Raw genomic sequence first — 55,513 nt, forward strand, 5'->3', positions numbered from 1 at the left:
CGGGTGGGGGCGTAGTACCGCTTGCCGTGCACGGCGTCCGGAGCGTACTGCTGGGCCGCGACGCCGCCCGGCAGGTCGTGCGGGTACTGGTAGCCCTGGCCGTGGCCGAGCTTCTGCGAGCCCTTGTAGTGGCTGTCCCGCAGATGTGCCGGCACCGGCCCGGCCAGCCCCGCCCGTACGTCCGCCAGCGCCGCGTCGATCGCCAGGTAGGCGGCGTTGGACTTCGGCGCCAGGGCGAGCGTCACCGTGGCCTGCGCGAGGGTGATCCGCGCCTCCGGGAAGCCGATCATGGCGACGGCCTGGGCGGCGGCGACGGCCGTCTGGAGCGCCGTCGGGTCCGCCATCCCGACGTCCTCGCTGGCGGAGATCATCAGCCGCCGGGCGATGAAGCGCGGGTCCTCCCCCGCCTCGATCATGCGGGCCAGGTAGTGCAGCGCGGCGTCGACGTCGGAGCCTCGGATCGACTTGATGAGCGCACTCGCCACGTCGTAGTGCTGGTCGCCGTCCCGGTCGTACTTCACGGCGGCACGGTCGACGGCCTCCTCCAGGGACGCCAGGGAGATCTCCTGCTCCCCCTTGGCGAGCGCCGCTCCGGCGCCGGCCTCCAGCGCGGTGAGCGCGCGACGGGCGTCGCCCCCGGCGACGCGGAGCAGATGGTGCTCCGCCTCCTCGGGGAGCGTGACAGCGTCGTCCAGGCCGCGCGGGTCCGCGACCGCGCGGCGGACCAGGCCACGCACGTCGTCGTCGGTGAGCGGCTCCAGGGTGAGCAGCAGGGAGCGGGACAGCAGCGGGGAGATCACCGAGAAGTACGGGTTCTCCGTCGTGGCCGCGATCAGGGTGACCCAGCGGTTCTCCACCGCGGGCAGCAGCGAGTCCTGCTGGGCCTTGCTGAACCGGTGGATCTCGTCCAGGAAGAGGACGGTTTCCTTGCCGTAGGCCCCGGACGAGCGGCGGGCGCCGTCGATGACGGCCCGCACCTCCTTCACGCCCGCGGTGATGGCGGACAGTTCCACGAAGCGCGCGTCGGTGGCGCGGCTGACGACATGGGCGAGGGTGGTCTTGCCGGTGCCGGGCGGGCCCCAGAGCATGACGGACGACTGGCCCGCCGGGCCCCCCGCTCCCTCGCCGACCAGGCGGCGCAACGGGGACCCGGGACGCAGCAGGTGCTGCTGGCCGACGACCTCCTCCAGCGTGCGCGGACGCATGCGTGCGGCCAGCGGACTGGCGGACGGCTCGCGCTCCTGGCGGTCCTCGGCGGCGGCGGTGAACAGATCGGGCTCCACGTGGCCACACCCTAGGTCACCCCACTGACAACGCCGCCCGGTGACCGCGTACGGACGCGGCCACCGGGCGGCGGAGAGGTGTGCGCGGCGTTCAGCCGGTCCAGAAGCTCCACCACTGGGTGAGGATCAGCATGCCGATCACGCCGGTGTGCATCACGGGCAGGACCCAGGGGAACTCCTCGACGAAGTTCCGCACGCCGGCCGGTGCGGGCAGGAGGCCGCGGGTGATGGTGTGGCTGGTGACGTACCAGAACAGGAAGATCGTGGCGACCCAGGCCAGGCAGCACCACAGGCACAGGGCACCGATGGTGTACAGCGAGTGGTACTGGAGCCAGGTGACGAAGCCGACGCCGAAGAGGCAGCCTGCGTTGAAGGTGAGCCAGTACCAGCGGGGGAAGGTGGTCCCGGTGAGCAGGGTGACGCCGATGGCGATGACCACGGGGTACGCCACCAGGCCGATCAGCGGGTTGGAGAAGCCGAACGCGGAGGCCTGCGCGCTCTCCATGATGTTGCCGCAGGAGAGGATCGGGTTGAGGCTGCAGCCCGGGGTGTAGGTCTCCCCTCGCGCCTTCGCCTCGAGGATCTTGGTCTTGTCGATGGTGATGACGACGGCCGCGAGCAGCCCCATCAGGCCGGTGACGATCAGCAGCCAGGAGAAGCCGCGCCGGGCTCCCACGTCACCCTCCGGCGGCTCGTCCGTGGGGGTGCGAGCGTTGTCGGGGGGTGCCGTGGTCGTCATCACGTGTCGCGTCCTACTCGTCGGCCGGGGTCGGTGGTGTCGGGCTGTCACTCATTCTGCCCCAACGGCGCAAGGGTCAGCCGAGCTTCGCCCGAACCGCGGCCACCACTCGTTCGAGTGGTACCGGGCTCTGCTCGCCGCTCTCCAGGTCCTTGAGCTGGACGACGCCTTCGGCCAGGTCCCGGTCGCCCAGGACCAGGGCGAACCGCGCCCCGGAGCGGTTGGCGGACTTCATGGCGTTCTTCATGCCCTTGCCGCCGTAGGCGAAGTCCGCGGCGACGCCCTCCCGGCGCAGCTCGGTGACCGCCGCGAAGAGGGCGCGCCGGGCGTCCTCGCCGAGCGGGACGGCGAAGACCTGCGCCCCCGCCGGCGTCTGCGACGCCACGTCCTCGGCCCGCAGCGCGAGCACGGTGCGGTCCACGCCCAGCGCCCAGCCCACCGACGGCAGCTCCGGCCCGCCGATCATCTCCGACAGGCCGTCGTACCGGCCGCCGCCGCCGACGGCGGACTGGGAGCCCAGCCCGTCGTGCACGAACTCGAAGGTGGTGCGGGTGTAGTAGTCCAGGCCGCGCACCAGCCGGGGGTCGTCCTCGAAGGCGACTCCGGCCGCGGTGAGCAGTTCGCGCACCTGCTCGTGGTAGGCCTTGCAGCCCTCGCACAGGTGGTCGCGCATCATCGGTGCGCCGGTGAGCTGCTGCTGGACGCTCTCCCGTTTGTCGTCGAGCACCCGCAGGGGGTTGATCTCGATGCGCCGGCGGGTGTCCTCGTCCAGGTCGAGGGCGCGGAGGAAGTCCTGGAGGGCGGCACGGTAGGCGGGGCGGCACTCCTTGTCGCCGAGCGAGTTCAGCAGCAGCCGGACCTGCCTGAGGCCCAGCGCGCGGAACGCGTCGGCGGCGAGGATGATCAGCTCGGCGTCGAGTGCCGGGTCCTCGGCGCCCAGGGCTTCCGCACCGACCTGGGAGAAGTGCCGGTAGCGGCCGGCCTGCGGGCGCTCGTAGCGGTAGTAGGAGCCGGAGTACCAGAGCTTGGCGGGCAGGGCGCCGCGGTGCAGGCCGGCCTGGAGCGCGGCGCGCAGCACGGACGCGGTGCCCTCGGGGCGCAGCGCCAGCTCGTCGCCGCCTCGGGTGGTGAGGGTGTACATCTCCTTGGTCACGATGTCGGTCGACTCGCCGACGCCCCGGGAGAAGAGGCCCGTCTGCTCGAAGCCGGGCGTCTCCACGTAGCCGTAGCCGGCGCGGCGCAGCGGGGCGGAGAACGCCTCGCGCACGGCCAGGAACTGCGCGGAGTCCGGGGGGATCAGGTCGTAGGTGCCCTTGGGGGCGGAGAAGGTGCTCATCGCGTGCGTCTTCGTCACATTCCTCGTCGTGGCGGGGCGCTCGGGCCGCCGCCGCGGCCGCCCGCGGCCACCTCCCGCAGGAAGGGGTTGGTGTCGCGTTCGCGGCCGATGGTGGTCTGGGGGCCGTGGCCGGAGAGCACCACGGTCGAGTCCTCCAGGGGCAGGCACACGCGTGCCAGCGAGTCGAGGATCTCGGCGTGGTCGCCGCCCGGCAGGTCGGTGCGTCCGATGGAGCCGGCGAACAACAGGTCGCCCGAGAAGAGGACCGGCGGGATGTCGGCCTGCTCGGGCATCCGGAAGGTCACCGACCCCCTGGTATGGCCCGGCGCGTGCGCGACGGTGAGTTCCAGGCCGGCCAGCTCCAGCGCCGCGCCGTCGGACAGCTCCCGCAGGTCGTCCGGCTCGCCGATGGTCAGCTCGTCCATCAGCGGCCTGCCGATGACGCGGCCCATGGCCTTCTCCGGGTCGCTCATCATGAAGCGGTCCTCGGGGTGGATCCACGCGGGCACGTCGTGCGCCCCGCAGACCGGGACGACCGAGGCGACGTGGTCGATGTGCCCGTGGGTGAGCATCACCGCGACGGGCTTCAGCCGGTGCTTGGCCACGGCCTCCCGTACGCCCTCGGCGGCCTGGTGGCCGGGATCGATGATCACGCACTCCTCGCCGGCGGCGGGGGCGACCAGATAACAATTGGTCCCCCAGGCCCCGGCGGGGAACCCGGCTACGAGCACATTCGTCCTTCGGTCGTCCGGCAGATGGATAACGGCTGCCCGGAAGCCTACCGGCGCCGGTACGGGCGCCGCGAATGCGTATACGGTACGGGCCAGGTTCCCGGCCGTACGCATGTACGCACGCACGTTCTGAAGGATCTGAAGGAGACGTCCCCGTGGTCACCAGTGAGCAGCGGCGGAAGCAGCTCGCACGCGAGAAGTACCTCCGCCAGCAGGAGCGCCGCGCGGAGACGCGGCGCAAGGCCCGCATCCGCAACGCGGCCATCGCGGCCGGCGTGGCGGTCGTGCTCGTGCTGTGCACCGCGTACGCCCTGTCCGGCGGGCTGGAGGGCAAGGAGGACACCGCCTCCGACCCGCAGCCGAGTGCGACACCGTCCGCACAGAAGGACGCTCCCGACCCCTGCGCCAAGCCCGCGAAGGGCAAGCCGAACGGCGAGCAGTGGAAGAAGGAACCCGAGCTGACCGTGGACGAGTCCGCGACGTACACCATGGCGCTGGACACCGCCTGCGGGAAGATCGGCATCGAGATGGACGCGGGCAAGGCGCCCCACACGGTGAACTCGTTCGCCTTCCTGGCCGAGAACGACTTCTTCGACCACACCGAGTGCCACCGTCTGACCACCGAGGGCATCTTCGTGCTGCAGTGCGGCGACCCGCAGGGCTCCGGCATGGGCGGTCCCGGCTACACCATCCCGGACGAGAACCTGGACGACGAGCGGCTGAAGGACGGCATGTACCCGGCCGGCACGGTCGCGATGGCCAACACCGGGCAGAAGGACTCCGGCGGCAGCCAGTTCTTCCTCGTCCACCGGGACAGCAAGCTGCCGCCGAGCTACACCCCCTTCGGCACCGTGACCGACTCCGGCATGAAGGTGCTGAAGAAGATCGCGAAGGCCGGTGTGAAGGGCCAGGCCGAGGACGGCCGCCCGGTCGCCACCGCGACGATCGACGACGCGACGGTGCGGAAGTCCTGACCCCCACCACTCCTCCGCCGGCGGGTGCGCCGGCACCGCGGGCCCGGCTGATCAGCGCGATCGGCCGGGCCCGCGAACAATTCGGACCGCGCTGGATGCGGACAGCACACCCGGCGTTCGCTTATGTTGGGCGTGACGAAATATGTGGACGACGCCCCTGGGATCGGACCCGGTGCGGGCGTCATGTGGAGGAGGCGCTGTGAGCAGCGATCCGTGGGGCCGCGTCGACGAGGCGGGGACCGTGTACGTGCGTACGCCGGACGGTGAGAAGGTCGTCGGCTCGTGGCAGGCGGGCTCGCCCGAGGAGGCCCTGGCCTACTTCGAGCGCAAGTACGACGGCCTGGTCGTCGAGATCAGCCTCCTCGAACGCAGGGTGAAGACGACCGACCTGTCCGCCAAGGACGCGTCGACGGCCATCGAGCACCTGCGGGAGCAGGTCGACGCGCATCACGCGGTCGGCGACCTGGCCGCACTGCGCGAGCGCCTGGACCGGCTCACCGAGGCGGTGGACAAGCGGCGCGAGGAGCGCAAGGCCAGGAAGGCGCAGCAGTCCGAGGAGGCCCGCCGGGCGAAGGAGGAGGTCGTCGCCGAGGCGGAGCAGCTGGCGGACAGCGACCAGTGGCGGGTGGCCGGCGAACGGCTGCGTGCCCTGGTGGAGACCTGGAAGGGCCTGCCCCGGCTCGACCGGAAGTCGGACGACGAGCTCTGGCACCGCTTCTCGCACGCACGTTCCGCCTTCTCCAAGCGGCGCAAGGCGCACTTCGCCCAGCTCGACGCGCAGCGCGAGGAGGCGCGGCAGCGCAAGGAGAAGCTGGTCTCCGAGGCGGAATCGCTGTCCGGTTCCCGTGAGTGGGGGCCGACTGCTGCCAAGTACCGCGACCTGATGCAGGAGTGGAAGGCCGCGGGCCGGGCGCAGCGGGAGCACGAGGAGGACCTGTGGAGCCGCTTCCGCGGCGCCCAGGACGTGTTCTTCCAGGCACGCTCCGAGGTGTTCGCCGAGCGGGACGCCGAGCAGCGGGAGAACCTGACCCGCAAGGAGGAGCTCGCGGCCGAGGCGGAGAAGCTGCTGCCGGTGTCGGACCTGAAGTCGGCCCGGTCGGCGTTCCGCGCGCTGAACGAGCGGTGGGACGCCGTGGGGCACGTGCCCCGGGACTCCAAGGCGCGGATCGAGGGCCGGATGCACGCGGTGGAGCGGGCCATCCAGGACGCCGAGGACTCCGAGTGGCGCCGGAGCAACCCGGAGGCCCGGGCGCGGGCGGCCGGGCTGACCGGTCAGCTGCAGGACGCGGTGGACAAGCTGCGGGAGCAGGCCGAGAAGGCCCGGGCGTCCGGCAACGACGCGCGGGCGGCGAAGCTCGAGCAGGAGCTCGCCGGGCGGCAGGCGCTGCTGGACCAGGCGCAGAAGGGCCTGGAGGAGTTCGGCGGCTGACGCCTGCCACACGAGAGAGGGGCACGGTCCGGGCGGACCGTGCCCCTCTCTCGTGTGCGGCGCGTTGCTACTGCCGGCGTGCGGAGGTCACGCGGTAGACGTCGTAGACGCCCTCCACGCCCCGCACGGCCTTCAGTACGTGTCCGAGGTGCTTGGGGTCGCCCATCTCGAAGGTGAAGCGGGAGATGGCCACCCGGTCGCGGGAGGTCTGGACGGCCGCCGAGAGGATGTTGACGTGCTGGTCGGACAGCACGCGCGTGACGTCGGACAGCAGCCGGGACCGGTCCAGCGCCTCGACCTGGATGGCGACCAGGAACACCGAGGACTGGGTGGGCGCCCATTCCACGTCCAGGATGCGCTCGGGCTCCCGGGACAGCGCGTCGACGTTCTGGCAGTCGGCGCGGTGCACGGAGACGCCGCTGCCGCGGGTGACGAACCCGATGATCGGGTCGCCGGGCACCGGGGTGCAGCAGCGGGCGAGCTTGACCCACACGTCGTCGACGCCCTTGACCACCACGCCCGGGTCGGCGGAGCGGCGCTTGCTGCGCTTGCGCAGCGGCGGCGTGGTCTCCGCGATGTCCTCGTTGGCGGCCTCCTCGCCGCCGACCGCGTGCACCAGCTTCTTGACGACGTTGGCCGCGTCGGCGTGGCCCTCGCCGATGGCCGCGTAGAGAGCCGAGATGTCGGGGTAGCGCATCTCGTGCGCGATGGTGACGAGGGAGTCGCCCGTGAGGATGCGCTGGATCGGCAGGTTCTGCTTGCGCATCGCGCGGGCGATGGCGTCCTTGCCCTGCTCGATGGCCTCGTCGCGGCGCTCCCGGGTGAACCAGGCGCGGATCTTGTTGCGCGCGCGGGGGGACTTGACGAAGCCGAGCCAGTCCCGGGAGGGGCCAGCGTTGGCCGCCTTGGAGGTGAACACCTCCACCAGGTCTCCGTTGTCGAGCGTGGACTCCAGCGGCACCAGGCGGCCGTTGACCCGGGCCCCTATGGTGCGGTGACCCACCTCGGTGTGCACGGCGTAGGCGAAGTCGACGGGCGTGGCGCCGGCGGGCAGCGCTATCACGTCTCCCTTGGGGGTGAAGACGAAGACCTCGTGGCGCGACAGGTCGAAGCGCAGGGACTCCAGGAACTCACCGGGGTCCTCGGTCTCCTTCTGCCAGTCCAGCAGCTGCCGCAGCCAGGCCATGTCGTTGACGGCGTCCTTGTCGCCGCCCTTGCCGGCCTTCTTCGGGACGTCGGTGCGCACCTTGGAGGCGCCGGCGACGGCTTCCTGCTTGTACTTCCAGTGCGCGGCGATGCCGTACTCGGCGCGGCGGTGCATGTCGAAGGTGCGGATCTGCAGCTCGACCGGCTTGCCACCGGGCCCGATGACCGTCGTGTGCAGCGACTGGTACATGTTGAACTTGGGCATCGCGATGTAGTCCTTGAACCGTCCGGGCACCGGGTTCCACCGGGCGTGGACGGTGCCGAGCGCCGCGTAGCAGTCGCGGACGGTGTCGACCAGGACGCGGATGCCGACCAGGTCGTAGATCTCGGCGAAGTCGCGGCCCCGCACGATCATCTTCTGGTAGACGCTGTAGTAGTGCTTGGGGCGTCCGGTGACGGTGGCCTTGATGCGGGCGCCGCGCAGGTCGGTCTGGACCTCGTCGGTGACGATGGCGAGGTACTCGTCCCGTTTGGGAGCGCGCTCGGCGACGAGGCGGACGATCTCGTCGTACATCTTGGGGTAGAGGATCGCGAAGGCGAGGTCCTCCAGCTCCCATTTGATGGTGTTCATGCCCAGCCGGTGGGCGAGCGGGGCATAGATCTCGAGGGTCTCGCGGGCCTTCTGCTCCTGCTTCTCCCGGCGCAGGTAGCGCATGGTGCGCATGTTGTGCAGCCGGTCGGCGAGCTTGATGACCAGCACCCGCGGGTCCCGGGCCATGGCGACGACCATCTTGCGGACGGTCTCGGCCTGTGCGGCCTCCCCGAACTTGACCTTGTCCAGCTTGGTGACGCCGTCGACCAGCAGCGCCACCGAGTCCCCGAAGTCCCGGCGCAGCGTGTCCAGGCCGTACTCGGTGTCCTCGACGGTGTCGTGGAGGAGGCCGGCCATCAACGTCGCGGGGTCCATGCCCAGCTCCGCGAGGATGGTCGTGACGGCGAGCGGGTGGGTGATGTACGGGTCGCCGCTCTTGCGCTTCTGGCCGCGGTGCCAGCGTTCGGCGACCTGGTAGGCCTGCTGGATCTGCCGGAGCGTGGCCGACTCGATCTTGGGGTCGTTGCCGCGGACGATGCGCAGCAGGGGCTCCAGGACCGGGTTGAAGGGGCTGGAGCGCTGGACGCCGAGACGGGCCAGGCGGGCGCGGACCCGGTTGGAGGAACCGGAGCGGCCGGAGACGCCGGAAACCGGCCGGGGCGGGGCGTTCCGGCCGCGCGGACCGTCACCCGCGCGCCCGGACGCGGCCGTGCCCGCCGGGGCCTCCTCGCGGCCGGTCGGCGGGGCGGTCCGGTCGGCGCCGCCCTTCGCCGACACCTCCGCGGGGGACGCGGCGGCGTCGGCGGCCTGCGCGTCCCGGTCCTGGGAGGCGGTGAGCGGCTGGGCCTCGTCTGGCACGTGCACTCCTCGTTGGACACCAGGTAGGAATGCCATGGTAGCGATCCGGCCGCGGCGCGCCGCGAGGACGGCCCGGCGGGGACGACCGCGGGCCGGCCCGGAGCTGCCTCCGTGACCGGCCCGCGCGCGTGTACGGCCCGCCCTACACGGTGACCAGGGCCTCCAGGGGGGCGCCGTCGAGGGAGGGCTCCAGCCGGGAGCGGCCCTCGAGGAAGCCGAGCTCGAGGAGCACCGCGACGCCCGCGACCTGGGCCCCGGCCCGCCGGATCAGCTCCAGCGAGGCCTCGGCCGTGCCACCGGTGGCGAGGACGTCGTCGATCACCAGCACGCGGTCGCCGGCGCCGAGGTCCTCCGCGTGCACCTCGATCTCGGCGGTGCCGTACTCCAGCTCGTATGCCTGGCCCAGAGTGGCGCCGGGCAGCTTGCCGGCCTTCCGGACCGGGATGAAGCCCACCCCGGCCCGTACGGCCGCGGGAGCGGCGAGGATGAAGCCGCGCGCCTCCAGGCCGACGACCTTCGTCGCGCCGTGCTTCTCGCACAGCGCGGCCAGGGCGTCGGTGAGTGCGGAGAACGCCTCGGGGTCCGCCAGCAGCGGTGTGATGTCCTTGAACATCACACCGGGCTTGGGGTAGTCCGCGACGTCCCGGATGCGGCTGAGGAGCAGGTCGCGATCGTCCCGTGCCAGGGCGCTCATGCGGCTCACCTTCCCCGGCCCGTGGCGGAACCGGCTCCGTGGCTTCCGGCCACGCGGCGCTCCGCGATGCCCGTACGGCCGGAACCTCCCGCACCGGCGGCTCCGCCGCCGGCCGCGGTGTCCTCACGCTCGTCGGCGCCGCCGCGGGCGTCGGCGCGGGCGCGGCGGGCGAGGATCCGGCGGTCGTGGTCCTTGATCTCCGGCTGGCGCAGCTTCAGCTCGGTGGCGACCGGTGTGGCGAGCACGATGGAGGAGAGCGTTCCGGCGGCGAGGCCGATGAACAGGGGGAGCGAGATGTCCGTGAGCGTACCGCCGCCCAGCAGGCCGCTGCCGATGAACAGCAGGCCGGCGACGGGCAGCAGGGCGACGACCGAGGTGTTGACCGAGCGCACCACGGTGGCGTTGATGCCCAGGTTCGCCAGCTCCCCGTACGTGTAGCGGTCCTGCTTGGTGAGGTTCTTGGTCCTCTCCTTGACCTTGTCGTAGACCACGACCGTGTCGTAGAGCGAGTAGCCGAGAATCGTCAGCATGCCGACCACCGTGCCCGGCGTCACCTCGAAGCCGACGAAGGCGTAGACGCCGATGGTGACGATGAGGTCGTTGAGCAGGGCGACGAGGGCGCCGACCGCCATCCGCCACTCGAACGCGAAGGCCAGATAGAGCGTGACCAGCGCCAGGAAGATCAGGATCCCCTTGACCGCCTGGTCGGTCACCTGTTCGCCCCAGCTGGGACCGACCAGATCGGCGTTGACCTGCTGCGTCGGGACGCCGAGCTCCTTGGCGAGCGCCGCCCGCGTCTCCCCCGACTCCTCGGTGTCCAGCCCGGTGACCTGGATGCGCAGGGCCCCGCTGCCCAGCTTCTGGACGTCGGCGCTGCGGCCCGAGGTGTCCTCGGCGACCTCCCGCGCGTCCGACTCCGAGAGCGAGGTGGGGGGCGTGGTGAGGACCGCTCCGCCCTGGAAGTCGATGCCCATCGTCAGCCCGCGGACGCCGAGGCCCATGAGGGCGGTGACGACGAGGAGCAGCGTGATCCCGTACCAGAGCTTGCGCCGGCCGACGAAGTCGTAGGAGGTCTCTCCCCGGTACAGCTTGGCGCCGAGGTTACCCAGCCTGGACATTCAGGCCTCCTTCGGTTCGGCGGAAGTGGTGGAGCGGCGGCCGCGGCCGCGCAACGGCGGCCGTGCGCCGAGCCGCTTGGGGTCGAGCCCGGACCAGGGACGTCCCTGAGCGAAGTACTTCCGCCCCGACAGGATGACCATGAGCGGCTTGGTCAGCAGGAAGACGACGGCCACGTCGATCGCCGTGGTGAGGCCGAGCACGAAGGCGAAGCCCTGCACGGAGCCCACCGAGACCGCGAAGAGCACGACGGCCGCGAGCACCGAGACCACGTCCGAGACGACGATGGTCCGCCGTGCGTGCGGCCAGGCCCGCGTGATGGCGGAGCGGACGCCGCGCCCGTCCCTGACCTCGTCCCGCACTCTCTCGAAGTAGACGATGAACGAGTCGGCGGTGATACCGATGGCGACGATGGCGCCGCAGACCGCGGGCAGGCTCAGCGCGAAGCCGACGGCAGGGCCCAGCAGGGTCATGATCGTGTACGTGAGGATGGCGGCGACCACCAGGCTCCCGATGGCGACCAGACCCAGCAGGCGGTAGTAGAACATCAGGTAGGCCACCACCAGTGCCAGTCCGATGGCGCCGGCGATGAGCCCCGCCTGGAGCTGGTCGGAGCCGAGCGAGGGCGAGATGGTGGTGACGTTGCTCTCCTCGAAGGTCAGCGGGAGAGCGCCGTAGGACAGGATGTTCGCCAGGTCCTCGGCGGACTGCTGGGTGAAGCTGCCCGAGATCTGGGCGTCGCCCGCGAGCCGCTCCCGCACGCTGGGGGCGGAGACGACCTCGCCGTCCAGCACGATGGCGAACTGGTTCTGCGGCTGGGGGTTCTTGGAGAGCTTGCCGGTGATGTCGGCGAAGGAGTCCTGGCCCTTGCCGTTGAACGACATGTTGACGATCCAGCCCGAGCCCTGCTGGCTGTCGAACACGGCGCCGGCGTCGTCCACGTTCTTGCCCTTCACGGCCACCGGGCCGAGGGCGTACTTGAACAGGGGCTGGTCCTTCTCCTTGGCCCCGCAGTTCACGCTCGCCTCGCCGGGCTTGGCCTGGGCCGCGGCCCGGTTGGCCTTGGCGCGCTTCTCCGCCGTGGAGCAGTCCAGCTTCTGCAGCTTCTCGGCCACGTCGGCCGGTACCCCGCCCGGCGGGGCCGGTGCGTTCGGCGAGGGCTCGGGGTCGGCGGCGCCGGAGGCGCTGGGGCTGGGGGACCCGGAGGGGTCGTCGGCCGTGAGGCCGTCTGTCACTGCGCGGCCCTGGGGCTCACCGGACGGGCTCGCCTCGGCCTCCTGGGAGGGATCGTCACCGGGCTTGCCCTCCTCACCGGACTGCTCCGGGTCGCCGGCCGAGGGAGACGGGCTGGGCTGACCGGCGTCCGGCTTCGTGCCGGGCGCCACGGCGAGCACCGGGCGGAAGTTCAGCCGGGCGGTGGTGCCGACCTGCTCCCGGGCCTGCTCCTCGTCGGTGCCCTCCGGGATGTTGACGACGATGTTCTTGCCGCCCTGGGTCTGCACTTCGGCTTCCGAGACGCCGAGGCCGTTCACACGCCGCTCGATGATGCCCACGGCCGTGTTCATGCTCGTCGGGGTGATCGCGTTCTCCGCGCCCTGCTGTTCCCGCGCGGTGAGCGTGATGCTGGTCCCTCCGGCCAGGTCGATGCCCAGGCGCGGAGTCGTGGTCCCGGAGAGGAACATCCCCCCGGTGAGGCCCACGACGGCGATCAGCAGAATGACCAGGGACCGCCCCGGCTTTCCCTGCGCGCCCGGGGACCTGCGGCCCTTCTTCGGTGCTGCCACCTTGTCGTCTCTCCTGTCCGGCCGCCCGCACCGGCCCGGCCCGTGCCGGGACCGCGGCGCGAGGCGCGAAGTGGTCTGGTCGAGCCCGCGCGCCGGGGCCCGGCCGCGACGGCCCGGCCCCGGCGACGGCGAGTGTTACTTGGAGTCGGTGTCGCCGTCGCGCTTGGCGTCGGTCCCGGCGTCCTCGTCCGCCTTCTCCCCGGAGTCCTTGCCGAGGTCGAGCTTGCCGTCCCCGGCCTGCTCGTCGGCGTCCGCCAGCTCGGACGCGTCGTCGGGGACGACCGGTGCGCTGCCGCTCTTGAGGTCGCCGGAGGTGCCGCCGTGCACGATGCGCTCGTACTCCTCGGGCTCCAGTACGGCGCCGACGGCGTTCTTGGCGAAGAGGGAGTGCTGACCGGGGGCGACCTCGAGGAGGACCGTGTCCTCGCGGACCTCCTTGACGGTGGCGTACAAGCCACCGATGGTGCGCACGCCGGTGCCCGGCTCCATCTGGTCGCGCATCGCGGCGGCCTGCTGCTGCTTCCTCTTCGCCGAGCGCGTCATCAGGAACATGACCCCGATGAGCACGATGAAGGGGAGGAGGGTGACGAGTCCATTCACGGCGGGTAATCCTTCTTGCGACCGCCTGGGCGCGGCCTGCTGTGCGGGGGTGGGTATGCCGTCCCGGAGGTACGGCATCGGCGGAGTCTAAGCGAGCTGTCGCCGATGGAACAACGTCAAGCATGGCACTCGGGTTCCGGGTCCGGCGACCATGCAGGTCATCACCATCCGATCACGCTTCGAAGAGCCCGGTCTGCCCGGTTGCTCCCGGAGCGTTCTGCGGCGCGGCGAGGCCCAGGTGGGCCCAGGCGGCGGGCGTCGCCACGCGGCCCCGCGGCGTGCGGGCGAGCAGGCCCTCGCGCACCAGGAACGGCTCGGCGACCTCCTCCACGGTCTCCCGCTCCTCGCCGACGGCGACGGCGAGGGTGGACAGGCCGACCGGGCCGCCGCCGAAGAGCTTCAGCAGGGCGGAGAGCACGGCGCGGTCCAGGCGGTCCAGGCCCCGCTGGTCCACCTCGTAGACCTCCAGGGCGCGGGCGGCGATCTCGCGGGTGATCCGCCCGTCGGCCCGGACCTGGGCGTAGTCACGGACCCGGCGCAGGAGGCGGTTGGCGATGCGGGGGGTGCCGCGGGAGCGGCCGGCGATCTCCACGGCGCCGTCGCGGTCGGTGGTGACGTCCAGCAGCCGTGCGGACCGGTGGACGACCTGCTCGAGCTCGCCGGGCTCGTAGAACTCCATGTGCGCGGTGAAGCCGAAGCGGTCGCGCAGCGGTGGGGGCAGCAGCCCGGCCCGGGTGGTGGCGCCGACCAGGGTGAACGGCGGCAGTTCGAGCGGGATGGCGGTGGCGCCGGGGCCCTTTCCGACGATCACGTCGACCCGGAAGTCCTCCATGGCCATGTACAGCATCTCCTCGGCGGGCCGGGACATCCGGTGGATCTCGTCGAGGAAGAGCACCTCCCCCTCCTGGAGGGAGGACAGGATCGAGGCGAGATCGCCGGCGTGCTGGATGGCGGGCCCGGAGGTGATGCGGATCGGCGCGCCCATCTCGGCTGCGATGATCATGGAGAGGGTGGTCTTGCCGAGTCCGGGGGCACCGGAGAGCAGCACGTGGTCGGCCGCCGCGCCGCGGGCCCGTGCGGCGCGGAGCATCAGGTCCAGCTGTTCGCGCACCTTGGGCTGGCCGACGAACTCGGCCAGGTCCTTGGGGCGCAGGGCGGCCTCCACCGCGGAGTCCTCGCCGTCCGCGTCGGCTCCCACCAGGCGGCCGGCGGGGTCGGTGTCGGTGCCGGCGGCTTCGGCGTCGTCCCAGTTCATCGCGTGTGCCTCGGAGTCGTTCGGGCGTTCGGGGGTTCGGGGTGATCGGCGGACCGCTGCGGCGGCACCGTCAGCGTGCGCGGTTCAGGGTCTGCAGCGCGGCGCGGAGGAGCTGCGGCACGGCGGGGGTACCGCCGTCCGTGGCGGCTGCCTCCGCCTGCGGCCGTACGGCCTCGACGGCGTCCTCGGCCTCGCGGGTGGCGTACCCGAGGCCGACGAGGGCCTCGTGCAGCTGATCGCTCCACGGAAGGGGCCCGGCGGCGGCGCGGCGGCCGGACGGGCGGGCTGCGGTGCCGAGAGGTTCGCCGAGCCGGTCCTTGAGTTCCAGCAGCAGCTTCTGGGCGCCCTTCCGGCCGATGCCGGGCACGGCGGTCAGCGCCTTCTCGTCCCCCGTGGCGACGGCGGTGCGCAGCGCGTCGGGCCGGTGGACGGCGAGCATCGCCTGCGCGAGCCGGGGGCCGACGCCGCTGGCGGTCTGCAGCAGTTCGAAGACCTGCCGTTCGTCGTCGTCGGCGAAGCCGTAGAGGGTGAGGGAGTCCTCCCGGACGACGAGGGAGGTCGCGAGCCGTGCGGCTTCCCCCGTGCGCAGCCCGGAGAGGGTGTCCGGGGTGCACTGGACGGCCATGCCGACGCCGCCCACCTCGATGACGGCGGAGTCGGGCGCCAAAGCGGCCACGGGTCCGGAGACGAAGGCGATCATGCGGTGCGGCCTTTCGACGGTCGGCGCCCTGCCTGGCGGCGGGGCGCGCGGGAGACGGCGGCGGCTCGGGCCTGCTGGAGACGGTCGAGTGCGGGCGCCCGCCATATGTGGCAGATGGCGAGAGCCAGGGCGTCCGCCGCGTCGGCGGGCTTCGGCGGCGCGTCCAGCCGCAGGAGGCGGGTCACCATCGTGCCGACCTGGTCCTTCCCCGCACGACCGGAGCCGGTGACGGCGGCCTTGACCTCGCTGGGAGTGTGCAGGGCGACGGGCAGGCCGCGCCGGGCGGCGCAGAGCATGGCGACCGCGCTGGCCTGGGCGGTGCCCATCACCGTGCTCACGTTGTGCTGGCTGAAGACCCGTTCGACGGCGACGACGTCGGGCCGGTGTGCGTCCAGCCACTCCTCCATGCCGCGCTCGACGAGGACGAGGCGCTCGGCGACGGGCGCGTTCGCGAGGGTGCGGACGACGCCGACCGCGGCCATCCGCAGCGGGCGCCCGGCGCTTCCCTCCACCACGCCGAGACCGCAGCGGGTCAGTCCCGGGTCCACCCCCAGCACGCGCACCTGCGTCTCCCCTTCCCCGCTCGACCTGGCCGTGACGGCAGGTTATCGGCCGGGACCGACAACGCCGACGGGCCGCGCGGAGAGGGGGCGCACACGGGGTGCCCGAGTGCCGCGGCGCGGCCCCGTCGGGGCGTCGGGCACGTGCCGGGCGCCGGGGTCAGGCGTCGACCTTGGCCATCGTGTCGTCGTCGACGTCGAAGTTGGCGAAGACGTTCTGCACGTCGTCGCTGTCCTCCAGGGCGTCGATCAGCTTGAAGATCTTGCGGGCGCCCTCCTCGTCCAGCTCGACCTGCACGCTGGGGAGGAAGCTCTGGTCGGCCGACTCGTAGTCGATGCCGGCGTCCACCAGGGCGGTGCGCACCGCGACGAGGTCGGTTGCCTCGCTGATGACCTCGAAGTTCTCACCGAGGTCGTTGACCTCCTCGGCACCCGCGTCGAGAACGGCCGCGAGCACGTCGTCCTCGGACAGCTCGGCCTTGGGGACGATCACGACGCCCTTGCGGTTGAAGAGGTAGGAGACCGAGCCGGGGTCGGCCATCGAACCGCCGTTGCGGGTCATCGCGACGCGCACGTCGGAGGCGGCGCGGTTGCGGTTGTCGGTCAGGCACTCGATGAGTACGGCCACGCCGTTGGGACCGTAGCCCTCGTACATGATCGTCTCGTAGTCGGCGCCGCCCGCCTCGAGACCGGCGCCGCGCTTGACCGCGCTGTCGATGTTCTTGTTGGGGACGGAGCTCTTCTTCGCCTTCTGGATCGCGTCGTACAGCGTGGGGTTGCCGTCGATGTCGGCGCCGCCCATCCGCGCGGCGACCTCGATGTTCTTGATCAGCTTGGCGAAGAGCTTGCCGCGCTTGGCATCGATCACGGCCTTCTTGTGCTTGGTGGTTGCCCACTTAGAGTGGCCGGACACAGCCTTGCTCCTTCACAGTCTCCAACAACAACGTGTCCCGGGATCCTACCGTCCTGCGGTCACCGGGCGGTCCGCACGAGGTCGGCGAAGGCCTCGTGCACGCGGTGGTCGCCGGTGAGTTCGGGGTGGAACGAGGTGGCGAGCAGGTTCCCCTGGCGCACGGCGACCGCGTGCTCCTCGTAGCGGGCGAGGATCTCGACCTCCGCACCGGTCGACTCCACCCAGGGCGCCCGGATGAACACCCCCTCGACGGGGCCGCCGGGGACGCCGGCGACGTCCAGGGCCGCCTCGAAGGACTCGTTCTGCCGGCCGAAGGCGTTGCGGCGCACGATCATGTCGATGCCGCCGACCGTCTCCTGCCCGGACCGCGGGTCGAGGATCTTGTCCGCGAGCATGATCATACCGGCGCAGGAGCCGTAGGCGGGCATGCCCGCGCGGACGCGGGCGCGCAGCGGCTCCATGAGGCCGAAGGCGTGCGCCAGCTTGGACATGGTGGTGGATTCGCCGCCGGGCAGCACCAGGCCGTCGACGCGCGCGAGTTCCTCGGGGCGCCGTACCTGCACGGCCTCGGCTCCCGCGCCGGCGAGGGCGGCGAGGTGCTCGCGCACGTCCCCCTGCAGGGCGAGGACGCCGATGACGGGTGAGCTCACGTGTCGTTACCTCTTCAGGACTCTAGGGCGTGGCGCGCGCGGCGGTCCGGTGACCCGGACCACCGCGCGGGAGGGCTTCACCAGCCGCGGGACGCGTACCGCTCGCTCTCGGGGAGCGTGTCGCAGTTGATGCCGACCATGGCCTCGCCCAGCCCGCGGGAGGCGTCCGCGATGATCTTCGGGTCGTCGTAGAAGGTGGTGGCCTTCACGATGGCGGCGGCGCGCTTGGCCGGGTCGCCGGACTTGAAGATGCCGGAGCCGACGAAGACGCCCTCGGCACCGAGCTGGCGCATCAGCGCGGCGTCCGCCGGGGTGGCCACACCGCCCGCGGAGAAGAGGACGACCGGCAGCTTGCCCAGCGCGGCGACCTCCTCGACCAGCTGGTAGGGGGCGCGCAGCTCCTTGGCGGCGGCGTACAGCTCGTTGTTGTCCAGGGCCTTCAGCCGGCCGATCTCGCCGCGGATCTGACGCATGTGCCGCACGGCCTCGACGACGTTGCCGGTGCCGGCCTCGCCCTTGGAGCGGATCATGGCCGCGCCCTCGGCGATGCGGCGCAGCGCCTCGCCCAGGTTGGTGGCGCCGCAGACGAACGGGGTGGTGAAGGCGAACTTGTCGCTGTGGTTGACCTCGTCGGCCGGGGTGAGGACCTCGGACTCGTCGATGTAGTCGACACCGAGGGCCTGGAGGATCTGCGCCTCGACGACGTGACCGATGCGGGACTTGGCCATGACCGGGATGGAGACGGCCTCGATGATGCCGTCGATCATGTCCGGGTCGGACATGCGGGCCACGCCGCCGTCCTTGCGGATGTCCGCGGGGACGCGCTCCAGCGCCATGACGGCGACGGCGCCGGCGTCCTCGGCGATCTTGGCCTGCTCGGGCGTGACGACGTCCATGATCACGCCGCCCTTGAGCTGCTCGGCCATGCCGCGCTTGACGCGGGCGGTGCCGGTCTCGGACGACGGGCTGGCGGCGGACGTGGCGGAAGACGTGCTCGACACGGTGGTGACCTCACTCGACGGTAAAAGTGCGACCGGACCATGGTAGGCCCGCCGTCTCACACTCTCCGATCGGGCGCCGGGGGGAAAGGGCCAATCCGAGGCGGTGGCCTGCCGGGGTGGGCGCGCCCGGCCGCGCCGGGGTCACGCCGCGTCGTCGGCGCGGGCGGTGAGGGCGGGCGGCGGCTCGTCGTCCATCTCGAAGGCCAGCGGGAAGGGGGCGTGGCCCGCCAGCCGCAGCCAGCGGACCTTGCGGTGGCGGCGCAGGGCCCGCGCGGCCCGGACCGCGTCGTTGTGGAAGCGGCGGGCCATCGGCACCCTCCGCACCGCGGCGACGAGCTCGGCGGCGGACTCCTCGCCGCCCGGCGCCTCCCGGACGGCGTCGATCTGGGCGCGGTCGGCGAAGACGGCGCGCAACGCCTGGGTCAGCTCGCTCTCCGCGACCTCCCGGTGGTCCTCCTCGGCCTGCCGGGCGTCGTGGGCCGCCTGGTAGAGCACGATGGAGGCCGCCGGGTCCAGGACGCCGGCGGTGGCCAGTTCCTGCGCGACCGAGGCCCGGCGCAGCAGCTGGGCGTCCAGCGCGGCTTTCGCGGCGTCGATGCGGGCGTGCAGGCGGTCCAGCCGTCCGGCGGTCCAGCTGAGGTAGATGCCGACGAGGGCGAGGGCTACGACGGTCCAGAGCAGGGTGGTGAGTGCGGGCATCACGGCATCAGTCCCTGGCCAGGCCGAACCGGGCGCGCAGGCCGGTGCGTTCGTCGGGGGCGACGGAGGCGGCGCCGTCGGCGACCGTTTCGTAGACGGCGAGGATGTCCGCGCCGACGGTGTCCCAGTCGAAGCGGCGGACGTGGCGTTCGCCGCGTGCGCGCAGCTCCGCGAGCCGTTCGCGGTCGCCCAGCAGCCGTACCGCTTCGGCGGCGAGGGCGTCGGCGTCGCCGGCGGGGAAGAGTGCGCCGGCCTCTCCCCCGTCGAGCACCTGGGCGAAGGCGTCCAGGTCGCTGGCGAGCACGGGCGCGGAGGCGGACAGGGCTTCGACGAGGATGATGCCGAACGACTCGCCGCCGGTGTTGGGCGCGACGTACAGATCGACGCTGCGCAGCAGCCGCGCCTTGTCCTCGTCGCTGACCATGCCGAGGAACTCGACGCGGTCGCGCAGGCCTTCGTCCGGCAGGTGTTCGAGGGCCTCGTCGGTGTCGCCGCGGCCGGCGATGAGCACGCGGGTGCCGGGGAGTTCCTTCAGGATGCGGGGCAGCGCCCTCATCAGCACCGGAAGGCCCTTGCGGGGTTCGTCGATCCGGCCGATGAAGCCGATCGTGCCGCCCTGCCACGCGGGCTCGGGTTCGGCGCGGGCGAAGAAGCCGACGTCCACCCCGTTGGGGATGACGACCGCGTCGCCGCCCAGGTGCTCGACGAGGGTGCGCCGGGCGTACTCGCTGACGGCGATGCGGGCGCTGATCTTCTCCAGCGCGGGCTGGAGGATCGGGTACGCGGCGATCATGGCGCGGGAGCGCGGGTTGGAGGTGTGGAAGGTGGCCACGATGGGGCCCTGCGCCGCCCAGCAGGTCAGCAGCGCGAGCGACGGGGTGGCGGGCTCGTGGATGTGGAGCACGTCGAAGTCGCCGTCGTGCACCCAGCGCCGGACGCGGGCCGCGGAGAGGAAGCCGAAGTTGAGCCGGGCCACCGAGCCGTTGTACGGCACGGGCACGGCGCGGCCGGCGGACACCACGTACGGCGGCAGCGGCGTTTCGTCGTCGGACGGGGCGAGTACGGACACCTGGTGGCCGCGGCGCAGCAGGTGTTCGGCGAGGTCGCGGATGTGGAACTGGACTCCACCGGGGACGTCCCAGGAATAGGGGCAGACGATGCCGATCCTCACCGGCGCTCCTCCGTCCCCGTACCCGTGGTCTCCCCGCGCGCAGGCTCGGCGCCCGCCGGCGCGGCATCCGGATCCGTCGCGGCTTCCGGTCGGGGTGGCAGGTCGGTGGTCCACAGCCGTTGCAGCATGTGCCAGTCCTGCGGGTGGGCGGCGATCCCGTGGGCGAACGCGTCCGCCATGGCCTGCGTCATGGCCTGTGCCTTGTCCCTGCGGGTTCCGGCGGCGGGCGGTTCGAGCGGTGCGTGGACGCGGCCGCGCAGCACGGGCGGGTCGTCGTACCAGAGGGTGACGGGGAGCAGCAGGGAGTTCGTCTGGAGCGCGAGCATGGCGGGACCGGCGGGCATGCGTGCCGCCTCGCCGAAGAACGTGACCTCGACTCCGGAGGCGGACAGGTCGCGGTCGGCGACGAGGCAGACCAGACCGCCGGCCCGGAGACGGCGTGCCAGGGTGCCGAACGCCTCGGCGCCCTGATGGGCCAGGACCTCCATGCCGAGGCTCTCCCGGTACGCGACGAACCGGTCGTACAGCGACTCGGGGCGGAGGCGTTCGGCGACGGTGGTGAAGGGCGTGCCGAGATGGGTGGTGACCCATGCGCCCGCCAGGTCCCAGTTGGCCAGGTGGGGCAGGGCGAGCACGACCCCGCGGTCGGAGGCGATGCCGTCGGTGAGGTGGTGGACGTCGTCCGGCACGAAGGAGTCCCGCACCCGCTCCGGGCTCCAGGCCGGCAGGCGGAAGGACTCCATCCAGTACCGCAGGTACGAGCGCATGCCGGCCTGTGACAGCGCGCGCAGCCGCTCCGGCGGGGCATCGGGCACGACGCGCGCGAGGTTGCGTTCCAGCTGCAGCACGCCCTTGCCCCGGCGCTGCCAGGCGGTGTCGGCGATGCGGCGGCCCAGCGCGTTCGCGGCCGGCTCGGGCAGGCGTTTCACCCCGCCCCAGCCGGCCCCGTACAGCGCGTCCGTGACGCGCCCGCCGAGGCCGCTCATCAGGCCTCTCCCTGCGAGGAGGCGGAGTTCCCGTGCTGCGGGGACGTCCCGCCCGGCCGCGCCGCCGCGTCGGCCTCCGCGGCCTCCCGGCGCACCGTCACCACACGCTGGCCGAGGGTCACCAGGGAGCCCACGGCCACCACCCACAGGGCGATCGGCAGCAGCCACTCGATGTAGGGCACGCCGAAGGTCTCCAGCCCCGCGAAGCCGGCCGCGACGAGGGAGATCACCAGTCGCTCGGCGCGCTCCACCAGACCGTTCACGGCGACCGGCAGGCCGATGCTCTCACCGCGGGCCTTGGTGTAGGAGACCACCTGGCCGCTGGCCAGGCAGAAGAGGCTGACCGCGCAGAGCGTCAGGTCGTCGCCGCCGCCCGCGTACCAGAGCGCGAGCCCGCCGAAGATGGCGGCGTCGGCGACGCGGTCGAGCGTGGAGTCGAGGAAGGCTCCCCACCGGCTGGCCCGCCCGAGCTGGCGCGCCATGTTGCCGTCCACCAGGTCGGAGAAGACGAAGAGGGTGATGACGACGGTGCCCCAGAAGAACTCGCCCTGCGGGTAGAAGACCAGCGCTCCCGCCATCACCCCGCCCGTCCCGACCAGGGTCACCGCGTCGGGGCTGACGCCCAGGCGCAGCAGGAGAGCGGCGAACGGTGTGAGAACACGCGTGAAGAAAGCACGCGCGTACGTGTTCAGCATGGCCTTCCCGAAGGTTCGAAGCGTGACCGGGCGGCCGAGACGCCCCCGGGCGCCCATCGTAGCCAGTGCTCCCGGCCCGGGTCCCGGTGCCCGGTGACCGCGCGGACACGGGGCGCGGCGTGCGACGTATGGACGCGCACCGGTACCGGTGGAAAGCTGGAATTTCCGCGCATCTCTCGCGGGGCCCGGGCGCGGACAGGCAGCCGGCGGGTGCCGGCCGGAAGGCGGGACACATGGGCGACAAGGCGAGCACACACCCCGGGGCCGCCGGCAGGGCGACGGCGGCCGACCGGCCCTCCTCCCTGAGGAACGTGGTCCTGGTCGGCCACAGCGGCTCCGGCAAGACGACGCTGGTCGAGGCGCTGGCCCAGGCCACGGGCGCGGTGAAACGGCCGGGCAGGGTCGAGGACGGGGGCACCGTCTCCGACCACGACGAGATCGAGCACCGGCAGCAGCGGTCCGTACAGCTGTCGCTGGTGCCCGTCGAGTGGGACGGGATCCGCGTCAACCTGCTGGACACCCCCGGCTACGCGGACTTCGTCGGGGAGCTGAGGGCCGGTCTGCGTGCGGCGGACGCGGCCCTGTTCGTGGTCTCGGCGGCGGACGGCGTGGACGGCTCGACCCGCATGGTGTGGGAGGAGTGCGCCGCGGTGGGCATGCCGCGCGCCCTCGTCGTCACCCATCTGGACGCGGCGAGGGCCGATTTCGACGAGATGGTCGCCGTCTGCCGGCGCGTCTTCGGCGGTGACGACCCGGACGCGGTGCTGCCGCTGTATCTGCCGCTGCACGGGGAGGAGGGACGTGACGGCCATGCTCCGGTGGCGGGGCTGATCGGCCTCCTGTCGCAGCGGATCTTCGACTACTCCTCCGGTGAACGGACCGACCGGGAGCCGGACGCGGAGCACCTGCCGCTGATCGCCGAGGCGCGGAACCGGCTGATCGAGGGCATCATCGCGGAGAGCGAGGACGAGTCCCTCATGGACCGGTACCTGGGCGGCGAGCAGGTCGACGTCAGGACGCTCGTCGCGGACCTGGAGAAGGCCGTGGCCCGCGGCACCTTCCATCCCGTGCTGGCGGCGGCGCCGGCGGCCGACGGCGGACGGCAGGGGCTGGGCACGCTGGAGCTGCTGGAGCTGGTCACCGGCGGCTTCCCGACGCCCGAGGAGCACCCGGTGCCGGCCGTGACGGCGCCGGACGGCGCCCCGCGCCCCCCGCTGACCTGCGACCCCGACGGCCCGCTGGCCGCCGAGGTGGTCAAGACCTCCTCCGACCCGTACGTGGGCCGGCTGTCGCTGGTGCGGGTGTTCTCCGGGACGCTGCGGCCGGACGAGACGGTGCACGTGAGCGGGCACGGCCTGGAGGACCGGGGGCACGAGGACCACGACGTCGACGAGCGCGTGGGTGCGCTGTCCGCGCCGTTCGGCAAGCAGCAGCGCGGCCTGAGCCACGCCATCGCCGGCGACCTGGCCTGCGTGGCGAAGCTGACCCGCGCCGAGACGGGCGACACCCTGTCGGCGAAGGGCGACCCGCTGCTGATGGAGCCGTGGGTGATGCCCGACCCGCTGCTGCCGGTGGCCGTGGTGGCGCGCAGCAAGCCGGACGAGGACAAGCTGTCGCAGGGTCTGGCCCGGCTGGCCGCCGAGGACCCGACGATGCGGCTGGAGCAGAATCCGGACACCCGCCAGGTCGTGCTGTGGTGCCTGGGCGAGGCGCACCGGGACGTGGCGCTGGAGCGGCTGCGGACCCGCTACGGGGTGCAGGTCGACGCGGTGCCCTACCGGGTGTCGCTCCGGGAGACCTTCGCGGAGCCGTCGGAGGGCCGGGGACGGCATGTGAAGCAGTCCGGCGGGCACGGGCAGTTCGCGGTCTGCGCGATCACGGTCGAGCCGCTGCCCGGCGGTTCGGGCATCGAGTTCGTCGACAAGGTGGTGGGCGGCGCGGTGCCGCGGCAGTTCATCCCGTCGGTGGAGAAGGGCGTACGGGCGCAGGCCGCGCGCGGCGTCACGGCCGGATACCCGCTGGTGGACGTGCGGGTGACGCTGCTGGACGGCAAGGCGCACTCGGTGGACTCCTCCGACGCGGCCTTCCAGACGGCGGGCGCGCTGGCGCTGCGCGAGTGCGCCGGGGCCGGGCGCGTCCACCTGCTGGAGCCCGTCTTCGAGCTGCGCGTGGTGGTCGCCGACGACTACGTGGGCCAGGTGATGAGCGACCTGTCCGGACGGCGCGGCCGGGTGATGGGCACCGAGCAGATCCCCGGCGGTCACACCCTGGTGCGGGCGGAGGCGCCGGAGGTCGAGATCGGCCGGTACGCGGTGGACCTGCGGTCCCTGTCGCACGGAACGGGACGGTTCGCCCGCGCCTACGTCCGGCACGAGCCGATGCCCCAGCAGGTCGCCGACCGCGTCCGGTCCGAGCAGACGAACGAGGGCTGAATCCGTACGGTTTCCGCTTCGCCGCCCCCGACCCAGCCCGTACGCTGGGGTGCTGACCGGACATCAGGTGTGACGGCCCCGGCGCCGGGTAGAACGGCGGGAGCCGGCACGCTTCAGCACACGGCAAGGGTGGGGGCACGGTGGCGGGCTTCGACGACCGCAGCGAGAGCACCAGCGCGACGGGGTACGACTTCTCCCCCGGGGCGGAGATCCCTCTCACCGGCTCCTCCGGCGGTACGGTCGCCACGCATGCGCTGGCCTCGGCCGCCTACCGGGACCGTCCGGTCAAGGACCTGCTGGCGGCCAACCCGGACACCAAGGTGAAGCCGCCGAAGCTGTCGCTCTTCGAACCCAACCTGGGCGAGGCGTTCTCCCGGGCGGTGCAGACCCGGCTGCTCGGGGGCGCGCGGAAGGCGATCATCCAGTCGTTCGGCAGCGAGCCGGCCGCCGTGGTCGAGCACTGTCTGGCGGCCACCCGCATCCGCAAGGAGCGCGACGCCCACCTGACCGTGGTCATGCTGGTGTCCGGGCTGCTGTTCCTGCCCGGCGTGCTGCTGTGGCTGCTGGTCTTCCAGCTGCGCCGGTCCCTGGCCGGGGCGCAGAACAAGCGGGTCGGCGCGTTCGGCGTGGCGGCGATGGTCGCGCTGGGCGTGCTCGCCGTGGTCTTCCTGCTCCGGCTGCCGCTGGACGGGTTCTGGGCGCTGTACCTGCGGGCGATGCTGGTGGCTCCGGTGCTCGGCTGGCTCTGGGCCAAGCGGATCTGCGAGCGGTACGCCAAGGACCTTCAGGGCCGCTGGGCGGGCCTGCTCTCCGGCGGTGGTGTGGGCGCGAAGATCCCCGAGGCGGTGCCGCGCACCCCGGGTGACGCCGGCGCCGAACGCATCCGGCTCGCCCTGCGGAAGCTCAGCGCCGAGCAGGCCAGCAACCTGGTCTTCTATGCCGGCCCCAAGGGGATACTCGGCATGGGCACCCGCTGGGGAAGCTGGCAGCTCGCGGAGGAGCTGCGGCCGTCCGACCCGGCCAAGGACATCGACCCCTTCCGCAGCTGGGACGTGGTACGCGCGATCCAGGACCGGCTGCGGATGCTGGAGCGCAGCCCCCTGCACACCGGCGGCTTCCCCCCGCCGACGATCCGGCACTGGGTCGTCTCGCCCATCGGCGAGAAGGCCACGGAGGTGGAGCGCCGGGAGGGCCAGGAGGTCGAGGCGTTCCGCATCAAGGACTTCGAGATCCAGCGGATCTGCGACCAGCAGCAGTTCGGCAGCGGCGACCGGCACTACCTGGGCGTGCAGTTCGTGCTCTGGGACGGGCAGCTGGTGATCACCATGCTGATCACGGTCACGATGCTGCACCACACGCTGCGGATCGAGGTGACCGGCCACGCTCTCGGGCCCGTGCACCCGCTGTTCACCACCAAGCCGAAGGCGCGGACCAAGGAGGTCTCCAAGAGCGTGCGCTTCTGGGAGACCAAGGAGGTCACCCTGCCGCTGGTGGAGACGAAAGAGGTGGTGCGCCTGGCCGCGCGCGCTCCGTTCACCTGGTACCCGCCGCTGCTGGACTTCCTCGGCGGCAAGCTCACGCTGCCGGAGCCGTTCGGGCTGCGCCACACCTGGGCGGACAAGCCGTGGCGGCACCGCTTCATGGCGGACGACGCGCTGCGTGCGGCGACCCCCGTGCTGCGGGCGGTGCACGCGGCGACGATCCGTCTGCTCGAGGAGAAGGGTTGCGCGACGCAGCAGTTCGGCAGCCGCTCGGACGTCCTCAGCGGCCTGGTGCAGGGCGTGGAGCCCAAGAAGGCGGACGTCTACGACGCCTGAGCGCGGGCGAGGGCCGTGGCCGTCGGAGGCCGGCCCCGCCCGGTGGTCACGCCCCGGGCCAGGCCTCCGCGAGCAACCGCCGGGTGTCGGCGAGGAGCTGCGGCAGGATGCGGGTGTGGCCGACGACCGGCATGAAGTTGGTGTCGCCGCCCCAGCGCGGCACCAGGTGCTGGTGCAGGTGCGCAGCGATGCCCGCGCCGGCGACGGATCCCTGGTTCATGCCGATGTTGAAGCCGTGCGCGCCGGACACCTTCCGCAGCGTGGTCATCGCCCGCTTGGTGAACTCGGCGAGTTCGGCGGTCTCCTCGCGGTCGAGTCCGGTGTAGTCCGCGACGTGCCGGTAGGGGACGGTCATCAGGTGACCGCCGTTGTACGGGTACAGGTTGAGGACGGCGTAGACCTGCTCGCCGCGGGCGACGATCAGCCCGTCCTCGTCGCTCTTGGAGGGGATCGAGCAGAACGGGCAGCCGTCACCGGAGCCCGGCCCGCTGGGCTTGTTCTCCCCTTGGATGTAGGCCATGCGGTGCGGGGTCCACATGCGCTGGAACGCGTCCGGCGCGCCCACTCCGATCTGCTGCTCGGGCTGCTCGCTGCTCATGGGTGCCAGCATATGGCGAGGGCCCCGGGGGAATGCCCCAGGGCCCTCACGGTGATCGGCGCGTGTGCCGGGCACGCCTGCCGGCGCGCTGCGGTCAGGCCCGCTGCTCCACCGCGGCGCGCAGCTCGGCGAGGGCGTCCTCGCGGGCCACGCCGTTCTTCTGCGAACCGTCGCGGTAGCGGAAGCTGACGGCACCGGCGGCGACGTCGTCGTCACCGGCGATGATCATGAAGGGGACCTTCGACTTCTGCGCGTTGCGGATCTTCTTCTGCATCCGGTCGGAGGAGCTGTCGACCTCGACCCGGAGCCCCTGCCGCTTGGCCTCGGCGGCGAAGGCCTCCAGGTACGGGACGTGGGTGTCGCCGATGGGGATGCCGGTGGCCTGGACGGGGGCGAGCCAGGCCGGGAAGGCGCCGGCGTAGTGCTCCAGCAGGACGGCGAAGAACCGCTCGATCGAGCCGAAGAGGGCCCGGTGGATCATCACCGGCGTCTGCCGGGAGCCGTCGGCCGCGGTGTACTCCAGCTCGAACCTCTTGGGCTGCTGGAAGTCGACCTGGATGGTGGACATCTGCCAGCTCCGGCCGATGGCGTCCTTGGCCTGCACCGAGATCTTCGGCCCGTAGTAGGCGGCGCCGCCGGGGTCCGGGACGAGCGGCAGCCCCTGCTTGTCGGCGGCCTGACGGAGCGCCTCGGTGGCCTCCTCCCACTCCGCCGGCTCGCCCATGAACTTGTCCGACTCGTCGCGGGTGGACAGCTCCAGCTCGAAGTCGGTGAGACCGTAGTCGCGGAGGAGGTTCAGCACGAAGGTGAGCAGACCGTCCAGCTCATCGGCCATCTGCTCCTTGGTGCAGTAGATGTGGGAGTCGTCCTGGGTGAAGCCGCGGGCGCGGGTGAGGCCGTGCACGACGCCGGACTTCTCGTACCGGTAGACCGTGCCGAACTCGAACATGCGCAACGGCAGTTCCCGGTACGACCGTCCGCGGGAGCGGAAGACCAGGTTGTGCATCGGGCAGTTCATCGCCTTGAGGTAGTAGTCCTGCCCCTCGAACTCCATGGGCGGGAACATCGACTCGGCGTAGTTCGGCAGATGGCCGGAGGTCTCGAAGAGCCCCTTCTTGCTGATGTGCGGGGTGTTGACGAAGTCGTAGTCGGCCTCTTCGTGCCGCCTGCGCGAGTAGTCCTCCATCACGCGGCGGACGATGCCGCCCTTGGGGTGGAAGACCGCGAGGCCGCTGCCCAGCTCCTCCGGGATGGAGAACAGGTCGAGTTCGGCGCCCAGTTTGCGGTGGTCGCGCTTCTCGGCCTCGGCGAGGAACTCCAGGTGGGCCTTGAGTTCGTCCTTCGTGGGCCAGGCGGTGCCGTAGATGCGCTGGAGCTGCTTGTTCTTCTCGCTGCCCCGCCAGTACGCGGCGGCGCTGCGCATCAGTTTGAAGGCGGGGATCAGGCGGGTGGTGGGCAGGTGCGGACCGCGGCAGAGGTCCTTCCAGCACAGCTCGCCGGTCTTGGCGTCGAGGTTGTCGTAGATGGTCAGCTCACCGGCGCCGACTTCGGCGGAGGCGCCCTCGGCGGCGTCCGCGGCGGCGCCCTTGAGGCCGATCAGCTCCAGCTTGTACGGCTCGCCGGCCAGCTCCTCGCGGGCGGCGTCGTCGGTGGTGACGCGGCGGGAGAAGCGCTGGCCGCGCTTGACGATCTCCTGCATCTTCTTCTCGATGCGCTTGAGGTCGTCGGGGTGGAACGGCTGGTCGACGTCGAAGTCGTAGTAGAAGCCGTCCCTGATGGGCGGGCCGATGCCGAGCTTGGCCTCCGGGAAGAGTTCCTGGACCGCCTGAGCCATGACGTGGGCGGTGGAGTGCCGGAGGATGTCGAGTCCGTCGTCGCTGCCGAGGACGACCGGCTCGACCTCGTCGCCGTCGGCGAGGGGGTGAGTCAGGTCGCGCAGCTCGCCGGCGACGCGGGCGGCGACGACCGTACGGTCGCCCTCGAAGAGCGCGGCGGCCGTGGTGCCCGTGGTCACCACGCGTTCTTCCCGCTCGGAATCGCGTCGGATGATCACACGGACGTCTGTCACCGGTCTCTCCTGAATGTCTCGACGTGACGGCGCCGGAACGCTCACCGGCCGCCGCGGGAATCGTACCGAGCGCCGGGGGCGCACTGCGAAAGCCCCACAGGACCCCGCAGGGCGCCGTACGCGGTCCCGGTACGCGAGAAGGCCGGCCCGTCGGACAACGGGACCGGCCTTCGGCTGAGGGTGGGCGATACTGGGTTCGAACCAGTGACCTCTTCGGTGTGAACGAAGCGCTCTCCCACTGAGCTAATCGCCCCTCGAAGTGCGGCCCGGAGGTGCTCCGGCGTCCGGCACGAGCAGCACCATACCCCGCTGGTCACCCTTCGTCCAAACCCCTTAGCCGGGCGGTGAGTCCACGGCGTCCGGCGCGCATCATCCATGCGTGGTTGGCGCGCAGCAGGGGGCGGGCGGGCAGTGCGACGAGCCGCAGCAGGGGCGTCACCACCTCGGTGTACTGCTCGAAGTCCACGCGGCTCCCCCCGCCGGAATCAGCGCGCACCGTGCACCGGACCCAGCCCCGCAGGTCCCCGTCCATGACCACGGCCAGGTCAGCCCCGCCGGGTCCGGGCGGGTGCGGCTCCCGTCGGTCGGCCCGCAGCGTGACGCGGTGCTCCAGCGGCAGGAAGGAGCGCAGGCGGATCTCGGCCGTCCCCCCGTCACGGGCCGCGACCGCCGGTGACGCCGCCCGGGTCTGCGGCCACCAGGCCGGGTAGTCCTCGACCCGCTGCAGCTCGGCACAGACCCGGGCGGGCGGGGCCGGCAGGCGGCGCCAGGAGCTGCGGAAACGGAAGCGGTGCCAGGGTCTCGTCACGGCGCCCTCCGGGACCTGGAGACGACAGAGAAGGGCCGGGTGGCCGGAACCTTCCATTCCGGCCACCCGGCCTCCACTGTGGGCGATACTGGGTTCGAACCAGTGACCTCTTCGGTGTGAACGAAGCGCTCTCCCGCTGAGCTAATCGCCCGGGTGCGGCGCCCACATTACCGCATGTCAGGGGGTGCTCATGACCGCGCGCGAGCCGCACGTGCCGCCCGGCGGCGCTTGAGCCACTCCCTGCCCTCGTGGGGCTTCCTCCGGGGCCAGCGCATCACCAGCCGGGCCCAGACGAACTCGGTCGCCCGGGTCCGACGTCCCGCTCCCCATGCATGGGCGCCAACCTACCGGACACCGCTCACCCACACGTCACCCGAATGGACGTACGAGGAAAATGCCGATCGGCCACGCGAACGACCTCAAGCCTTACAAATCGGTCAGAGGGGTTTACAACCGGCCGGTAGGTGGCATGTCGATTGCGCCGACGTGCGAACCCCCGAGCGCACACTGAGCGAAAGGCCCTGGCGCTTATGAACACCACGGTCAGCTGCGAGCTGCACCTGCGCCTCGTTGTTTCGAGCGAGTCCTCACTGCCTGTACCCGCGGGCCTGCGGTACGACACGGCCGATCCCTACGCCGTGCACGCCACCTTCCACACCGGCGCGGAGGAGACCGTCGAGTGGGTCTTCGCCCGCGATCTCCTGGCCGAGGGCCTGCACCGGCCCACGGGCACCGGTGACGTCCGCGTCTGGCCGTCCCGCAGCCACGGTCAGGGAGTCGTCTGCATCGCCCTCAGCTCCCCGGAGGGAGAAGCCCTGCTCGAAGCGCCCGCCCGGGCGCTCGAGTCGTTTCTCAAACGGACCGACGCCGCTGTGCCCCCCGGCACGGAGCACCGCCACTTCGACCTGGACACCGAGCTCTCGCACATCCTCGCGGAGAGCTGAGACTCCGCCGGTCCGCCGCAGCCGTCCGACTCGGGGCGACGTCTGCGGTGGCCGGTGGCCGGACCCGGCCCGACGGCGCCGCCGCCGCGCGCACCGCGCGGGGGCGGCGCCGTCGGGCCCGGGCAGCGGCTAGGCTCGGGCGGCATCGGACACCCGCCGAAGGCCAGGAGCGACGGTGCAGATCAACCACGACACCCGGTGCGCGCTCGACGACGTCGTCGACCTGCTCAACACCGCGCCGGACGGTGACACGCCCGACGGTCTGCTCTCCGTCGACGAGCTGCGTGCATACGTGGACCGCAACGCGGTCAGCGACGTCGGCGCGCTCGGAGAGGACGACCTCGCGGCGGTCCGCTCGGTGCGGGAACGCTTCGCCGGCGTCTTCGCGGCGCCCGACGCCCGCACCGCCTCGAAGCTGATCAACGCCCTGGTCGCGGAGGCCGGCACGACGCCGCAGCTCACCGACCACGACGGCTACGACTGGCACGTGCACTACTTCGCGCCCGGCGCCTCCGTGGCGGACCACCTCGCCGCGGACGGCGGGATGGCGCTGGCGTTCATCCTCGTCGCCGGGGAGCGGGAGCGGCTGCGGCGGTGCGAGGCGCCGGACTGCGGGCGGGCCTTCATCGATCTCTCCCGCAACCGCTCCCGCCGCTACTGCGACAGCCGTACCTGCGGGAACCGGCTGCACGTGGCCGCGTACCGGGCGCGGCAGCGGGAGTCCGCGGACGCCGGCTGACCCGCCGGACGGCACCGAAGGCGTCCGGCCCCGCCGCGGTCACAGGATCAGCAGGTCGTGCACCCCGCACAGACCCAGCAGCGCGCCGATCACGGCGAGGAAGAGCATCAGCGGCGGCTGGGAGAGCGCGAAGAGGCAACCCCGTGCCTCCTCCCCCGGCTCCCGGCCGGCGGCCCCGGGCGGGACGGGGAGCGCCGCGGACGGCGGGACGGGGACCGGCGTCGCGGCGGGGGCGGGGACCGGCGCGAGGGCTCGTCCCGGGTCGTTGAGGTCGCCTGGAGGGGCGTGCGTGGTGCGCTGCATCTCGCGGTGATGATGACGCAGACGAACCCCGCGGCGCCGGTCAACACGCCCGGTGCCGCGGCGGGTTCGTCAGATGCCGTGCTTCTTCAGGATCGCCTCGATGTCGGAGAAGTCGTCCTCGCCCCCCGCCGGACGGCCGCCCCGTGCTCCGCCGGAGGCCGTGGCCGGCTCCGCCGCACGACCGGCCGCCTGTGCGCCGGCTGTGGCGCCGGACCCGGCGCCCAGCGCTCCGGCGGACGCCTGCGGGGCACTCGCCGTGCCGAGCCCCTTCCGCTCGGCACGGGCCGCGGCGCGCCGCTCCCGGCGGGACGGCCGCCGCTCCCGGCCGGAGCCCCGGCCGGCGGCGACGCGGGCGATCACGTACAGGACGACCGCGAGGGCGAGCACGCCGAAGCCGGCCCAGACCTCCGGGTCGAGCACCAGGTCGGTCGCCCAGCCGCCGACGGCCCGGCCCACCTTCCCGGCGAGGCCGATCAGGCCCGCCATGGCCAGCCCGATCGGCACCAGAGCGAATGCCGCGATGCGCGTCGCGGCGGCGAACCGGCGCCGGTAGGCCGTGAGGAGGGCGATGGCGAGTCCGGCCGCGGAGAGGGCGGCGCACACGGTCGTGGTGAGCATGTCTCCATCGTGCACCTCGGACCGCCCGAGCGGCCATGCCTCCGGGAAACGCCGGGAGCGGAATCCGGGGGAAGTCAGGGTCCGGGGCGCCGCCCGCGGGGTGCGAGACTGTCCGCCATGAACGCTTCCTCCCCCGCCATTCCCCCGGTGCTCGACGTGTGGTGCGAGCTCCAGTGCACGGACTGCCGCCGCGCCCAGGACGACCTGCGTGCCCTGCGCGAGCGGTACGGCGACGCTCTGGAGATCAGGTGGCGGCACTTCCCGCTGGAGAAGCACAGGCACGCCTTCGCGGCGGCGCAGGCGGCGGAGGAGGCCTACGTGCAGGGCAGGGGCGACACGTTCGTGGCGGCGGTGCTGGAGCGTGCCGAGGAGCTGGGCCGGCGCGGCGAGGAGCTGTTGCTGGAGGTGGCCGCCGAGGTGGGGGTGGACCCCGACGAGGTCGCGACCTCGCTGGTGGACGGCCGGCACCTGCTGGTGGTGGACGCCGACCAGGCGGAGGGGCAGGCGATCGGCGTCACCGGCACGCCGACGTACGTCATCGACGGTGAACGGCTCGACGGCGGGAAGAGTCAGGAGGGCCTGCGGGAGCGCATCGAGGAGATCGCCGACCGGCTCCTGGGACGCGCCCGGTCGTGAGTCACGAGCCCTGCCCGGCTCCGGCCGGTCACAGCAGCGGCTTGGCCAGGTGGTGTTCCACGGGCCGGTAGCCGAGGGACGCGTACAGCCTGCGGGCCGGCGCGTTGCCGCTGCGCACGTTGAGGCCGAGCACCCGCGCGCCCGCCTCGCGGCACACGTCCTCGGCGGCCCGCATCAGGGTGCGGCCGTGGCCGCGGCCGCGGTGCTCCGGGTCGACCTCGACCGCGTACACCCAGGCGTCGGCGTCCGGGCGCGGTGCCCCGTCGAGACGCAGCCAGAGGACCCCGACGGCGGTGTCGCCGTGCAGCAGCCGGTGGAAGGACATCCCCGGCGTGGCGGGGCCGTCCGGCAGCAGGGTGCGCTGGGCGCGTTCGGCGTCCCGGGCGGCGCGTTCCGGTGCGGCGCCGTCGGCGGTCAGCCCGGCGGCGAACTGGGCCAGGTCGCGCGCGCTCCACTCCCGGTAGTGGTCGTCCGTCATCGGCCGCAGGCGGACGCCGTCGGGCGGGACGGCAGGCGGGCCGTGCGGGTGGAGCTCCGTGAGCAGGTGGCGAGCCCGCTCCGTGTAGCCGAGGGCCGCGGCCAGCCGCAGTGCGGGCTGTGCGGCAGCCGGGACGGCGACGGCGAGGCGTACGCAGCTCCAGCCGCGCAGGAGTTCCTCGGCGGCCAGGGCGGCGACGGTCGCGCGGCCCCGGCGCCGGTCGGGCTCGTCCACCTCGATCGCGGCGATGCGGCCGGTGCGCAGCCCGTGCTCGTCGGCCGCGGTGACGTGGAGGCCGCCGGCCCGGCGCCCGTTGACGCAGATGTCGTAGCGGCGGCTGCGGGAGGTGCCCGGGGACGCGTCGTCGCCGGGCTCCTCCGGGCCCGCGGGGCGGAGGGTGGTGGTCACGCGCTCACGGCTCCGGGACGGCGGCGGAGCGCTCCTCGAAGAGCCGCATGGCCTTGGCCGTGACCGGGCCGGGTGCGTCGCCCAGAGTGCGGGGACCGACGCGGTGGACGGCCTGCACGTCGCGCAGGGAGGAGGTCAGGAAGATCTCGTCGGCGCGGTCCAGGACGTCCATCGGCAGGTCGGTCTCGCGGGCGCCGGACCACTCGGCGACCAGGGCGCGGGTGATGCCCGCCAGGCAGCCGGAGGTCAGCGGCGGAGTGTGCAGTTCGCCGTCCAGGACGACGAAGACGTTGGAACCGGTCCCCTCGCACAGCCGGCCGGCGGTGTTGGCGAACAGTGCCTCGGTGGCGCCGTCCTGCCGGGCACGCGCGAGGGCGATGACGTTCTCGCCGTAGGACGTGGTCTTGAGGCCGGCCAGGGCGCCGTGCTCGTTGCGCGTCCAGGGAACGGTGACGACGGCCGTGGTGTCCGGCCGGCGTGCGGCCTCGCCGAGCGCGACGACCAGGGTGGGGCCGGCGTCGCCGCGGTCGGAGCCGAGCGGCGAGTGTCCGCCGGTGTAGGTGATGCGCAGGCGGCCGAGCGGCATCGGGTTGCCGGCGAGGACGGCCGCGCAGGCACGCCGGACCTCGTCCAGGTCGGGTGCGGGCAGGCCCATGCCGCGGGCGGAGACGGCGAGCCGGTCGAGGTGACGGGTGAGGGCGAAGGGGACGCCGTCGGTGGCCTTGACCGTCTCGAAGACGCCGTCGCCAACGGTCAGGCCGTGGTCGAACACGGAGACGCGTGCGTCGTCGGCCTCCCGCAGGGAGCCGTCGAGCCAGATCCTCACGTGGTGGTCCTCTCCTCCTGCCGGTTGCCCGGTACGGGTTCCGCCGGGTCTGTCCCCGACGCTACCGCGAGCAGCCGGAAGGCCTTGAGCTCGGTCTCCGCCCATTCCCGCTCCGGGTCGGAGTCCCAGGTGATGCCGGCCCCGGTGCCGAAGCGCAGCACGGGCCCGGCCGGGTGGGCACGGTCGATCCAGAACGTACGTATGCCGACGGCGAGTTCACCCGTCCCGCGGTCGGCGTCCACCCACCCGACGCCGCCGCAGTACGGGCCGCGCGGCGCGGTCTCCAGAGAGCGGATGACGCCCAGTGCGCTGCGCTTGGGGGCGCCGGTGACCGAGCCGGGCGGGAAGGTGCCGTCCAGGAGCCGGGCCCAGGTGCGGCCGTCACCGGCGTCGGCGATCCGGCCACGGACGGTGGAGACCAGGTGGACGAGCCCGGGGTGCGCTTCTACCGCGCACAGGTCGGGGACGGTCACCGAGCCGGTGGCGCAGACCCGGCCGAGGTCGTTGCGGACCAGGTCGACGATCATCACGTTCTCCGCATGGTCCTTCTCCAGCAGGTCGGCGGCGGTGCGGCCGGTGCCCTTGATCGGGCCGGAGGTGACCGTGTCCCCCTCGCGCCGCAGGTAGAGCTCCGGAGAGGCGGTGGCGACCTCGACGCCGTGGGCCGGGAGGCGGACGGTGCCCGCGTACGGCGCCGGGTTCCCGGCAGCGAGCAGCGCGCCGAAGGCGTCGACGTCGGATGCCTCGGGCCGCGGGTCGGGGAGCGGGGCGGTCAGGACGCGGCAGAGGTTGGCCTGGTAGACGTCGCCGGCGGCGATGTGCTCGCGGATGCGGCGGACGCCCGCGGTGTAGCCGGCGCGGTCCAGGGAGCTGGTCCAGTCGCCGGGGGCGGGCCCCCGCCAGCGGGCGTGGTGCGGGCGCCGGGAACGGGCCGGATCGGGCCGGACGTCGCCGAAGCGGGCGCAGGTCAGCCCGCCCTCGAAGTCCGCGACGACGGCCCACCAGCCCCGGGAGTCGAGGGCCTCGGGGTCACCGGTCACCTCGCGCAGGTCGGTGGCGAGGAGACCGCCGAAGCGGGCGAGAGGCGGCAGATCGTGCACGCGTACGAGTGTAGGAGGCGCGCCTGAGCGGCCACGCTGCGCAAACGGAATTTGAGCCTGGCCCGGAATCCGATAGAGTTCACCACGTCGCCGGGTCGCGGAAGTGGGCCGGAGACGGGTGGCTTCCGGGCGCACGTCCCGGTGGAGACCCACGCGGACGTGGCTCAGTTGGTAGAGCATCACCTTGCCAAGGTGAGGGTCGCGAGTTCGAATCTCGTCGTCCGCTCGGATGGGGGCCCTGCGTCCCCGCCATGGTGGAGTGGCCGAGAGGCGAGGCAACGGCCTGCAAAGCCGTCTACACGGGTTCAAATCCCGTCTCCACCTCGGACGATTAGCTCAGCGGGAGAGCGCTTCCCTGACACGGAAGAGGTCACTGGTTCAATCCCAGTATCGTCCACTGGCCCTGCACTCCTCCGCCCTCGGGGCGGTGGGGGTGACGGCCCCGCGCGATTAGCTCAGCGGGAGAGCGCTTCCCTGACACGGAAGAGGTCACTGGTTCAATCCCAGTATCGCGCACGCATGTCCCGGACGATTAGCTCAGCGGGAGAGCGCTTCCCTGACACGGAAGAGGTCACTGGTTCAATCCCAGTATCGTCCACGCGTCATGACAGCCCCCTGCCTTCCCGGCCGGGGGCTGTCGTCGTTCCGGTCGTCAGGAGGAGAAGAGCATCCTGCCGAAGCCGCGGTGGCCGTGCCCGCGGTGACCGTGGTGGCCGTGGTGCGGAGCGCCCCAGGCGGGGCCGGCCGGGTAGGACTGCGGTACGGGTGCGGCGGGCGGTGCCGGCGGCGGCGCCTGGCCCGACCACTGCGACTCGAAACGGCTCAGCGCCTCGAGCTCCCCGTAGTCGAGGAAGATCCCCCGGCATCCGCTGCACTGCTCGATCTGCACGCCGTTGCGGTTGTACGTCTGCATCGGCGCGCGACACTTGGGACACTGCATCGTCTGCAACTCCTCGCCTGTCGTTTCACTGGCTCCTTAACCCTACGGCCGGGCGGGGCCGGGTAGTTCGACGATTCTGCAACAAGCCTCGACGAGCGCGCGCTCGTCCGCGTCGAGGGTCCGCGCCTCCGGTGTCGCCTTGGCCACGGCGACCGCCGCGGTCTGCACGGTGAGCGCCCGCGCGGGCTCGTCGAGCCAGTCCCAGAGGTCGTCCACCGGCAGGCGGCGGACGGCGAGGTAGCCCACGAGCAGCCGCTCCCAGGCAGGGGGCGGCAGCAGCCCGGCGGCGAACCAGGCGGCGGGCCGTGCCAGGTCCCAGGCGGGGTCTCCGAGTCCGAGATCGTCGATGTCGATGAGCTGCCACCGACCCTCCGGCGGGGGGTGGCGGACGAGTTGACCGAGGTGGAAGTCGCCGTGACACAGCGCCCGGGGCCGCCCCGGGGGCGGCGCGGCCTCCGCGCGGCACCAGGCGGGCAACCGTGCCCAGGCGCCTTCCACCGCGTGGCGCGCGGCGTCCAGCGAGGCGTCCGCGTCCTCCGGTGCGGCACGGCCCGTCGTCCCGCCGACGGGCGCGGCCGGAGCGGCGGGCGCGTCGGGCGCGTCGGGAGCCGCCCGGGCGTCGCGCATCCGCGTCACGGCGGCCGCGGCCTTGAGGGGGCCGCGCATCGGCGGCAGCGGGCCGTGGCGTCGGGCGATCTCGTCGTGCGGCGCGGTGTGCAGCCGGGCGAGGAGCGTCCCGGCCTCCTCCCACGGAGCCGCCTCCGGATCGGCCGGGTCGACGGGGACCCCGTACGGCCAGACCGTGGCCGGACGCCCGTCATGGAGCAGGCCGGCCGGTTCGGGGCGCAGCGGCGGCAGCAGGACGCCGCGCAGGGCGGGGTCGGCGGCGACCCGCAGCCGTACGGCGAGTGCGGACGGGTCCACGTCGGGTGCGTGGGCCTTCGCCACCGCTCCCCCGGCGCGGACGACCGTGCCGTCGGGGCGGTCGGCGAGCAGCACGGGCTCCCGGCGCGGCGGGGGCAGAAGGGCGGCGAGCTCCGCGGCCGGCGACGACCCGGACGGCGGCGGAGACGGGGCGTGCTGCTGCATGCGCACGGATCGTACGCGGCGGCCGCGACGGACGGCACGGGGCGGTGCGGCGCGGGCGGTGCGGGACCGGACCGGACGGCACGGGCCTGGACGGCGTCGAGCCCGGGCAGCTCCCCAGCTGCCCGGGCTCATCTGCCGTCCGCCGCACCCCCGTCCCCACGGGGCTGATGGCCGGCTGTCCCCGGCTCGGGCCGCTCTCCCGAGCCCCGGGGCGTCTCAGCGCCCCAGTATTCCGGCCACGGACGACGCCTGGGTGACGACCGCCTCCACGCCGCCGAAGACGACGGCGAGGAGCAGGGCCATCGGAAGGACCATGACGGCGGCGGCGACGGGATGCCGGCGGCCGCCGGGGCGGGCGCCGAAGGCGGACGTCGCCGCCGCCAGTCGTCCCTGCACCCGGGACGCGGTACGCCCTGCTGTGTGCGCCATGGCTCCAGCTCCTGTCCGGTTCGGGGCGGCGGGCGTCTGACCTCGGGGGACGAGTGCGTTCGCCCGCCGCTGGAAACCACACTAGGCGCGCGAGAAAGCGGGTGCGTCATGCCCGCGTACCGACTGCGGGGCCTCCCGCAGGATGACGGCGCAGGCGCCGGACTACTCCCCTGGGTGGAGGCGCGTCGCGCCAGGTCGGGGGTCTCCCGGAAGGGGCGGGGCCGGGGCGTGCGGGTCACCTGCTGCCGCCGTGGGGCGCCGCAGGCGGTGACGTCGCTCACGGAGGCGGCAGAGCAGCGCCGCTGGGACGGCAAAGGGGCCCGGTGGTACGGAGACACCGGGGTCACGCCCCGGCGGGGCGACGGCCTGTCAGAAGGAGGGACGCGTGGGGCAGTTGGCGTGCAGGGTGGTGCGGGGGACGGCTCCGCCGGACCGGGGAACGGCGGAGAGGGCCACCGGCCCGTACTGACACGGAGTCTGACGGCACGTGTGCCGCCTCTCGTTGCCGGGGGCCCGTAGTCCGTAAGCTGTCCCCGTCAGCAGGACGGCGGCGGTTGGGGTCTCCCACCGGAGGTAGGGGAACGACATGGCGATGATGCGGCTCCGGCGCGAGGACCCGCGAGTCGTCGGCTCGTTCCGGCTGCACCGGCGTCTGGGGGCCGGCGGAATGGGCGTCGTCTACCTGGGGTCCGACAAGCGGGGCCAGCGCGTGGCGCTGAAGGTCATCCGGCCCGACCTGGCCGAGGACCAGGAGTTCCGGTCCCGGTTCGCCCGGGAGGTGTCCGCCGCGCGGCGGATCCGCGGGGGATGCACGGCCCGGCTGGTCGCCGCGGACCTGGACGCCGGGCGTCCGTGGTTCGCCACGCAGTACGTGCCCGGCCCCTCCCTCCACGACAAGGTGACCGAGGAGGGCCCGCTGCCCGCCTCGCAGGTCGCGTCCATCGGCGCCGCCCTCGCGGAAGGGCTGGTCGCCGTGCACGAAGCGGGGGTCGTGCACCGCGACGTGAAGCCGTCCAACATCCTGCTGTCCCCCAAGGGCCCGCGCATCATCGACTTCGGCATCGCGTGGGCCACGGGAGCGAGCACCCTCACCCACGTGGGCACGGCCGTCGGCTCGCCCGGTTTCCTCGCTCCCGAGCAGGTGCGGGGCGCGGCGGTGACCCCGGCCACCGACGTGTTCTCGCTCGGTGCGACGCTCGCCTACGCCGCGACCGCGGACTCCCCCTTCGGCCAGGGCAGTTCGGAGGTCATGCTCTACCGCGTCGTCCACGAGGAGCCGCACCTGCACGGGGTGCACGCGGCGCTCGCTCCGCTCATCGAGGCGTGCCTGGTGAAGGCCCCCGAGGAGCGGCCCAGCACGTTGCAGCTCTCGCTGCGCCTCAAGGAGATCGCCGCCCGCGAGGCCCGCGGTCTGCCGGACGCCGCCGTGCCGGCGGAGCCGGCCGCGGCGGGGCGCGCTCAGCGCCGGCCGACGGGGTCGCGGGCGGAGGAGTACGCGCGGCAGCGCACCGAGCACGACGGGGGCGGTCCGGCGTCGCGCACCGGTGCGTCGCCACGCACGGGGGCACGGCGTCCGGCGCAGCGGCCGTCCGCGCAGCGCGGGGGCCCGGCAAGGAAGCCGGCCACCGCCGGCCGCTCGGGCGGCCGGCCCGCACCGGCGGGCCGGGGCGGCGGCCCCGACCGGCGGCTGCTGCGGCAGCGGCTCTTCGTCTTCGTCACGGTGACGCTGCTGGTCGCTCTGGGCATCGCGGCGGCCCAGGGCTGCGAGAGCTCCCTCGACGCGCTGGGCGCTCCCGGGCCCGCCCCGGCCTCCGCGCCCCGCTGATCCCCGCCACGCGCACGGCGGCGCCCCGGCCATGGCCGTGGGGTGGCCGGTGAAGCCGTGGGGCGACTCGTGCCGTGCCGGCGCACGGGCTCAGGCCACGAGCAGGCGCAGGCCCAGCTCTGCCTCGTCGAGGGAGACGAGGTCCCGGTTACGTGCGGCCCAGCGGCCCGAGGAGAGGTCGTCGCGGAGGCTGTCCACCGCCCGCTGCTCAGCCTGGGGCCCGACCCTGGTCCATACCGATACCGCACGGCGCACAGGGTCCTCCAGGTACGCCTCGGGCCGGCGCCAGTGGGCCTCGAAGAAGCCGTCGGCACAGTCCCACGGGATCAGCACCGGCTGGGCGCGGCCCCCGATCGCGCGGGTCATGTCGGCCAGTGAGGGCCAGCCGACGAGAAGGCCGGCGAACTCGGGCAGGTAATCGCGGGTCAGCCAGAACCGGTCGAGTCGGCCCGGCGAGCCGGCGTCGTAGGTGAACACCACCACGCGCCGGGCCACTCGCCGCATCTCGCGCAGCCCGGCGATCGGGTCCGCCCAGTGGTGAACGGTGCTGACCGCCATCGCGGCGTCGAACGACTGATCGGCGAAAGGCAGGCGTTCCGCTCCGGCGGCCACGCACGGCGCCGCACCCGCGGGGCGCTGCGCCCGCATCACCGCCGACGGTTCCACCGCTGTGACCTCGCGGTCCGGGGGCTCGTAGGAGCCGGTGCCGGCCCCGACATTCAGGACCGTACGGGCATCTCCGAGCGCGTCCCAGATCCTCGCGGCGATCCGCCGCTCCGTGCGCCGCGTCGCCGGGTAGGCGGATCCGATGGATTCGTACAACTGCGCGCCGAACACTTTCAGTTGATCCTCCGGCTTCGTCCGGATCCCCATCGCTCGTGCCTCCAGCTCCTCGTCGATGGCCGCCACCGTGGCGGCCAGGCGGTCGCGCTGTTCCTGCAGCAGGCCGCGGAGCCGGCGCAGGCGGGCGACCGCGTCGGTGGTCGGGTCGTCCACCAGGTCCGCGATCTCCCGCAGGCCGAAGCCCAGCCGCCGGTAGCCGAGCACCTCCCGCAGCCGCTCCACGTCGCCCGCCGAGTAGGCCCGGTACCCGGTCGCGGTCCGCGCGGACGGCGGCACGAGGCCGATTTCGTCGTAGTGATGCAGCGTGCGGACGCTCACGCCGGCCAGCTCGGCCACGCGGCCCACGGTCAGGTGTTCCTCCATGCCGACGACGATGCGGCATCACGCCGCGTGAGGGTCAAGCGGATGACCCGACCGGGCGGCCGCGACGGTGTCACCCGGGGGAGCCGGAGGCCACCGCGTAGAAGGCCACGGCGGCGGCCGCGGCGACGTTGAGGGAGTCCACGCCGGCCGCCATGGGGATGCGCACGCGCCGGTCCGCGGCACGCTGGGCGCGCTGCGTGAGGCCGTCGCCCTCGGCGCCGAGCAGCAGCGCGACCCGCGCGCCGGCCCGTACGGAGGCGACCTCGCCGAGCGACTCCGCGCCGCCGTCGGGTGTGAGGGCGAGCACCTCGAACCCCGCGGCGCGCACCGTGTCGAGGCCCTGCGGCCAGGCGTCGAGGCGGGCGTAGGGGACGGAGAAGACCGCCCCCATCGAGACCTTCACCGAACGCCGGTACAGCGGGTCCGCGCAGGACGGCGACAGCAGCACCGCGTCCATGCCCAGGGCCGCCGCGCTGCGGAAGATCGCACCGATGTTGGTGTGGTCGTTCACGGCCTCCATCACGGCGACGCGCCGCGCGCCATCGAGGAGCCGGGCCGGTGCGGGGAGCGGTCTGCGTTCCATGGAGGCGAGGGCACCGCGGTGCACGTGGTAGCCGGTGACCTTTTCGGCCAGTTCGGGGCTGACGACGTACACGGGGGCGGTCGCGGCGGCGGTGACGTCGGCCATCGCGTCTGCCCACTTGGGCGTCAGCAGCATCGACCGCATGCGGTAGCCGGCCTGCAGGGCGCGGCGGACGACCTTCTCGCCCTCGGCGATGAAGAGGCCCTCGGCGGGTTCGCGGCGGCGCCGCAGTTCGACGTCGGTGAGGCAGGTGTAGTCGTGCAGGCGGGGGTCGTCGGCGCGGGTGAGGGTGAGAGGTTCGGGCATCGGCCGGTCAGCCCTCCGCGCCGACGCCGACGACCGGACCGACGACGATGACGGCGGGCGGCCGTACGCCCTCGGCCTCGACGACGCCGGCCACCGTCTCCAGTGTGGCGTCGACACGCCGTTCGGCGGCCGTGGTGCCTTCCTGGACGACGGCGACGGGCGTGTCCGGGGCGCGCCCGTGCCGCACGAGGGTGGCGGCGATGGCACCGATCTTCTCGACGGCCATGAGCAGCACGAGGGTGCCGCGCAGCCGCGCGAGGGCTTCCCAGTCGACGAGGGACTGCGGGTCGTCGGGGGCGACGTGGCCGCTGGCGACGGTGAACTCGTGGGCGACGCCCCGGTGGGTGACGGGGATGCCGACGGCCGCGGGGACGCTGACGGAGCTGGAGATGCCCGGCACCACCGTGACCGGGATGCCTTCACGGGTGAGCTGCTGGACCTCCTCCATGCCGCGGCCGAAGACGTAGGGGTCGCCGCCCTTGAGCCGGACGACGAAACGTCCGGCGCGGGCGTGTGCGACGAGGGCGTCGTTGATGGCCTGCTGCGCCATGGCGCGGCCGTAGGGGATCTTCGCGGCGTCGATGACCTCGACGTGCGGCGGGAGTTCGTCGAGCAGGTCGCGCGGGCCGAGGCGGTCGGCGACGACGACGTCCGCCTCGGCGAGGAGGCGGCGGCCGCGCACGGTGATGAGGTCGGGGTCGCCGGGTCCGCCGCCGACGAGGGCGACGCCGCCGGAACGGGCGCGGCGGTGCGGCGCGCCGAGACTGCCGTCCCGGAGGCCGTCGACGATGGCGTCGCGCAGCGCGGCGGAGCGGCGCGGGTCGCGGCCGGTGAGGACGGCGACGGTGATGCCGGAGGTGCGCCCGGTGGCGGGCGTCCAGGCGGTGGCGGCCTCGGCGTCGTCGCTGCGCACGGCCCACACGCGGTGGGCCTCGGCCTCGGCGGAGGCGCGGGTGTTGGCGGCGTCGTCGTCGGTGGCGATGAGCGCGTACCAGGCGTCGGCGAGGTCGCCTTCGCGGTAGCGGCGCCGCTCCCAGGTGATCTCGCCGGCCTCCGCCATGGCTTCGACGGAGGGCGTGGCGGAGGGCGAGATCACGGTGATGTCCGCGCCCGCCGCGACCAGCGCGGGGAGGCGGCGCTGGGTGACGGTGCCGCCGCCGAGGACCACGACGCGGCGTCCGGCCAGGCGCAGGCCGACGGGGTAGGCGGGGGTGTCGGGCATCGGGTGCGGCTCTCCTTGCGGGATGGCGCGGTGCCGCTGCGGCGTCGGAGCGGCGGGTGAGGTGCGGTCGGGCGGTGCCGCGCGCTCCCGGCGGTGCTCGCCCGGCCGGATGGTCCCGGCCTGCGGGAACGCGTGGGGCACAGCTTATGGCGGGGCGGCTCGGGGTGCTGTACCGAGGATCACTCGCCGACGGGTCCGGGCGCCGGAGCAGCGCGGCGGTCCGGACCCGTCGGAGGGGTCAGTTCTTCTCGGTGACGCCCGCCGAGTCGAACGTGGCGACCTCGTGCATGGCGCGGGCGGCGCTCTGCACCATGGGGAGGGCGAGCAGCGCTCCGGTCCCCTCGCCGAGGCGCAGGTCGAGGTCGATCAGCGGGCGCAGGCCGAGCTTGGTGAGTGCGGCGACGTGCCCGGGTTCGGCGCTGCGGTGGCCGGCGATGCAGGCGGCGAGGGCCTCGGGTGCGATCTGCCGGGCGACCAGGGCGGCGGCTCCGGCGCTGACGCCGTCCAGGACGACCGGGGTGCGCAGTGAGGCGCCGCCCAGGATCATGCCGGTCAGCGCGGCGTGCTCGAGTCCGCCGACGGCGGCGAGCATGCCGATCGGGTCGGCCGGGTCGGGCTGGTGCAGCGCGAGCGCCCGCCGGACGACGTCGATCTTCCGATTGTGCGTCTCGTCGTCGATGCCGGTGCCGCGTCCGGTGACGTCGGCGGGGTCGGCACCGGTGCAGGCGGCGATCAGGGCTGCGGAGGCCGTGGTGTTGGCGATGCCCATCTCGCCGGTGACGAGCGCCTTGTTGCCGGCGGCGACGAGGTCGCGGGCGGTCTCGATACCGACCTCGAGGGCGCGCAGCACCTCCTCGTGAGTGAGGGCGGGGCCCTGGGTCATGTCGGCGGTCCCGGGACGGACCTTCCGCGGCAGCAGGCCGGGCGAGGCGGGGAGTTCGGCCGCCACGCCCACGTCGACGACGCAGACCTCGGCACCGACCTGACTGGCGAAGGCGTTGCAGACGGCGCCGCCGCCGAGGAAGTTGGCGACCATCTGCGCCGTCACCTCCTGCGGCCAGGGGGTGACGCCCTGGGCGTGCACGCCGTGGTCGCCCGCGAAGACGGCGACGGCGGCGGGCTCGGGCACGGGCGGCGGGCACTGCCGGGACAGCCCGCACAGCTGCGCGGAGATGATCTCCAGCATGCCGAGTGCGCCGGCGGGCTTGGTCATCCGCTTCTGGCGTTCCCACGCCTCGCCGAGCGCCTTGGCGTCCAGCGGGCGGATCTTCTGGAGCGTCTCGGCGAGCAGGTCGTGCGGTTCGGCTCCGGGCAGGGCGCGGCGGCCGTAGGACTCCTCGTGCACGACCCAGGACAGCGGGCGGCGCTTGGACCAGCCGGCCTGCATCAGCTCGGGTTCGGCCGGGAACTCGTCGACGTAGCCGATGCACAGGTAGGCGACGACGTCGAGGTGCTCGGGCAGGTCGAGGGTGCGGACCATCTCGCGCTCGTCGAAGAAGCTGACCCAGCCGACGCCGAGGCCCTCGGCGCGGGCGGCGAGCCACAGGTTCTCCACCGCGAGGGCGGAGGAGTAGGGCGCCATCTGGGGCTGGGTGTGGCGCCCGAGGGTGTGCCGGCCGCCGCGGGTGGGATCGGCGGTGACGACGATGTTGACCGGCGTGTCGAGGATCGCCTCGATCTTCAGTTCTTTGAACTGCTTGGCGCGCGCCTTGGGCAGCGTCCTGGCGTACGCCTCCCGCTGGCGCTGCGCGAGTTCGTGCATGGTCCGCCGGGTCTCCTCCGAGCGGATCACGACGAAGTCCCAGGGCTGGCTGTGGCCGACGCTGGGTGCCGTGTGCGCCGCCTCAAGGACGCGGAGCAGCACCTCGTGCGGGATCGGGTCGGGCCGGAAACCGTTGCGGATGTCGCGGCGTTCGCGCATGAGGCGGTGCACGGCCTCGCGGTCCGCCTCGTCGTAGCCGGGGGCGGCGGGCCCGCGGTCGGCCGCGGGCGCGGCCTCGGCGGGATCGGTGGCCGGGTCGGTGACGGGGTCGGTGGCCGAAACCTCCGTGGCCTCCGCGGCCCCGGCCGGGGGCTCCTGGACGGTCGGCTCGTCGGTGGGAGCACCCCCGTCGGACGGCGCGGCGCCGGAAGCCGTGCCGTCCTCGCTTATGGGCGGGGCGGTGTCGGCCGGGACCTCGGGATCGGCTGCCGCGGCGGGTTCCGCCGGGGAGGGCGGGTCGACCGGTTCCGCGGGCGGTTCCTCGCCGCCGGTCGCCGCCGGTACGGGGACCGCCGCGGGCTCTTCCGCGACGGCGTCGTCGACCGGTGCCTCACCGACGGGGGCGACGGGCGCCTCCGGCGCGGTGGAGGTCCCGTCTGCGGCCGCCGTGTCGGGATCGTCCCCGGCGGCGGGTGCCGGGCCGGGCCCGGGGGCGTCCGGCAGGTCGTCCCCGTGTGCGCGAGGCGGGGGGACGACCGACCCGGCCTGCTCGAGCGCGGGTTCCCCCGCCGGCGCCGGCACGTCGGCCGGCGCGCCGGTCTGCGCGACGTCGGCATGGGCTGCCGCGTCCTCGGCGCCGTGCGGCGCCACGGTCTCGGCGGGCCCGGACTGCTCGTCCGCACCCTGCTCCACGGCCTGCGCCGGGGTCTGCTCCGGGGCCTGCTCAGGCGCCTCGGGCCCCGTCTCGGTGGATGCCGCCGAAGCGGCCGCCTCCTCGGTGCCGGCGCGGCCGGCCCGTTCCGCCCCGGTGGCCGCGTCCTGCTCGGGCGCGTCCGGTGCGACGACGGGGTACTCCGGTGCGGCGACGTCCGGCGCCGAGGGCTCCGCCACCGCGGGGGCGGGCTGCTCCGGGGGCTCGGGCACGGCGGCCAGGTCGGGGCCCGGGAGCGGCACGGCAGCCAGGTCGGGGCCGGGCAGCGGCTCGGCAGCCAGGTCGGGGCCGGGCAGCGGCTCGGCGGCCGCGTCGTAGCCGGCGGCGGGCTCCTGCGCCGGGGCCGCGAACGGTTCCTGCGCGGGAGCGGCGGTCCAGGGCTCGCTCTGGGAGGGCTCCTGGCCGGGCTGGGGGCCCGGCAGCGTCTCGCCGCCGGGGTAGCCCGCGTCCAGGTACTCCGGACCGGGGGCGGCGGGGGCCGCCTGCTGCCCGGGGTACGGCGCGGGCGGCGTGACGTGGACGGACGGCTGGGCCGGCGGCGGGGAGCTGGGGCCGCGATCGGCGAGCGTGCGCACGGCGCCGGACTGCTCGGGCACCGGCGGACCGAGGTGCAGCGGGCGGCGGGGCTGGTTCTGCTGCGCGGCGTGCTGCTGGGGCGGATGCACGGCGTGCTGGACGTCGTACTGGCCCGAGGAGGACTGCCCGTCGCTCCACGCGCTCTGCGCACCCGGCATCAGCAGGTCCTCGTCGTCCCCGAGCGCCTCGGCGTGGACCGCGTGCGGGTCGTGGACCGCGTGCGGGTCGTGGTCGGCGTAGGCGTATCCGCCGTGGACGGCCGCCGTGGGCTGCGGCTGCTCCGGCTGTGCGTCCGCGTACCCCGGCAGTTCCTCGCCGGGGACCTGGCCGCTGTCGGTCATGCGTACCCCTCGCCCCATCCGTAGTCCCTCTTCACCCACCCGGCGGATGACCGCCGCGCCCCAGGAGGAAGAACGAGCGCGCGCTCGTTGCGGCACGTGTCTCCGCCGGCGCCCGCCGGACATCGCTGGACGAATCCTCACGTGTCCGGGGCGGTACAACGGTCCATCAGCCTACCTGCCGCGGGCGGCCGCACCGGCCACGGGTGAGTGAGAAGCGGCACTTCGCCGCCGGTGCGCCGCCAAGTGCGGTACGCGGCGCGGGCGGTGGCGGCGGCCGGCGGTCAGCCGCGTACGCCCGAGAGCAGGAAGACGACCGTGCGTTCGGTCTCCTCCCAGCGTTCGGTGTCCAGTTCGACGGACTGGAGCAGGGCGCACTCGACGGTGTAGCCGCCGTCGGCGAGGGCGCGGCCGACGGCCTCCGCCTCGTCGCGCGTGGCGGCGTGCGCGACGATGCGGGCCGGCCTCCGGTCGGCGACCGCGGCGACGGTACGGATGCCGCCGCCGCCCACCCGGACGACGTCCGGCTCGGGCAGTTCCTCGAGGATCTGCGGGGCCGCCCCGGAGACGGTCTGCACCTGCACCCCGAAGCGGCGCGCGGCAGAGGTGACGCGGGCGCAGGCGCGCGCGTCGCGGTCGACGGCGATGACGGCGGCGCCGAAGCGCGCGGCCTCGACGGCGAGGGCGCCGGCGCCGCAGCCGATGTCCCACACCAGGTCGCCGGGGCGGGGGCCCAGCCGGGCGAGTTGAGCGGCGCGCAGCCGGTCCGAGGCACCGGCGGAGGGCGGCGTCTCCTGCTCGGGGAAGGCCGAGGGCGGTAGCGCCCAGCCGCGCGGTCCGCGCTGGTGGCCGGGCTCCTGGCCGGCGCGCCACGCGCCGTCCTGGTCGCCGTTCTCCCCCGCCGGGCTTCCGCCCACCACGATGACGACGTTGGGGTCGCGCCACGTGTGGTCGGCGGCCTTGTCGGAGGTCAGCACGCTGACCTCTTCCGCATCGGTCCCGAGTGCCTCGCAGACCACGAAGGTGCGGTGCACGTCGCCGAGCATCAGCGCGAGTTCGGCGGGACCGGCTCCGGGTGAGGTGAGCACCGCGACCTTGGCGTGCGCACGGCAGACGTTGACGGCGCGTCGCAGGGTGCGGCTCTGGGCGACGACGACCTGCGCGTCGTCCCAGGGCATGCCGGCCCGCGCGAACGCGGAGGCCACCGCGGACACGGCGGGCGCGACCTCGACCTCGAGGCCGTACTCGGGAGCGCGCAGCGTCCGCACGACGCCGAAGAATCCGGGGTCGCCGTCGGCGAGCACGACGGCGGTGCCGCGGTGCCGGGCGATCCGGCGGGCGGCGAGGGCGACGCTGCCGAGCCGGATCCGTTCCGCCTTCTCCGGGACCTCCGGGAGAGCGAGGTGGTGGGCGGCGCCGGCGACGAGGGTGGCCGCGCCGAGTGCGGCGCGCGCGGAGTCGCTCAGCGGGGAACCGTCCCACCCGATCACGGTGACGCGGTCGGCCATCGGCGGGTCACTCCTGGTGTGGGCGCGGAGGCGGGGGCGTGCCGAAGACTACCGCCGGGAGCCCGTCGCGGACCCGCGGGGTGCGGGCAGGGCCGGACAGGCGCGGGCGTGGAGCGCCGGGCAAAGATGCGGAGGGCCGGGGGCCACCCGTGCGGGGAGGCTCAGCTCCAGTCCGCGTAGGGAACCGTTCCACCCGCCTCGGCCATGCGCTCGGGCAGGCCGTCCAGGTCCTCGGGGAGCAGGCTCCACACGATGAGGTCGGTGCGGGCCTCGGTCCAGCCGGTGTCGGCGTCGCGGGCGCGGGTGATCCAGGCGTTGCGCAGCACGCCCTCGCTGACGCAGCCGAGCTTCTGCGCGACCTGCTGGGCTGCGGTGTTGTCGGCGGCGGTGCGCAGTTCCAGCCGTTCGAACTTCTGGTCCTGGAAGAGCCACTGGACGAGGGCGAGGACGGACTCGCAGGCGTAGCCCTCGCCGCGCGCCCAGGGCGCGGTGGCGTAGGTGACCTCGGTGGTGCGCAGCCGCCAGTCGGTGCGCTTGAGCCGGACGCTGCCGACCAGGCGCTGGGTGAGGAATTCGGTGACGGCGAAGACGATGCCGTCGCCGCGGGTGCGGGAGGCGGGGGCGCGGCGGGTGACCCAGTCCCGGGCGTCGGCGTCGGTGTAGGGCGCGGGTGCGGAGTTCCGGGCGGCGACGAGTTCGTCGTTCATCATCTCGGTCAGCGCGGGAACGTCGGCCTCGTCGAAGGGGCGCAGCACCAGCCGTTCCGTGCTGATCGTGATGTCCGGAAAGGTGGGTGTCATGCGCCGCTCCATGCCGATGCCTTGGGGATCTGGGCGGGTCCCAGGGGTTGCAGCAGTGCACAAGCATGCAGCATGCGGCGGCCGTTGTGCAGCGCCGGGCCCGGGTTGCGGGCGGGGTCCGGCGCTTCGGGTCGACTTGTCGACGTCGCGACTCGCGGTGCGGGACGAGGGCCGGGACCGCCCGATCCCGGGGCGCCGCACGTGTCGTCACGGGCCGTCGCCGTCGGTGACGCGACCCGGGAGCCGGAGCCCCGGGACCGGTCGTCCGTGGTCCACGCCGGGTCGGATTCCGCCCGCGGCGGGCAGGGGTCGCGGGGGGCCGGCCGGGGACGGCTCCTAGACTCGGAGCATGCTCACCCCGCTGACGGTCACGCTCGCCGTGGCCGCGCTGCTGCTGGCCGCCTGGTGCGGTCATGCGGCCTACCGAGACCAACCGACCAAGGACTGGCACTTCATCGGCATGGCGGTGGTGACGCTGCTCGCGCTGGTCCAGCTGGTGATCGGCGTCGTCCAGCTGGCGACGGGCGGCGAGCCCGTCGGCGGTACCGCGGTCTTCGTGGCGTACCTGGTGGGGGTGCTGTGCTGCGTCCCCGCAGTGGCGGTGGTGTCGCTGTCGGAGCGGACCCGCTGGGGCTCGGTCACCGTCGCGGCGGGCGCGGTGGTGCTGGCGGTGCTCCAGGCACGGCTGCACGAGGTGTGGGGAGGCGGCGGTGCCTGACCGCGCGGACCGCGGCACGCGCGCCGAACGGCTGTGGCAGCGGCGTACGGCCGGGCGCGGGCCCGGCCTGCCGGGCATCGGCACCGGCCCCGGCCGGCTGCTGGTCACCCTCTACGGGATCTTCGCGGTCGGCGCCACCTCCCGCGCGGTCTTCGAGCTGACCACGAAGTACGGCGAGGCGCCACTGGCCTACGTGCTGTCGGCGGTGGCGGCGGTGGTGTACGTGTTCATCACCTTCTCGCTGATCCGCGGCGGGGAGGGCGCCCGCCGCCTCGCGCTGGTCTGCTGTTCGGCGGAACTGCTCGGGGTCCTCGTGGTGGGCACCTGGACGCTCGTGGATCCGGCCGCCTTCCCGGACAGCACCGTGTGGTCGGACTACGGCATGGGCTACCTCTTCCTGCCGCTGGCCCTGCCGGTGACCGGCATGCTGTGGCTGCGGCGCTCGCGGCAGGGCCGCGCGGTCTGACCGGCGCGTGCCGTCCGGCGGACACGGCCCGGCGACGGTCGGACCGCGCGGCTCAGGCTCCGGTGGTGAAGGCCTGCGCGGAGGCCTCCTTCTCCATCGTGACCAGGGTGACGCGCCGCGGCCCGGTGCCGGTCTCGGTGCCGACGGCCGCGTAACCGCAGCGCCGGTACAGGCGGAGATTCAGCTCGCTGCGGCGCCCGGTACGCAGCCGGTAGCGCTTCGCGGCGCGCTCGGCGGCCAGCTGTTCCTCGATCCGGGTGAGCAGCCTGCCGCCCAGGCCGTGGCGGCGCATCCGGGGGTGCACGCAGAGCCTGCTGATGGCGGCGGTGGAGTCGGCGTCGACGGTGGCCCGCACGGAGCCCACGACCTCGTCACCCAGTCTCGCGACGAGCACGCAGCCGCCGGACAGTTCGCCGCGCAGGTCGGCGAGGGTCTGGGTGAGCGGCTCGATGCGCCAGTCCCCGTAGAGCTCGGCCTCCGACTGGTAGCAGAGGTACTGGAGTTTGAGGATCTGTTCGGCGTCGTCGTCGGTCGCCGCAGAGATGGTCACGCTCGTGCCCATGCGCAGGCCCTCCCGATCGCTGGTGTCGGCGGGGCGCGCGGTGCGGGAGCCGCGCCCACGCCCGTGCCCTGGTGGCGCAGGTCGCCTACCGCACCCTTCCCCGGACGGCCGGGGCCGCAACCTCCGTGCTGAGCATTCTGCGCAGGCAGGCCAGGCAACGGGAACGCAGCGGGCCGATGCTGCCCTGTGAGATTCCCGATGCGGCGGCGATCTCCCGGTAGGTGCGATCGCCGTCGTCCAGCAGTGCCGCGAGCACCTGGGGGCAGCGGCCGGGCAGCCGGGTGACGGCCGCGTGCAGCGCATGCCGTCGTTCGGCTGCCAGGAGCGGTGCCTCCGCGGCGGTGGCGGGGTCGTGGTAGCCGTCGGCGGCGAGCACGGAGGCGGGGCCGGGCGGGGGCGGAGGGCCGTACGGCTGCTCGTGCAGGGGCACTTCGCGGCGGCTGCGCCGGCGGGTGTGCCGCATCTCGGCCCGCACGGCGGCGCGGAGCCAGGCGGCGGGGGCGGACGGCGGGGCGCCCTCCCGGACGTGCTCCAGCCAGCGCAGGCGCACCGCCTGGCGCACGTCGTCGGGGTCGGCGCCGGTGCCGTGCGACTCGGCGGTGCACTCCGCCGCCAGCAGGACGTCGAGGTGCGCGGGGAGTTCGCGGGTGGTCATGTCCGCCGTGACGGCCGGGCACCCGCCGCGGTTTCCGCCGCCGGCCGCACTCACTCCCGCGGGTGGCCTTCCCCGGCGCGTACGGGCGAACCGCGCACGCCGGGGTGACGCCGGGACGGCGGCGGCGAACCGGCCGCCGCCGTCCCGGACTTCGCCGGCCGCCCGGCTTCAGCGGTCGCGGAAGTCCTCGGCCGCGAGCAGGCCCGTGTCGGGGTTGTCGGTGAAGATCGCGTCGATGCCGGTCGCGAAGTAGGCACGGAAGGCGCCGAACGCGTCGCCGTACGCGTTCGGGTCCTCGCCGCGGCGGAACTCCGTCGGCAGGAAGGCGTTCTCGTTCCGCATGGTGTACGGGTGCAGCACGAGTCCCTGCGCGTGGGCGTCGCGGACGAGGGTGGTGGGTTCCCCGAGGGAGCCGTCCGCGTTCTTCGGGATGACGAGGTCGGCGACCGGGCCGATGCCGCGGGCGAAGCCGGCGATCCATTCCAGGCCCTCGGGCGTGACCAGGTCGGCCACCGTGCGCGGGTCGCCGGCCTGCACGAAGTCCCACGGCCGGGAGTCCGCGGTCCACAGCAGCACCACACCGGGGCAGTCCACCAGGCGGTGCATCCGCTCGATGCTGCTGGGCTCGAAGGACTGCACGAAGTTGGGGGCGTGGCGCCGGTGGCGGCCGAAGCGGCGCAGCAGCCGGGCGAGACGCTCCTCCAGGCCGAGGTCGAGGGAGCGGAAGTAGGACGGGTGCTTCGTCTCGATGTGCAGCCACACCGGGCGGCGACGGCGCCGGCCCTCCTCCTCGGCCCAGCGCAGCACCTCCTCGAAGGACGGCACCTGCCAGCGGCCGTCGTAGAGGGTGTTGTGCTGCCGCCGCTCCGGGAGACGTTCCACGGCGCGCAGGGTCTTGAGCTCGGCGAGGGTGAAGTCCTCGGTGAACCAGCCGGTGATCTCGGTGCCGTCGATGGACTTGGTGGTGTGGCGGCCCGCGAACTCGGGGTGGTCCGCGACGTCCGTGGTGCCGGTGATGTCGTTCTCGTGGCGGCACACCAGGTGGCCGTCGCGTGTGGCGACGAGGTCCTGCTCGATGACGTCGGCGCCCATGTCCAGGGCGAGCTGGTAGGCCCCGAGGGTGTGCTCGGGCCGGTAGCCGCTGGCGCCGCGGTGGGCGACGACCGCGGGCACGGGCAGGCGGTGCCGTCCGCCGCGACCGGCACGGTCCGTTCCGCGGTCGTCGGCCCGCGCGGTGCCGGCGGCGCCGAGGGCCGCCGCCCCGGCTCCGAGGGCCGCGGCGCCCAACACGCTTCTGCGGCCGGGACGCTGCTGGTCGTCCATGCGCTCTCCCCTGTTGCGTCGGTCTTCCGTCGGTGCGCGTCGTCCGCTCCGGTCGCGGGCGCGGGCCGATGGTAGGGGCGGCGGGGTCCCGGCGGGAGACGGCAGGCCGAACATGGCGGAAACAGCACGGGCGGGACCGGCGCCGGGCACGGGCCGGTTCGGCTCGCGGGGCCTTCGGCGAGTATCGTCCTCACCTGCGTGGCGCCATCGGACGGGCCGCGTCACAGACGTCGACCGGAGGATCCGTTGTCCCGCTTCCTGCTGATCAAGACGGTGCTCGGCTCGGTGCTGCGCCTGCTGTTGCGGCCGCAGGTGGAGAACGCGGAGCGCATCCCCGGCAGCGGGCCGGTCATTCTGGCGGGCAACCACCTGACGTTCATCGACTCGATGATCCTGCCGGTGGTGACCCGCCGTCAGGTCTTCTTCATCGGGAAGGACGAGTACGTCACCGGCAAGGGACTCAAGGGCCGCCTCATGGCGTGGTTCTTCACCGGCGTGGGGATGATCCCGGTGGACCGGGACGGCGGGCGCGGCGGTGTCGCGGCACTGATGACCGGGCGCCGGGTGCTGGACGGCGGCAACGTCTTCGGCATCTACCCGGAGGGCACCCGCTCCCCCGACGGCCGCCTGTACCGGGGCCGCACCGGGATCGCCCGGCTGGCGCTGATGACGGGCGCGCCGGTGGTGCCGTTCGCGATGATCGGCACCGATCGGGTGCAGCCCGGCGGCAGCGGGCTGCCGCGCGTCGGCGGCGGCCACCGCATCCGGGTGCGCTTCGGCGAGCCGCTGGACTTCTCCCGCTACGAGGGCATGGACCGCGACCGCTACGTGCTGCGCGCCGTGACCGACGAGGTGATGAGCGAGGTCAGGGAGCTGTCCGGTCAGGAGTACGTGGACATGTACGCCACCAAGGCGCGGGCGGCCTGACCCCGCGGGCGCGGCGCACGGTGCCGGCGCCCGGCACCGGCCCGTCCCGGCAGCGCCCTCCCCGGGTAAAACGGCCCGGGGAGGCGGTCAGGCCGGCCAGGTGCCGGTCAGCTTGCGGACGCCCTTGGCCCCGCCGCGGTTGAGGATCGCCTTGGTGAGCCCGAGGAGTGCGCCCTGGAGTGCCGCGGCCATGAGGATCTCGGCCCAGGCGCGCTCCTCGTCGGTCGCGTCCGGAGCGTCGTCCTCGTGCGCCGCCAGTTTCCAGACCTTCTGGAAGACCGCTCCGGCCAGCATGCCGCTGGTCAGCGTGACGACCATGGTGAACGGCTTGTAGAGGGCCTGATCCGTCTGCATGGGTCCCGCCTCTCAGGTCCGGCGCCGCTTGTGGAGCAGCGCGGCGACGACGGCCAGGAGCAGCACGCCGCCTCCGACCGCGGCCATCGCGCCCTGTCGTCCGCCTCCCTGGTCGGCGGCGTGCCGGCCGTGGTGCTGCATCCGGGCGCGGGTGTCCTGGGCCTTCCGCTGGGCGCGGGACCTGATGTCGGCCTTGGCGGCGAGCTGGGAGACGGTGTCGGCGAGTTGTTCGCGGGCGTGCTCGACCTCGGCCCGCAGTTCCGCCGGGGAGGCCGTGGTCTGTCCTCCGTTGTGTGATGCGCGGCTCATCGGTGCGCTCCTTCCCTGATCGCCTGCACGTCGGCGCGTACGCTGCCGATCGTCCGCTCGGGTTTCGCCGGCGTCGCCCGCCGGATCTCGGTCCTGCCGATCAGCGCCAGCAGTCCGGCGACCAGCAGCAGACCGGCCGCGACGACCAGAGCGGCGAGCCACACGGACAGCACCAGCGCGACGGCCGCCACGGCGGCCGCGACCAGTACCTGGAGGGCGACAAGGGCGAACAGCGCGGCGCCGCCGAACATGCCGCCGCCGAGGCCGGCCCGCTTCCCCTTCTCCTTCATCTCCGCCTGGGCGAGCCGCATCTCGCTGCGCACGATCTCCGACAGCTGCTCGGATGCCCGCTTGACCAGCTCTCCGACCGGGGCCTGCTCCGGGTGGTGGTCCGTTCGGTGGCGCACGGTGGTGGCCATGGGTCTCTCCTCGTCTCACGTCTCACGTCTCACGTGTGGGACGAGCGGCGGGTGCCCCGCTTCGGGGGAACTACGCGTCGCGCCTCGCCGGGGGCCTTCCGGCCGGTGTGGTCAGTCTTCCAGGCGCTGGTCGCGGAGCAGGCGCCAGGAGGCCGCGGCCGCTGCCAGCAGCACCACCGCCGCGACGGAGGCTCCCGCGCGCAGCCCTTCGGTGAAGGCGTCCTGTGCGGTGGTGAGCAGCTGCTCCCCCGCCGGACCGGGCAGGCCGCGGGCGGCCTCCACCGCCCCTCCGAGGGAGGATCTGGCCTGTTCGGCGGCTTCCGCGGGGATGCCCTCGGGGACCGCGTGGCCGCGGTAGAAGCCGGTGACCACGGAGCCGAGGAGGGCGATGCCGAGCGCCGAGCCCAGCTCGTAGGCGGTCTCGGAGACGGCGGAGGCCGCCCCGGCCTGCTCCTTGGGCACGGTGGACAGCATGATGTCGGCCGTGACGGTGAAGGACAGTCCGGCGCCCAGGCCGAGCACCAGCAGCAGCAGCCCGAGCACCCAGTAGTCGCTGACGGGACGCAGTCCGGCGACGGCGCCCAGGGCGACGGCGACGGCAGCCAGGCCCCCGGAGACGGCGCCGCGCACCGAGGTGC

54 protein-coding genes and 7 tRNA genes (2 of these 61 running past the window's edge) are annotated in these 55,513 nt (G+C 73.6%); 16 read left to right on the forward strand and 45 right to left on the reverse strand.

The window, feature by feature from the left end:
• From K304_RS0103680 to K304_RS0103695, 4 genes are all read right to left on the reverse strand, one after another.
• Positions 1–1,283 carry the 5' portion of a replication-associated recombination protein A gene (locus K304_RS0103680; protein WP_027762643.1) on the reverse strand. The gene continues 124 nt to the left of window position 1, outside the view, so only the first 1,283 of its 1,407 coding nucleotides appear in the window; the start codon lies at positions 1,281–1,283; its stop codon lies off the left edge, out of view.
• Positions 1,284–1,374: 91 nt separating this feature from the next.
• On the reverse strand, positions 1,375–2,022 hold the full coding sequence (locus tag K304_RS0103685; protein WP_027762644.1) for a vitamin K epoxide reductase family protein: 648 nt from the start codon (positions 2,020–2,022) through the stop codon (positions 1,375–1,377).
• A gap of 76 nt (positions 2,023–2,098) precedes the next feature.
• Positions 2,099–3,358, reverse strand: coding sequence for a histidine--tRNA ligase (gene hisS / locus K304_RS0103690; RefSeq protein WP_027762645.1), 1,260 nt, complete (start codon positions 3,356–3,358; stop codon positions 2,099–2,101).
• 14 nt (positions 3,359–3,372) lie between these two features.
• A complete protein-coding gene (locus tag K304_RS0103695) occupies positions 3,373–4,089 on the reverse strand; it encodes an MBL fold metallo-hydrolase (protein ID WP_027762646.1) in 717 nt (238 codons plus the stop codon).
• A gap of 155 nt (positions 4,090–4,244) precedes the next feature.
• Here K304_RS0103695 and K304_RS0103700 point away from each other — a divergent pair, with 155 nt between their 5' ends.
• Positions 4,245–5,063 carry a peptidylprolyl isomerase gene (locus tag K304_RS0103700; RefSeq protein ID WP_027762647.1) on the forward strand — a complete coding sequence of 273 codons (819 nt, stop codon included), beginning with the start codon at positions 4,245–4,247 and terminating at the stop codon, positions 5,061–5,063.
• Positions 5,064–5,262: 199 nt separating this feature from the next.
• Positions 5,263–6,492: a DUF349 domain-containing protein gene (locus K304_RS0103705; protein WP_027762648.1), complete on the forward strand. Its 1,230-nt coding sequence runs from the start codon at positions 5,263–5,265 to the stop codon at positions 6,490–6,492.
• Positions 6,493–6,559: 67 nt separating this feature from the next.
• Here K304_RS0103705 and K304_RS0103710 read toward each other — a convergent pair whose 3' ends face one another.
• The 15 genes from K304_RS0103710 to pgsA form a co-directional block, all read right to left on the reverse strand.
• Positions 6,560–9,088, reverse strand: coding sequence for a RelA/SpoT family protein (locus K304_RS0103710; RefSeq protein WP_027762649.1), 2,529 nt, complete (start codon positions 9,086–9,088; stop codon positions 6,560–6,562).
• A gap of 142 nt (positions 9,089–9,230) precedes the next feature.
• Positions 9,231–9,782, reverse strand: a complete 552-nt coding sequence (locus K304_RS0103715) for an adenine phosphoribosyltransferase (protein WP_027762650.1) — start codon at positions 9,780–9,782, stop codon at positions 9,231–9,233.
• A gap of 5 nt (positions 9,783–9,787) precedes the next feature.
• A complete protein-coding gene (secF, locus tag K304_RS27130; protein WP_051307839.1) occupies positions 9,788–10,900 on the reverse strand; it encodes a protein translocase subunit SecF in 1,113 nt (370 codons plus the stop codon).
• Positions 10,901–12,682: a protein translocase subunit SecD gene (gene secD, locus K304_RS0103725; protein ID WP_027762651.1), complete on the reverse strand. Its 1,782-nt coding sequence runs from the start codon at positions 12,680–12,682 to the stop codon at positions 10,901–10,903. It abuts the gene before it with no gap.
• A gap of 135 nt (positions 12,683–12,817) precedes the next feature.
• Positions 12,818–13,282: a preprotein translocase subunit YajC gene (gene yajC / locus K304_RS0103730; RefSeq protein WP_027762652.1), complete on the reverse strand. Its 465-nt coding sequence runs from the start codon at positions 13,280–13,282 to the stop codon at positions 12,818–12,820.
• Between the two features lie 172 nt (positions 13,283–13,454).
• On the reverse strand, positions 13,455–14,537 hold the full coding sequence (gene ruvB / locus K304_RS0103735; RefSeq protein WP_027762653.1) for a Holliday junction branch migration DNA helicase RuvB: 1,083 nt from the start codon (positions 14,535–14,537) through the stop codon (positions 13,455–13,457).
• A gap of 70 nt (positions 14,538–14,607) precedes the next feature.
• Positions 14,608–15,237, reverse strand: a complete 630-nt coding sequence (gene ruvA, locus K304_RS0103740) for a Holliday junction branch migration protein RuvA (protein WP_027762654.1) — start codon at positions 15,235–15,237, stop codon at positions 14,608–14,610.
• Positions 15,234–15,800 (reverse strand): crossover junction endodeoxyribonuclease RuvC, encoded by a 567-nt coding sequence (ruvC, locus tag K304_RS0103745; protein WP_027762655.1) that lies wholly within the window; start codon positions 15,798–15,800, stop codon positions 15,234–15,236. The genes ruvA and ruvC overlap by 4 nt, the downstream gene beginning before the upstream one ends.
• 157 nt (positions 15,801–15,957) lie before the next feature.
• Positions 15,958–16,710 carry a YebC/PmpR family DNA-binding transcriptional regulator gene (locus tag K304_RS0103750; RefSeq protein WP_027762656.1) on the reverse strand — a complete coding sequence of 251 codons (753 nt, stop codon included), beginning with the start codon at positions 16,708–16,710 and terminating at the stop codon, positions 15,958–15,960.
• Positions 16,711–16,769: 59 nt separating this feature from the next.
• On the reverse strand, positions 16,770–17,360 hold the full coding sequence (pdxT, locus tag K304_RS0103755; protein WP_027762657.1) for a pyridoxal 5'-phosphate synthase glutaminase subunit PdxT: 591 nt from the start codon (positions 17,358–17,360) through the stop codon (positions 16,770–16,772).
• A gap of 77 nt (positions 17,361–17,437) precedes the next feature.
• Positions 17,438–18,361: a pyridoxal 5'-phosphate synthase lyase subunit PdxS gene (gene pdxS / locus K304_RS0103760; protein WP_027762658.1), complete on the reverse strand. Its 924-nt coding sequence runs from the start codon at positions 18,359–18,361 to the stop codon at positions 17,438–17,440.
• Between the two features lie 141 nt (positions 18,362–18,502).
• A complete protein-coding gene (locus tag K304_RS0103765) occupies positions 18,503–19,060 on the reverse strand; it encodes a hypothetical protein (RefSeq protein ID WP_027762659.1) in 558 nt (185 codons plus the stop codon).
• A 7-nt stretch (positions 19,061–19,067) separates the two neighbouring features.
• Positions 19,068–20,231 carry a glycosyltransferase family 4 protein gene (locus K304_RS0103770; protein WP_027762660.1) on the reverse strand — a complete coding sequence of 388 codons (1,164 nt, stop codon included), beginning with the start codon at positions 20,229–20,231 and terminating at the stop codon, positions 19,068–19,070.
• Positions 20,228–21,217 carry a phosphatidylinositol mannoside acyltransferase gene (locus K304_RS27135; protein ID WP_078528476.1) on the reverse strand — a complete coding sequence of 330 codons (990 nt, stop codon included), beginning with the start codon at positions 21,215–21,217 and terminating at the stop codon, positions 20,228–20,230. The genes K304_RS0103770 and K304_RS27135 overlap by 4 nt, the downstream gene beginning before the upstream one ends.
• Positions 21,217–21,912 (reverse strand): phosphatidylinositol phosphate synthase, encoded by a 696-nt coding sequence (pgsA, locus tag K304_RS0103780; protein WP_486591566.1) that lies wholly within the window; start codon positions 21,910–21,912, stop codon positions 21,217–21,219. The genes K304_RS27135 and pgsA overlap by 1 nt, the downstream gene beginning before the upstream one ends.
• Before the next feature lie 233 nt (positions 21,913–22,145).
• On the opposite strand from pgsA, the gene K304_RS0103785 reads away from it, so the two are divergent.
• Together K304_RS0103785 and K304_RS0103790 are read left to right on the forward strand one after the other, a co-directional pair.
• Positions 22,146–24,344, forward strand: coding sequence for an elongation factor G-like protein EF-G2 (locus tag K304_RS0103785; protein ID WP_027762661.1), 2,199 nt, complete (start codon positions 22,146–22,148; stop codon positions 24,342–24,344).
• Between the two features lie 140 nt (positions 24,345–24,484).
• Positions 24,485–26,161, forward strand: coding sequence for a hypothetical protein (locus K304_RS0103790; protein ID WP_027762662.1), 1,677 nt, complete (start codon positions 24,485–24,487; stop codon positions 26,159–26,161).
• A 46-nt stretch (positions 26,162–26,207) separates the two neighbouring features.
• On the opposite strand, the gene K304_RS0103795 is transcribed toward K304_RS0103790, so the two are convergent.
• The 5 genes from K304_RS0103795 to K304_RS0103815 form a co-directional block, all read right to left on the reverse strand.
• On the reverse strand, positions 26,208–26,771 hold the full coding sequence (locus K304_RS0103795; protein WP_027762663.1) for an HIT family protein: 564 nt from the start codon (positions 26,769–26,771) through the stop codon (positions 26,208–26,210).
• Between the two features lie 82 nt (positions 26,772–26,853).
• On the reverse strand, positions 26,854–28,827 hold the full coding sequence (gene thrS, locus K304_RS0103800; protein WP_027762664.1) for a threonine--tRNA ligase: 1,974 nt from the start codon (positions 28,825–28,827) through the stop codon (positions 26,854–26,856).
• Between the two features lie 181 nt (positions 28,828–29,008).
• Positions 29,009–29,080 (reverse strand) — tRNA-Val (locus K304_RS0103805).
• A 60-nt stretch (positions 29,081–29,140) separates the two neighbouring features.
• Positions 29,141–29,635, reverse strand: a complete 495-nt coding sequence (locus K304_RS0103810) for a hypothetical protein (protein ID WP_027762665.1) — start codon at positions 29,633–29,635, stop codon at positions 29,141–29,143.
• Between the two features lie 79 nt (positions 29,636–29,714).
• Positions 29,715–29,786 (reverse strand) — tRNA-Val (locus K304_RS0103815).
• 379 nt (positions 29,787–30,165) lie between these two features.
• Between K304_RS0103815 and K304_RS0103820 the strand changes: the two genes are divergently transcribed.
• Positions 30,166–30,579 (forward strand): SsgA family sporulation/cell division regulator, encoded by a 414-nt coding sequence (locus K304_RS0103820; protein ID WP_003959770.1) that lies wholly within the window; start codon positions 30,166–30,168, stop codon positions 30,577–30,579.
• A gap of 175 nt (positions 30,580–30,754) precedes the next feature.
• Positions 30,755–31,318: a CGNR zinc finger domain-containing protein gene (locus K304_RS0103825; protein WP_027762666.1), complete on the forward strand. Its 564-nt coding sequence runs from the start codon at positions 30,755–30,757 to the stop codon at positions 31,316–31,318.
• A gap of 39 nt (positions 31,319–31,357) precedes the next feature.
• On the opposite strand, the gene K304_RS27140 is transcribed toward K304_RS0103825, so the two are convergent.
• The gene (locus K304_RS27140) at positions 31,358–31,621 is read right to left on the reverse strand and encodes a hypothetical protein (protein ID WP_037789182.1); all 264 of its coding nucleotides are present in this window, start codon (positions 31,619–31,621) and stop codon (positions 31,358–31,360) included.
• A gap of 69 nt (positions 31,622–31,690) precedes the next feature.
• Positions 31,691–32,239, reverse strand: a complete 549-nt coding sequence (locus K304_RS0103835; protein ID WP_027762667.1) for a hypothetical protein — start codon at positions 32,237–32,239, stop codon at positions 31,691–31,693.
• A gap of 117 nt (positions 32,240–32,356) precedes the next feature.
• Here K304_RS0103835 and K304_RS0103840 point away from each other — a divergent pair, with 117 nt between their 5' ends.
• Complete coding sequence (locus K304_RS0103840; RefSeq protein ID WP_037789183.1) at positions 32,357–32,875, forward strand: DsbA family protein; 519 nt, start codon at positions 32,357–32,359, stop codon at positions 32,873–32,875.
• Positions 32,876–32,903: 28 nt separating this feature from the next.
• On the opposite strand, the gene K304_RS0103845 is transcribed toward K304_RS0103840, so the two are convergent.
• From K304_RS0103845 to K304_RS0103855, 3 genes are read right to left on the reverse strand one after another with little or no spacing between them, the layout of a single operon-like run.
• A complete protein-coding gene (locus K304_RS0103845) occupies positions 32,904–33,761 on the reverse strand; it encodes a GNAT family N-acetyltransferase (RefSeq protein ID WP_027762669.1) in 858 nt (285 codons plus the stop codon).
• A gap of 4 nt (positions 33,762–33,765) precedes the next feature.
• The gene (locus K304_RS0103850) at positions 33,766–34,587 is read right to left on the reverse strand and encodes an aminodeoxychorismate lyase (RefSeq protein ID WP_027762670.1); all 822 of its coding nucleotides are present in this window, start codon (positions 34,585–34,587) and stop codon (positions 33,766–33,768) included.
• Complete coding sequence (locus K304_RS0103855; protein ID WP_027762671.1) at positions 34,584–35,687, reverse strand: chorismate-binding protein; 1,104 nt, start codon at positions 35,685–35,687, stop codon at positions 34,584–34,586. Before K304_RS0103855 ends, K304_RS0103850 begins: the two co-directional genes overlap by 4 nt.
• Before the next feature lie 153 nt (positions 35,688–35,840).
• Here K304_RS0103855 and K304_RS0103860 point away from each other — a divergent pair.
• From K304_RS0103860 to K304_RS0103880, 5 genes are all read left to right on the forward strand, one after another.
• Positions 35,841–35,913: transfer RNA gene (locus tag K304_RS0103860), tRNA-Gly, on the forward strand.
• Between the two features lie 27 nt (positions 35,914–35,940).
• Positions 35,941–36,011, forward strand: a tRNA-Cys gene (locus K304_RS0103865).
• A 1-nt stretch (position 36,012) separates the two neighbouring features.
• A tRNA-Val gene (locus K304_RS0103870) sits at positions 36,013–36,084 on the forward strand.
• 47 nt (positions 36,085–36,131) lie between these two features.
• Positions 36,132–36,203: transfer RNA gene (locus K304_RS0103875), tRNA-Val, on the forward strand.
• A gap of 10 nt (positions 36,204–36,213) precedes the next feature.
• Positions 36,214–36,285 (forward strand) — tRNA-Val (locus tag K304_RS0103880).
• Positions 36,286–36,339: 54 nt separating this feature from the next.
• Here K304_RS0103880 and K304_RS0103885 read toward each other — a convergent pair.
• The 3 genes from K304_RS0103885 to K304_RS0103895 form a co-directional block, all read right to left on the reverse strand.
• A complete protein-coding gene (locus K304_RS0103885; protein WP_027762672.1) occupies positions 36,340–36,627 on the reverse strand; it encodes a TFIIB-type zinc ribbon-containing protein in 288 nt (95 codons plus the stop codon).
• A 42-nt stretch (positions 36,628–36,669) separates the two neighbouring features.
• Entirely contained in the window at positions 36,670–37,716 is a 1,047-nt protein-coding gene (locus tag K304_RS27145; protein WP_051307840.1) for a phosphotransferase, read from the reverse strand.
• Positions 37,717–37,932: 216 nt separating this feature from the next.
• Positions 37,933–38,145: a hypothetical protein gene (locus K304_RS0103895; protein WP_027762673.1), complete on the reverse strand. Its 213-nt coding sequence runs from the start codon at positions 38,143–38,145 to the stop codon at positions 37,933–37,935.
• 586 nt (positions 38,146–38,731) lie between these two features.
• Between K304_RS0103895 and K304_RS27150 the strand changes: the two genes are divergently transcribed.
• On the forward strand, positions 38,732–39,970 hold the full coding sequence (locus K304_RS27150) for a serine/threonine-protein kinase (protein WP_037789185.1): 1,239 nt from the start codon (positions 38,732–38,734) through the stop codon (positions 39,968–39,970).
• A 90-nt stretch (positions 39,971–40,060) separates the two neighbouring features.
• Here K304_RS27150 and K304_RS0103905 read toward each other — a convergent pair whose 3' ends face one another.
• The 6 genes from K304_RS0103905 to K304_RS0103930 form a co-directional block, all read right to left on the reverse strand.
• A complete protein-coding gene (locus K304_RS0103905) occupies positions 40,061–41,176 on the reverse strand; it encodes a MerR family DNA-binding transcriptional regulator (RefSeq protein WP_027762674.1) in 1,116 nt (371 codons plus the stop codon).
• Between the two features lie 70 nt (positions 41,177–41,246).
• Positions 41,247–42,065 carry a TrmH family RNA methyltransferase gene (locus K304_RS0103910; protein WP_027762675.1) on the reverse strand — a complete coding sequence of 273 codons (819 nt, stop codon included), beginning with the start codon at positions 42,063–42,065 and terminating at the stop codon, positions 41,247–41,249.
• Positions 42,066–42,072: 7 nt separating this feature from the next.
• Positions 42,073–43,287: a uroporphyrinogen-III C-methyltransferase gene (gene cobA / locus K304_RS0103915; RefSeq protein WP_027762676.1), complete on the reverse strand. Its 1,215-nt coding sequence runs from the start codon at positions 43,285–43,287 to the stop codon at positions 42,073–42,075.
• A gap of 238 nt (positions 43,288–43,525) precedes the next feature.
• Positions 43,526–46,837: a nicotinate-nucleotide--dimethylbenzimidazole phosphoribosyltransferase gene (gene cobT, locus K304_RS0103920; RefSeq protein WP_027762677.1), complete on the reverse strand. Its 3,312-nt coding sequence runs from the start codon at positions 46,835–46,837 to the stop codon at positions 43,526–43,528.
• 281 nt (positions 46,838–47,118) lie between these two features.
• Positions 47,119–48,342, reverse strand: a complete 1,224-nt coding sequence (gene cbiE, locus K304_RS0103925; RefSeq protein WP_027762678.1) for a precorrin-6y C5,15-methyltransferase (decarboxylating) subunit CbiE — start codon at positions 48,340–48,342, stop codon at positions 47,119–47,121.
• Positions 48,343–48,503: 161 nt separating this feature from the next.
• Complete coding sequence (locus tag K304_RS0103930; RefSeq protein ID WP_037789187.1) at positions 48,504–49,142, reverse strand: GNAT family N-acetyltransferase; 639 nt, start codon at positions 49,140–49,142, stop codon at positions 48,504–48,506.
• Positions 49,143–49,491: 349 nt separating this feature from the next.
• On the opposite strand from K304_RS0103930, the gene K304_RS0103935 reads away from it, so the two are divergent.
• Complete coding sequence (locus K304_RS0103935; RefSeq protein ID WP_027762680.1) at positions 49,492–49,860, forward strand: hypothetical protein; 369 nt, start codon at positions 49,492–49,494, stop codon at positions 49,858–49,860.
• Between the two features lie 31 nt (positions 49,861–49,891).
• Positions 49,892–50,326 carry a hypothetical protein gene (locus K304_RS27155; RefSeq protein WP_037789257.1) on the forward strand — a complete coding sequence of 145 codons (435 nt, stop codon included), beginning with the start codon at positions 49,892–49,894 and terminating at the stop codon, positions 50,324–50,326.
• Between the two features lie 52 nt (positions 50,327–50,378).
• Here the strand turns inward: K304_RS27155 and K304_RS0103945 are convergent, their stop codons facing one another.
• The 3 genes from K304_RS0103945 to K304_RS0103955 all read right to left on the reverse strand — a co-directional run bounded on the left by K304_RS0103945 (position 50,379) and on the right by K304_RS0103955 (position 52,866).
• Positions 50,379–50,888: a GNAT family N-acetyltransferase gene (locus K304_RS0103945; RefSeq protein ID WP_027762681.1), complete on the reverse strand. Its 510-nt coding sequence runs from the start codon at positions 50,886–50,888 to the stop codon at positions 50,379–50,381.
• Positions 50,889–50,973: 85 nt separating this feature from the next.
• Positions 50,974–51,543, reverse strand: a complete 570-nt coding sequence (locus K304_RS27160) for a sigma-70 RNA polymerase sigma factor region 4 domain-containing protein (RefSeq protein ID WP_037789189.1) — start codon at positions 51,541–51,543, stop codon at positions 50,974–50,976.
• A gap of 168 nt (positions 51,544–51,711) precedes the next feature.
• Entirely contained in the window at positions 51,712–52,866 is a 1,155-nt protein-coding gene (locus K304_RS0103955) for a glycerophosphodiester phosphodiesterase (protein WP_027762682.1), read from the reverse strand.
• A 246-nt stretch (positions 52,867–53,112) separates the two neighbouring features.
• On the opposite strand from K304_RS0103955, the gene K304_RS0103960 reads away from it, so the two are divergent.
• A complete protein-coding gene (locus tag K304_RS0103960) occupies positions 53,113–53,793 on the forward strand; it encodes a lysophospholipid acyltransferase family protein (protein ID WP_027762683.1) in 681 nt (226 codons plus the stop codon).
• Between the two features lie 87 nt (positions 53,794–53,880).
• Here K304_RS0103960 and K304_RS0103965 read toward each other — a convergent pair whose 3' ends face one another.
• The 4 genes from K304_RS0103965 to K304_RS0103980 all read right to left on the reverse strand — a co-directional run.
• Positions 53,881–54,147 (reverse strand): DUF4235 domain-containing protein, encoded by a 267-nt coding sequence (locus tag K304_RS0103965; protein ID WP_027762684.1) that lies wholly within the window; start codon positions 54,145–54,147, stop codon positions 53,881–53,883.
• A 12-nt stretch (positions 54,148–54,159) separates the two neighbouring features.
• Entirely contained in the window at positions 54,160–54,456 is a 297-nt protein-coding gene (locus tag K304_RS27165) for a DUF3618 domain-containing protein (protein ID WP_037789190.1), read from the reverse strand.
• A complete protein-coding gene (locus K304_RS0103975) occupies positions 54,453–54,875 on the reverse strand; it encodes a phage holin family protein (RefSeq protein WP_051307841.1) in 423 nt (140 codons plus the stop codon). The genes K304_RS27165 and K304_RS0103975 overlap by 4 nt, the downstream gene beginning before the upstream one ends.
• Positions 54,876–54,986: 111 nt before the next feature.
• Positions 54,987–55,513: the 3' end of an MFS transporter gene (locus K304_RS0103980; protein ID WP_027762686.1), read on the reverse strand. Its footprint extends 1,018 nt past the window's final position; the window shows 527 of its 1,545 coding nt (coding positions 1,019–1,545); the start codon falls outside the window, past its right edge — the gene reads right to left on this strand; it ends in the stop codon at positions 54,987–54,989.

It is taken from the genome of Streptomyces sp. CNS606 (assembly GCF_000426325.1).

What these genes read in the sequence shown, in the direction of transcription:
- K304_RS0103685 (WP_027762644.1), bottom strand. Translation starts at nt 2,022, where the DNA reads ATGACGACCACGGCACCCCCCGACAACGCTCGCACCCCCACGGACGAG.
- hisS (WP_027762645.1), bottom strand. Translation starts at nt 3,358, where the DNA reads ATGAGCACCTTCTCCGCCCCCAAGGGCACCTACGACCTGATCCCCCCG.
- K304_RS0103715 (WP_027762650.1), bottom strand. Translation starts at nt 9,782, where the DNA reads ATGAGCGCCCTGGCACGGGACGATCGCGACCTGCTCCTCAGCCGCATC.
- secF (WP_051307839.1), bottom strand. Translation starts at nt 10,900, where the DNA reads ATGTCCAGGCTGGGTAACCTCGGCGCCAAGCTGTACCGGGGAGAGACC.
- ruvB (WP_027762653.1), bottom strand. Translation starts at nt 14,537, where the DNA reads ATGAACTGGGACGACGCCGAAGCCGCCGGCACCGACACCGACCCCGCC.
- ruvA (WP_027762654.1), bottom strand. Translation starts at nt 15,237, where the DNA reads ATGATCGCCTTCGTCTCCGGACCCGTGGCCGCTTTGGCGCCCGACTCC.
- K304_RS0103765 (WP_027762659.1), bottom strand. Translation starts at nt 19,060, where the DNA reads ATGCCCGCACTCACCACCCTGCTCTGGACCGTCGTAGCCCTCGCCCTC.
- K304_RS27135 (WP_078528476.1), bottom strand. Translation starts at nt 21,217, where the DNA reads ATGAGCGGCCTCGGCGGGCGCGTCACGGACGCGCTGTACGGGGCCGGC.
- pgsA (WP_486591566.1), bottom strand. Translation starts at nt 21,912, where the DNA reads ATGCTGAACACGTACGCGCGTGCTTTCTTCACGCGTGTTCTCACACCG.
- K304_RS0103785 (WP_027762661.1), top strand. Translation starts at nt 22,146, where the DNA reads ATGGGCGACAAGGCGAGCACACACCCCGGGGCCGCCGGCAGGGCGACG.
- K304_RS0103795 (WP_027762663.1), bottom strand. Translation starts at nt 26,771, where the DNA reads ATGCTGGCACCCATGAGCAGCGAGCAGCCCGAGCAGCAGATCGGAGTG.
- K304_RS0103820 (WP_003959770.1), top strand. Translation starts at nt 30,166, where the DNA reads ATGAACACCACGGTCAGCTGCGAGCTGCACCTGCGCCTCGTTGTTTCG.
- K304_RS27140 (WP_037789182.1), bottom strand. Translation starts at nt 31,621, where the DNA reads ATGCAGCGCACCACGCACGCCCCTCCAGGCGACCTCAACGACCCGGGA.
- K304_RS0103835 (WP_027762667.1), bottom strand. Translation starts at nt 32,239, where the DNA reads ATGCTCACCACGACCGTGTGCGCCGCCCTCTCCGCGGCCGGACTCGCC.
- K304_RS0103840 (WP_037789183.1), top strand. Translation starts at nt 32,357, where the DNA reads ATGAACGCTTCCTCCCCCGCCATTCCCCCGGTGCTCGACGTGTGGTGC.
- K304_RS0103885 (WP_027762672.1), bottom strand. Translation starts at nt 36,627, where the DNA reads ATGCAGTGTCCCAAGTGTCGCGCGCCGATGCAGACGTACAACCGCAAC.
- K304_RS27145 (WP_051307840.1), bottom strand. Translation starts at nt 37,716, where the DNA reads ATGCAGCAGCACGCCCCGTCTCCGCCGCCGTCCGGGTCGTCGCCGGCC.
- K304_RS0103895 (WP_027762673.1), bottom strand. Translation starts at nt 38,145, where the DNA reads ATGGCGCACACAGCAGGGCGTACCGCGTCCCGGGTGCAGGGACGACTG.
- K304_RS27150 (WP_037789185.1), top strand. Translation starts at nt 38,732, where the DNA reads ATGGCGATGATGCGGCTCCGGCGCGAGGACCCGCGAGTCGTCGGCTCG.
- K304_RS0103905 (WP_027762674.1), bottom strand. Translation starts at nt 41,176, where the DNA reads ATGGAGGAACACCTGACCGTGGGCCGCGTGGCCGAGCTGGCCGGCGTG.
- K304_RS0103910 (WP_027762675.1), bottom strand. Translation starts at nt 42,065, where the DNA reads ATGCCCGAACCTCTCACCCTCACCCGCGCCGACGACCCCCGCCTGCAC.
- cobA (WP_027762676.1), bottom strand. Translation starts at nt 43,287, where the DNA reads ATGCCCGACACCCCCGCCTACCCCGTCGGCCTGCGCCTGGCCGGACGC.
- cobT (WP_027762677.1), bottom strand. Translation starts at nt 46,837, where the DNA reads ATGACCGACAGCGGCCAGGTCCCCGGCGAGGAACTGCCGGGGTACGCG.
- cbiE (WP_027762678.1), bottom strand. Translation starts at nt 48,342, where the DNA reads ATGGCCGACCGCGTCACCGTGATCGGGTGGGACGGTTCCCCGCTGAGC.
- K304_RS0103930 (WP_037789187.1), bottom strand. Translation starts at nt 49,142, where the DNA reads ATGACACCCACCTTTCCGGACATCACGATCAGCACGGAACGGCTGGTG.
- K304_RS0103935 (WP_027762680.1), top strand. Translation starts at nt 49,492, where the DNA reads ATGCTCACCCCGCTGACGGTCACGCTCGCCGTGGCCGCGCTGCTGCTG.
- K304_RS0103945 (WP_027762681.1), bottom strand. Translation starts at nt 50,888, where the DNA reads ATGGGCACGAGCGTGACCATCTCTGCGGCGACCGACGACGACGCCGAA.
- K304_RS27160 (WP_037789189.1), bottom strand. Translation starts at nt 51,543, where the DNA reads ATGACCACCCGCGAACTCCCCGCGCACCTCGACGTCCTGCTGGCGGCG.
- K304_RS0103955 (WP_027762682.1), bottom strand. Translation starts at nt 52,866, where the DNA reads ATGGACGACCAGCAGCGTCCCGGCCGCAGAAGCGTGTTGGGCGCCGCG.
- K304_RS0103965 (WP_027762684.1), bottom strand. Translation starts at nt 54,147, where the DNA reads ATGCAGACGGATCAGGCCCTCTACAAGCCGTTCACCATGGTCGTCACG.
- K304_RS27165 (WP_037789190.1), bottom strand. Translation starts at nt 54,456, where the DNA reads ATGAGCCGCGCATCACACAACGGAGGACAGACCACGGCCTCCCCGGCG.
- K304_RS0103975 (WP_051307841.1), bottom strand. Translation starts at nt 54,875, where the DNA reads ATGGCCACCACCGTGCGCCACCGAACGGACCACCACCCGGAGCAGGCC.